51 protein-coding genes, 6 tRNA genes and 1 pseudogene (2 of these 58 running past the window's edge) are annotated in these 57,164 nt (G+C 61.4%); 18 read left to right on the top strand and 40 right to left on the bottom strand.

Translation table 11 applies throughout. The features are described from left to right. A protein-coding gene (locus tag IHQ43_RS21335) for an HAD-IA family hydrolase (protein WP_134021312.1) crosses the window boundary here: on the bottom strand, positions 1-260 show its start. Its footprint begins 403 nt before the window's first position; the window shows 260 of its 663 coding nt (coding positions 1-260); its start codon is at positions 258-260; its stop codon lies beyond the left edge, outside the window. Continuing rightward, on the bottom strand, positions 247-1,209 hold the full coding sequence (gene rluC / locus IHQ43_RS21340) for a 23S rRNA pseudouridine(955/2504/2580) synthase RluC (RefSeq protein ID WP_025113008.1): 963 nt from the start codon (positions 1,207-1,209) through the stop codon (positions 247-249). The genes IHQ43_RS21335 and rluC overlap by 14 nt, the downstream gene beginning before the upstream one ends. Positions 1,210-1,908: 699 nt before the next feature. Here rluC and rne point away from each other — a divergent pair. Beyond that, complete coding sequence (rne, locus tag IHQ43_RS21345) at positions 1,909-5,157, top strand: ribonuclease E (protein ID WP_192562017.1); 3,249 nt, start codon at positions 1,909-1,911, stop codon at positions 5,155-5,157. Positions 5,158-5,339: 182 nt separating this feature from the next. On the opposite strand, the gene IHQ43_RS21350 is transcribed toward rne, so the two are convergent. The 12 genes from IHQ43_RS21350 to IHQ43_RS21405 form a co-directional block, all read right to left on the bottom strand. Next, entirely contained in the window at positions 5,340-5,936 is a 597-nt protein-coding gene (locus tag IHQ43_RS21350) for a nucleotidyltransferase family protein (RefSeq protein ID WP_192562018.1), read from the bottom strand. Further along, complete coding sequence (locus tag IHQ43_RS21355) at positions 5,933-6,913, bottom strand: XdhC family protein (protein ID WP_192562019.1); 981 nt, start codon at positions 6,911-6,913, stop codon at positions 5,933-5,935. Before IHQ43_RS21355 ends, IHQ43_RS21350 begins: the two co-directional genes overlap by 4 nt. Next, positions 6,913-9,234, bottom strand: a complete 2,322-nt coding sequence (locus IHQ43_RS21360; RefSeq protein WP_192562020.1) for a xanthine dehydrogenase family protein molybdopterin-binding subunit — start codon at positions 9,232-9,234, stop codon at positions 6,913-6,915. The genes IHQ43_RS21355 and IHQ43_RS21360 overlap by 1 nt, the downstream gene beginning before the upstream one ends. Further along, the gene (locus IHQ43_RS21365; RefSeq protein ID WP_039770687.1) at positions 9,231-9,701 is read right to left on the bottom strand and encodes a (2Fe-2S)-binding protein; all 471 of its coding nucleotides are present in this window, start codon (positions 9,699-9,701) and stop codon (positions 9,231-9,233) included. Before IHQ43_RS21365 ends, IHQ43_RS21360 begins: the two co-directional genes overlap by 4 nt. A gap of 246 nt (positions 9,702-9,947) precedes the next feature. Further along, entirely contained in the window at positions 9,948-10,967 is a 1,020-nt protein-coding gene (gene murB / locus IHQ43_RS21370) for a UDP-N-acetylmuramate dehydrogenase (RefSeq protein ID WP_192562021.1), read from the bottom strand. After that, positions 10,964-11,428 (bottom strand): low molecular weight protein-tyrosine-phosphatase, encoded by a 465-nt coding sequence (locus tag IHQ43_RS21375; RefSeq protein ID WP_064598568.1) that lies wholly within the window; start codon positions 11,426-11,428, stop codon positions 10,964-10,966. The genes murB and IHQ43_RS21375 overlap by 4 nt, the downstream gene beginning before the upstream one ends. After that, positions 11,428-12,192: a 3-deoxy-manno-octulosonate cytidylyltransferase gene (kdsB, locus tag IHQ43_RS21380; RefSeq protein ID WP_192562022.1), complete on the bottom strand. Its 765-nt coding sequence runs from the start codon at positions 12,190-12,192 to the stop codon at positions 11,428-11,430. Before kdsB ends, IHQ43_RS21375 begins: the two co-directional genes overlap by 1 nt. Beyond that, complete coding sequence (locus IHQ43_RS21385; RefSeq protein ID WP_003174668.1) at positions 12,189-12,374, bottom strand: Trm112 family protein; 186 nt, start codon at positions 12,372-12,374, stop codon at positions 12,189-12,191. Before IHQ43_RS21385 ends, kdsB begins: the two co-directional genes overlap by 4 nt. Before the next feature lie 24 nt (positions 12,375-12,398). Continuing rightward, positions 12,399-13,409, bottom strand: coding sequence for a tetraacyldisaccharide 4'-kinase (gene lpxK / locus IHQ43_RS21390; protein ID WP_192562023.1), 1,011 nt, complete (start codon positions 13,407-13,409; stop codon positions 12,399-12,401). Next, a complete protein-coding gene (locus IHQ43_RS21395) occupies positions 13,409-13,837 on the bottom strand; it encodes an ExbD/TolR family protein (RefSeq protein WP_085745066.1) in 429 nt (142 codons plus the stop codon). Before IHQ43_RS21395 ends, lpxK begins: the two co-directional genes overlap by 1 nt. Continuing rightward, complete coding sequence (locus IHQ43_RS21400; RefSeq protein WP_162803842.1) at positions 13,834-14,469, bottom strand: MotA/TolQ/ExbB proton channel family protein; 636 nt, start codon at positions 14,467-14,469, stop codon at positions 13,834-13,836. The genes IHQ43_RS21395 and IHQ43_RS21400 overlap by 4 nt, the downstream gene beginning before the upstream one ends. 78 nt (positions 14,470-14,547) lie before the next feature. Beyond that, positions 14,548-16,791, bottom strand: a complete 2,244-nt coding sequence (locus IHQ43_RS21405; protein ID WP_192562024.1) for a DNA internalization-related competence protein ComEC/Rec2 — start codon at positions 16,789-16,791, stop codon at positions 14,548-14,550. Positions 16,792-16,927: 136 nt separating this feature from the next. Here IHQ43_RS21405 and IHQ43_RS21410 point away from each other — a divergent pair, with 136 nt between their 5' ends. Beyond that, complete coding sequence (locus IHQ43_RS21410) at positions 16,928-17,446, top strand: DUF2062 domain-containing protein (RefSeq protein WP_192562025.1); 519 nt, start codon at positions 16,928-16,930, stop codon at positions 17,444-17,446. 54 nt (positions 17,447-17,500) lie between these two features. Here IHQ43_RS21410 and IHQ43_RS21415 read toward each other — a convergent pair whose 3' ends face one another. From IHQ43_RS21415 to IHQ43_RS21430, 4 genes are all read right to left on the bottom strand, one after another. After that, a complete protein-coding gene (locus IHQ43_RS21415) occupies positions 17,501-18,280 on the bottom strand; it encodes an ABC transporter permease (RefSeq protein WP_192562026.1) in 780 nt (259 codons plus the stop codon). Continuing rightward, complete coding sequence (locus IHQ43_RS21420) at positions 18,277-19,209, bottom strand: ABC transporter ATP-binding protein (protein ID WP_192562027.1); 933 nt, start codon at positions 19,207-19,209, stop codon at positions 18,277-18,279. Before IHQ43_RS21420 ends, IHQ43_RS21415 begins: the two co-directional genes overlap by 4 nt. A 133-nt stretch (positions 19,210-19,342) precedes the next feature. Further along, positions 19,343-19,966 carry a glutathione S-transferase family protein gene (locus tag IHQ43_RS21425; RefSeq protein ID WP_192562028.1) on the bottom strand — a complete coding sequence of 208 codons (624 nt, stop codon included), beginning with the start codon at positions 19,964-19,966 and terminating at the stop codon, positions 19,343-19,345. Positions 19,967-20,009: 43 nt separating this feature from the next. After that, positions 20,010-20,669, bottom strand: coding sequence for a transglutaminase-like domain-containing protein (locus IHQ43_RS21430; protein WP_064598586.1), 660 nt, complete (start codon positions 20,667-20,669; stop codon positions 20,010-20,012). A gap of 248 nt (positions 20,670-20,917) precedes the next feature. Here IHQ43_RS21430 and IHQ43_RS21435 point away from each other — a divergent pair, with 248 nt between their 5' ends. Further along, on the top strand, positions 20,918-23,365 hold the full coding sequence (locus IHQ43_RS21435; protein ID WP_192562029.1) for an acyl-CoA dehydrogenase: 2,448 nt from the start codon (positions 20,918-20,920) through the stop codon (positions 23,363-23,365). A 74-nt stretch (positions 23,366-23,439) separates the two neighbouring features. Then, positions 23,440-23,847, top strand: coding sequence for a PA2817 family protein (locus IHQ43_RS21440; RefSeq protein WP_007950758.1), 408 nt, complete (start codon positions 23,440-23,442; stop codon positions 23,845-23,847). A gap of 55 nt (positions 23,848-23,902) precedes the next feature. On the opposite strand, the gene IHQ43_RS21445 is transcribed toward IHQ43_RS21440, so the two are convergent. Continuing rightward, positions 23,903-24,898, bottom strand: coding sequence for a LysR family transcriptional regulator (locus tag IHQ43_RS21445; RefSeq protein ID WP_192562030.1), 996 nt, complete (start codon positions 24,896-24,898; stop codon positions 23,903-23,905). A 90-nt stretch (positions 24,899-24,988) separates the two neighbouring features. On the opposite strand from IHQ43_RS21445, the gene IHQ43_RS21450 reads away from it, so the two are divergent. The 4 genes from IHQ43_RS21450 (at position 24,989) to IHQ43_RS21465 (ending at position 29,051) form a co-directional block, all read left to right on the top strand. After that, positions 24,989-25,615, top strand: a complete 627-nt coding sequence (locus tag IHQ43_RS21450; RefSeq protein ID WP_192562031.1) for an alanyl-tRNA editing protein — start codon at positions 24,989-24,991, stop codon at positions 25,613-25,615. Positions 25,616-25,705: 90 nt separating this feature from the next. Then, positions 25,706-26,476, top strand: a complete 771-nt coding sequence (locus IHQ43_RS21455) for a 2OG-Fe(II) oxygenase (RefSeq protein ID WP_007952184.1) — start codon at positions 25,706-25,708, stop codon at positions 26,474-26,476. A 1-nt stretch (position 26,477) separates the two neighbouring features. Next, positions 26,478-27,116, top strand: coding sequence for a LysE family translocator (locus IHQ43_RS21460; RefSeq protein WP_011335460.1), 639 nt, complete (start codon positions 26,478-26,480; stop codon positions 27,114-27,116). Between the two features lie 195 nt (positions 27,117-27,311). Beyond that, entirely contained in the window at positions 27,312-29,051 is a 1,740-nt protein-coding gene (locus IHQ43_RS21465) for a dipeptidase (protein ID WP_192562032.1), read from the top strand. Positions 29,052-29,176: 125 nt separating this feature from the next. On the opposite strand, the gene IHQ43_RS21470 is transcribed toward IHQ43_RS21465, so the two are convergent. The 6 genes from IHQ43_RS21470 to IHQ43_RS21495 form a co-directional block, all read right to left on the bottom strand. After that, a tRNA-Gly gene (locus IHQ43_RS21470) sits at positions 29,177-29,252 on the bottom strand. A gap of 2 nt (positions 29,253-29,254) precedes the next feature. Next, positions 29,255-29,330 (bottom strand) — tRNA-Glu (locus IHQ43_RS21475). A 58-nt stretch (positions 29,331-29,388) separates the two neighbouring features. Next, positions 29,389-29,464, bottom strand: a tRNA-Gly gene (locus tag IHQ43_RS21480). A 3-nt stretch (positions 29,465-29,467) separates the two neighbouring features. Next, positions 29,468-29,543: transfer RNA gene (locus tag IHQ43_RS21485), tRNA-Glu, on the bottom strand. A 104-nt stretch (positions 29,544-29,647) separates the two neighbouring features. Continuing rightward, positions 29,648-29,723: transfer RNA gene (locus IHQ43_RS21490), tRNA-Gly, on the bottom strand. Between the two features lie 2 nt (positions 29,724-29,725). Further along, a tRNA-Glu gene (locus IHQ43_RS21495) sits at positions 29,726-29,801 on the bottom strand. A 388-nt stretch (positions 29,802-30,189) separates the two neighbouring features. Between IHQ43_RS21495 and IHQ43_RS21500 the strand changes: the two genes are divergently transcribed. Next, the gene (locus IHQ43_RS21500; protein WP_011335462.1) at positions 30,190-30,948 is read left to right on the top strand and encodes a hypothetical protein; all 759 of its coding nucleotides are present in this window, start codon (positions 30,190-30,192) and stop codon (positions 30,946-30,948) included. Between the two features lie 558 nt (positions 30,949-31,506). Here the strand turns inward: IHQ43_RS21500 and IHQ43_RS21505 are convergent. The 5 genes and pseudogenes from IHQ43_RS21505 to IHQ43_RS21520 all read right to left on the bottom strand — a co-directional run bounded on the left by IHQ43_RS21505 (position 31,507) and on the right by IHQ43_RS21520 (position 37,441). Next, on the bottom strand, positions 31,507-32,808 hold the full coding sequence (locus IHQ43_RS21505; protein ID WP_192564953.1) for an IS4 family transposase: 1,302 nt from the start codon (positions 32,806-32,808) through the stop codon (positions 31,507-31,509). A gap of 203 nt (positions 32,809-33,011) precedes the next feature. Beyond that, positions 33,012-33,893 (bottom strand): methyl-accepting chemotaxis protein, encoded by an 882-nt coding sequence (locus IHQ43_RS29840; protein ID WP_425220310.1) that lies wholly within the window; start codon positions 33,891-33,893, stop codon positions 33,012-33,014. Between the two features lie 27 nt (positions 33,894-33,920). Then, positions 33,921-34,976 (bottom strand): annotated as a pseudogene (locus IHQ43_RS29845) (methyl-accepting chemotaxis protein); the annotation flags it as partial. Positions 34,977-35,084: 108 nt separating this feature from the next. After that, entirely contained in the window at positions 35,085-36,485 is a 1,401-nt protein-coding gene (locus tag IHQ43_RS21515; RefSeq protein ID WP_192562034.1) for an aminotransferase-like domain-containing protein, read from the bottom strand. A gap of 194 nt (positions 36,486-36,679) precedes the next feature. Continuing rightward, complete coding sequence (locus tag IHQ43_RS21520) at positions 36,680-37,441, bottom strand: SDR family oxidoreductase (protein WP_192562035.1); 762 nt, start codon at positions 37,439-37,441, stop codon at positions 36,680-36,682. 227 nt (positions 37,442-37,668) lie between these two features. Here IHQ43_RS21520 and IHQ43_RS21525 point away from each other — a divergent pair, with 227 nt between their 5' ends. Next, positions 37,669-38,673, top strand: a complete 1,005-nt coding sequence (locus tag IHQ43_RS21525; RefSeq protein ID WP_192562036.1) for an NADP-dependent oxidoreductase — start codon at positions 37,669-37,671, stop codon at positions 38,671-38,673. Positions 38,674-38,725: 52 nt separating this feature from the next. Here the strand turns inward: IHQ43_RS21525 and pyrF are convergent, their stop codons facing one another. Next, the gene (pyrF, locus tag IHQ43_RS21530; RefSeq protein ID WP_007960372.1) at positions 38,726-39,424 is read right to left on the bottom strand and encodes an orotidine-5'-phosphate decarboxylase; all 699 of its coding nucleotides are present in this window, start codon (positions 39,422-39,424) and stop codon (positions 38,726-38,728) included. A 295-nt stretch (positions 39,425-39,719) separates the two neighbouring features. Between pyrF and IHQ43_RS21535 the strand changes: the two genes are divergently transcribed. The 3 genes from IHQ43_RS21535 to xopAW all read left to right on the top strand — a co-directional run bounded on the left by IHQ43_RS21535 (position 39,720) and on the right by xopAW (position 42,483). Continuing rightward, positions 39,720-40,469, top strand: coding sequence for a response regulator (locus IHQ43_RS21535; RefSeq protein ID WP_085607468.1), 750 nt, complete (start codon positions 39,720-39,722; stop codon positions 40,467-40,469). Continuing rightward, positions 40,469-41,518 (top strand): sensor histidine kinase, encoded by a 1,050-nt coding sequence (locus IHQ43_RS21540; RefSeq protein WP_192562037.1) that lies wholly within the window; start codon positions 40,469-40,471, stop codon positions 41,516-41,518. Before IHQ43_RS21535 ends, IHQ43_RS21540 begins: the two co-directional genes overlap by 1 nt. A gap of 110 nt (positions 41,519-41,628) precedes the next feature. Further along, positions 41,629-42,483: a XopAW family type III secretion system calcium-binding effector gene (gene xopAW / locus IHQ43_RS21545; protein WP_192562038.1), complete on the top strand. Its 855-nt coding sequence runs from the start codon at positions 41,629-41,631 to the stop codon at positions 42,481-42,483. Positions 42,484-43,086: 603 nt separating this feature from the next. On the opposite strand, the gene IHQ43_RS21550 is transcribed toward xopAW, so the two are convergent. The 9 genes from IHQ43_RS21550 to IHQ43_RS21590 all read right to left on the bottom strand — a co-directional run bounded on the left by IHQ43_RS21550 (position 43,087) and on the right by IHQ43_RS21590 (position 50,960). Next, the gene (locus tag IHQ43_RS21550) at positions 43,087-44,127 is read right to left on the bottom strand and encodes an AI-2E family transporter (protein WP_192562039.1); all 1,041 of its coding nucleotides are present in this window, start codon (positions 44,125-44,127) and stop codon (positions 43,087-43,089) included. Between the two features lie 70 nt (positions 44,128-44,197). Then, complete coding sequence (locus IHQ43_RS21555) at positions 44,198-45,004, bottom strand: DUF4892 domain-containing protein (RefSeq protein WP_192562040.1); 807 nt, start codon at positions 45,002-45,004, stop codon at positions 44,198-44,200. A gap of 127 nt (positions 45,005-45,131) precedes the next feature. Continuing rightward, entirely contained in the window at positions 45,132-45,986 is an 855-nt protein-coding gene (locus tag IHQ43_RS21560; RefSeq protein ID WP_085607373.1) for an alpha/beta hydrolase, read from the bottom strand. Beyond that, entirely contained in the window at positions 45,983-46,789 is an 807-nt protein-coding gene (locus tag IHQ43_RS21565; protein WP_192562041.1) for an alpha/beta fold hydrolase, read from the bottom strand. The genes IHQ43_RS21560 and IHQ43_RS21565 overlap by 4 nt, the downstream gene beginning before the upstream one ends. A 118-nt stretch (positions 46,790-46,907) precedes the next feature. After that, on the bottom strand, positions 46,908-47,351 hold the full coding sequence (locus IHQ43_RS21570) for a hotdog fold thioesterase (protein ID WP_007957810.1): 444 nt from the start codon (positions 47,349-47,351) through the stop codon (positions 46,908-46,910). 31 nt (positions 47,352-47,382) lie between these two features. Continuing rightward, positions 47,383-49,038: an AMP-binding protein gene (locus IHQ43_RS21575; protein ID WP_192562042.1), complete on the bottom strand. Its 1,656-nt coding sequence runs from the start codon at positions 49,036-49,038 to the stop codon at positions 47,383-47,385. 81 nt (positions 49,039-49,119) lie between these two features. Continuing rightward, positions 49,120-49,572 carry a phosphohistidine phosphatase SixA gene (gene sixA / locus IHQ43_RS21580; protein WP_007957806.1) on the bottom strand — a complete coding sequence of 151 codons (453 nt, stop codon included), beginning with the start codon at positions 49,570-49,572 and terminating at the stop codon, positions 49,120-49,122. Further along, positions 49,569-49,916 (bottom strand): DUF4389 domain-containing protein, encoded by a 348-nt coding sequence (locus IHQ43_RS21585; RefSeq protein WP_192562043.1) that lies wholly within the window; start codon positions 49,914-49,916, stop codon positions 49,569-49,571. Before IHQ43_RS21585 ends, sixA begins: the two co-directional genes overlap by 4 nt. An 18-nt stretch (positions 49,917-49,934) precedes the next feature. Continuing rightward, positions 49,935-50,960 carry an NAD(P)H-dependent glycerol-3-phosphate dehydrogenase gene (locus IHQ43_RS21590; protein WP_192562044.1) on the bottom strand — a complete coding sequence of 342 codons (1,026 nt, stop codon included), beginning with the start codon at positions 50,958-50,960 and terminating at the stop codon, positions 49,935-49,937. Between the two features lie 256 nt (positions 50,961-51,216). Here IHQ43_RS21590 and IHQ43_RS21595 point away from each other — a divergent pair, with 256 nt between their 5' ends. The 5 genes from IHQ43_RS21595 to fabB form a co-directional block, all read left to right on the top strand. Continuing rightward, positions 51,217-53,280, top strand: a complete 2,064-nt coding sequence (locus tag IHQ43_RS21595) for a TonB-dependent receptor plug domain-containing protein (protein ID WP_425220311.1) — start codon at positions 51,217-51,219, stop codon at positions 53,278-53,280. Then, positions 53,281-54,213: an ABC transporter substrate-binding protein gene (locus IHQ43_RS21600; RefSeq protein WP_192562046.1), complete on the top strand. Its 933-nt coding sequence runs from the start codon at positions 53,281-53,283 to the stop codon at positions 54,211-54,213. Then, positions 54,210-56,111: an ATP-binding protein gene (locus IHQ43_RS21605; RefSeq protein ID WP_192562047.1), complete on the top strand. Its 1,902-nt coding sequence runs from the start codon at positions 54,210-54,212 to the stop codon at positions 56,109-56,111. The genes IHQ43_RS21600 and IHQ43_RS21605 overlap by 4 nt, the downstream gene beginning before the upstream one ends. A gap of 247 nt (positions 56,112-56,358) precedes the next feature. After that, a complete protein-coding gene (gene fabA / locus IHQ43_RS21610) occupies positions 56,359-56,874 on the top strand; it encodes a 3-hydroxyacyl-[acyl-carrier-protein] dehydratase FabA (RefSeq protein ID WP_003227150.1) in 516 nt (171 codons plus the stop codon). A gap of 11 nt (positions 56,875-56,885) precedes the next feature. Then, on the top strand, positions 56,886-57,164 hold the beginning of the coding sequence (gene fabB / locus IHQ43_RS21615) for a beta-ketoacyl-ACP synthase I (RefSeq protein ID WP_015096439.1). Its footprint extends 942 nt past the window's final position; 279 of the gene's 1,221 nt are visible here — the first part of the coding sequence; its start codon is at positions 56,886-56,888; its stop codon lies off the right edge, out of view.

Genomic DNA, 57,164 nt, shown 5'->3' on the forward strand with positions numbered 1-57,164 from the left:
GGCACGGCTTCTGCAGCGATGTAGTGGTCGGCGTAATACTCGCGGAACAAGGTCATCTCGGCATCGCTGATTTCCGGATACAACGTGCGGATCGCCTCGGGCAAACCCAGTCCAATAATGCCTTTGACGGCAAAGTCATCACGCAGCTCGAAACCGGAGCGCCCGGACGCCGAGTGCATCGCCTCGACAATCCGATGAATGGAATCGGCCAGCGTGCCGTCCCAATCAAAAATCAGCAGCTTGTAATCAGATGGGCGCACTCAATCGCTCCACAGTCTTGGCCCACATTTCATCGACCGGTGCCTGCAACTTGAGCTCACCGCCATCGGGCAGCGGCACGGTCAGCATGTAGGCGTGCAGGAACAGGCGCTTGCCGCCCAGATCACGGATTTCCTTACTGAAACTGTCATCGCCGTATTTGGTGTCTCCAGCAATGCAGTGCCCGGCGTGCAATGTATGGACGCGGATCTGGTGCGTGCGACCGGTGATCGGCTTGGCTTCGATCAGAGTGGCAAAATCGCCAAAGCGACGCAGCACCTTGAACACGGTCACAGACTCCTTGCCCTCCTCCTCGTCGACCTCGACCATGCGCTCACCGGAGCGCAGATTGCTCTTGCCGAGCGCCGCACGGACTTGCTTGATCGAAGTCGCCCAGTTGCCACGAACCAGTGCCATGTAGCGCTTGTCGACACCGTCACCGCGCAACGCGGCATGCAAGTGCCGCAACATGCTGCGCTTCTTGGCGATCATCAGCAGGCCGGAGGTATCACGATCGAGACGGTGAACCAGCTCGAGCTCCTTGGCATCGGGGCGCAACTGACGAAAGGCTTCGATAACGCCGTAATTCAGGCCGCTGCCACCGTGAACCGCAATGCCGGCGGGCTTGTTGATCACGATCAGGGCCTTGTCTTCGTAGACAATCGAGGCTTCCAGGCGCTGCAACAGACCTTGGGCCAAAGGCACCGGTTCGTCACGCTCAGGCACGCGCACCGGCGGCACGCGCACGATGTCGCCGGCCTGCAGCTTGTATTCGGGCTTGATCCGACCTTTGTTCACGCGCACTTCGCCTTTGCGCAAAATGCGGTAAATCAAGGTCTTGGGCACGCCTTTGAGCCGGGCGAGGAGGAAATTGTCGATTCGTTGGCCGGCATATTCCGGCGAGACCTCAAGCAGTTGAACGCCTGGAGTCGAAGGGGCAGTAGTCGTCATGGCGCCGATGATAACAATTTTTTATGGAATTGAAGCACTTAATCATTGCTGCTATAGTCGCGAACGCCGCCAAAAGCGGCCTGGACAGCGGAACCACGGTCAAAAACCGGCCCTGACCAACGCAATTCACCAGGACGCGAGGCCGTCCTACGGGGCTTTTGCTACGTAACGGTGGAGTTTGCAGCTGTAACAAGCGCAGGTGACATGAGGCCTGAATCACGCCGCAAAGCAGAGTTTTGACTCGCCACGCGAGCCATATTCACGGCCAGTTCACAAAGTGCAGTCAGCCGCGGATGACCCCGAGCGAAGACTCCGGAAACACCGCCTGAATTAGCCATGATGCGTGACCTCCCATTTCGGAGCTCACGGTAAATGCCAACCCGCTGCGGATTCTGCGCGCGGCAGCACCCGAATTATCAGGGATACGTGTAGGGTGGAGATGCACAACCGCTGGACTGTGTAGCAACAGGCTTTATCAAGACGCTTCATCTCGTCCACAGCCACCGGTTGATTCCTCCTCCTGACTGAGTGCTTAAGTAGCCACAGCAAGCAGGACGCGTACGTCGCGATAACGGCCCAATTGGCCGGACATCGCTGGACACGGGAATGGCCAACCACTCCCGACGCACCTGACACCGACCGTGAGAAGTCGTGTGTGCCGAACGCCGTTTCCGGCAGCCCGGAAACCGACGGTACTACATGAAAAGAATGCTGATTAACGCAACTCAACCCGAAGAGTTGCGTGTTGCACTGGTAGATGGCCAGCGCCTCTACGACCTGGACATCGAATCCGGTGCACGCGAGCAGAAAAAGGCCAACATCTATAAAGGCCGCATCACTCGCATCGAACCAAGCCTTGAGGCTGCCTTTGTCGATTTCGGCTCCGAGCGCCACGGCTTCCTGCCCCTCAAAGAAATCTCCCGCGAATACTTCAAGAAAGCCCCTGAAGGCCGCGTCAACATCAAGGACGTCCTGAGCGAAGGCCAGGAAGTCATCGTTCAGGTCGAAAAAGAAGAACGTGGCAACAAGGGCGCAGCCCTGACCACCTTCATCAGCCTGGCCGGTCGTTACCTCGTTCTGATGCCGAACAACCCGCGTGCCGGTGGCATCTCCCGTCGCATCGAAGGCGAAGAGCGCAACGAACTGCGTGAAGCGCTGAACGGTCTGGTCGCTCCGGCCGACATGGGTCTGATCGTGCGCACTGCCGGCCTTGGCCGCAGCAGCGAAGAAATGCAGTGGGACCTCGATTACCTGCTGCAACTGTGGACCGCCATCAAAGAAGCTTCGCTGGATCGTTCCGCGCCGTTCCTGATCTACCAGGAAAGCAACGTCATCATCCGCGCCATCCGCGATTACCTGCGCCAAGACATCGGCGAAGTGCTGATCGACAGCGTTGAAGCCCAGGACGAAGCCCTGACCTTCATCCGCCAGGTGATGCCGCAGTACGCCAGCAAGATCAAGCTGTACGAAGACAGCGTTCCGCTGTTCAACCGTTTCCAGATCGAAAGCCAGATCGAGACCGCTTTCCAGCGCGTCGTCGAACTGCCGTCCGGCGGCTCCATCGTCATCGATCCGACCGAAGCCCTGGTGTCCATCGACATCAACTCGGCGCGCGCCACCAAAGGCAGCGACATCGAAGAAACCGCCCTGCAGACCAACCTTGAAGCCGCCGAAGAAATCGCCCGTCAGTTGCGCCTGCGCGACATCGGCGGCCTGATCGTCATCGACTTCATCGACATGACCCCTGCCAAGAACCAGCGCGCCGTGGAAGAGAAAGTCCGCGAATGCCTGGAAGCCGACCGCGCCCGCGTGCAGATCGGCCGCATCTCGCGCTTCGGCCTGCTGGAAATGTCCCGTCAGCGCCTGCGTCCTTCGCTGGGCGAAAGCAGCGGCATCGTCTGCCCGCGCTGCAGCGGCACCGGCATCATCCGTGACGTCGAATCGCTGTCCCTGGCGATCCTGCGCCTGATCGAAGAAGAAGCCCTGAAGGACCGCACCGCCGAAGTTCGCGCCCAGGTGCCGATCCCGGTGGCCGCGTTCCTGCTCAACGAAAAACGCAACTCGATCACCAAGATCGAACTGCGCACCCGCGCCCGCATCGTCATCCTGCCGAACGATCACCTCGAAACCCCGCATTTCGAAGTTCAGCGCCTGCGTGACGACAGCCCGGAAGCCGCGACCAACCAGTCCAGCTACGAGATCGCTGCCGCTGCCGCCGATGTCGAAGACGTCCAGCCAGCCGCCGCGACCCGCACCCTGGTTCGCCAGGAAGCCGCCGTCAAGACTGCTCCGGCCCGCGCCAACGCTCCGGTTCCGACCGAAGTCGCCGCTCCGGCCCCGGCACCTGCTCCGGTTGCCGCGCCAGAGCCAAGCCTGTTCAAGGGCCTGGTGAAGTCGCTGGTCAGCCTGTTCGCCACCAAGGAAGAGCCTGTAGCTCCGGTTGTGGTTGAAAAACCAGCCACCGAGCGTCCGGCCCGCAACGAAGAGCGTCGCAACGGCCGTCAGCAGAGCCGCAACCGTAACGGTCGCCGCGATGAAGAGCGCAAGCCGCGCGAGGAACGTGCACCGCGTGAAGAACGCGCACCACGTGAGCCGCGTGAAGAGCGTCAGCCGCGCGAACCACGTGAAGTCCGCGAGCCACGCGAATCCCGTGACGAAGCACCGGTAGCCCGCGAAGAACGCGCACCGCGCGCCCCTCGTGAAGAACGTGCACCACGTGCTCCGCGTGAAGATCGCAAGCCGCGTGGCGAGCGTGAAGAACGCGTACGTGAACTGCGCGAGCCTCTGGATGCCGCTCCGGCCGTTGCTGCTGCCGCCACCGCTGAAGAGCGTCCGGCCCGTCAGCCGCGTGAAGAACGTGCGCCACGTCCTCCGCGTGAAGAGCGTCAACCGCGTGCCGAACAGGCCGCTGCTGCCGTCGCTGAAGAAGAAATCACCACCAACGAAGAGCAACTGCCGGAAGACGGTTCGGAGAACGCCGAAGGCGATCGTCCACGCCGCCGCTCCCGTGGTCAGCGTCGTCGCAGCAACCGTCGCGAGCGTCAGCGTGATGCCAACGGCAACGTGATCGAAGGCTCGGAAGAGTCCGAATCCGGCGAAAACGCTCAAGCGCCAAGCACTGCCGATCTGGCCGCTGGTCTGGCTGTTACCGCTGCTGTTGCCAGCACCGTGATCAGCGCTCCGGCCGAAGCTCAGGCCCACGAGCAAGCTGAACGCGCTACCGCTGCCACCCTGGAAACTGCTCCAGTAGAAGCCCCGGTTGTTGAAGCAACCACTCCGGTCGAAGTAGCTGCTGCTCCGGAAGTCGAAGTGGCTCCGGTTCGCGAAGCTCAGCCTCAGGTTGAAGCGGCTGCCGAACCAGCGGTGACCTTCGAAGCACCAGCCGTAGTTGAAGAGTCGGTTGTCGAAACCGTCGCTGAAACCGTGACCGAAACCGTGCGTGAAGTTCGTGAAGAGCAGACCGCGTTCAATTGGGTAGCCGAGCCGGCTGTCGCTGAAACACCAGCGCCTGCTGTTGAAGCGCCAGTGGTTGAAGCTGCTGTTGTTGAAGAAGCCAAGGCTGCCGAGCCAGTGGTGGTTGCTGAACCTGCACCGGTCGTTGAAGCCCCAGCGGTTGAAGCGCCAGTTGTCGCCGAAGCACCTGCCCCGATAGTTGAAGCGGCTCCAGTTGTCGCGCCGGTCAGCGCCCTGACCCCAAGCGGCCGCGCGCCGAACGACCCGCGCGAAGTGCGTCGTCGCAAGCGTGAAGAAGAGCGTCTGCAGAAGGAAGCCGAACTGGCCGCCGCTGCTGCTCCAGCTGCCGAAGTGGTCGAGGCAGCTCCTGCCCCGGTCGCTGAAGAAGTTGCCGTTGAGGCCGTGATTGCCGAAGCACCACGCTCCGTTCAGGAAGCGGTCGAGCAACACGAAGAGGCCCAGGAAAAAGAACACGAGCCTAAACCCCTCGTCTGATTCCAAAGGCCAATAAAAAGCCCCGCCTGGTGATCCAGGCGGGGCTTTTTTATACCTCAAAATTCACACAACTCAATTGTGGGAGCGGGCTTGCTCGCGATAGCGGTCTGTCTATACCTGTTCCACTACCTGACACTCCGCCATCGCGGGCAAGCCCGCTCCCACAGGAGTCTGTGCGTACTTCAAACTTGAGGAAAAACCAGCGCTTGCGGCACATCGATATCCCACAGAACGCCGGGATCATCTACCACCACTTCCACCAAACGCCCCTGCTTGAACAACGGTCGGGCGCCCCGGTCACCCGACAAGGCCATCAGTCCGGCTGCGAACGAGCGACCAAACCCTACCGGATGCCCATAATCACCGTTCAATGTCGGTACGCTGACCGCATCCTCGGCAATCGCCGCCACGATACGCTCAATGCTCGACGGCAGAATGAACGGCATGTCGCCCAGCACAATCAGCCAGCCATCGGCATCCGGGCAAGCCGCGACCCCCGCCGCGATGCTGTCGCCCATTCCCGTGGACTCGATCAAGACAATGTCACACCCGTAAGCCTGCGCCATGCGCATTGCCTGCGGCCGCGCCTCAGTCGTCACCAGCACTCGCCGGGCGAGGCTCGCCGGCAGGTTGACCAGCACTTGCTCGATCACCGAACGCACCGCGCCATCGCGCCCGGTGCAATCGGCCAGCAGCTTGTCCTTGTCGGCACCCGCCACTTCGCGAAAGCGGCTGCCCTCGCCCGCCGCCAGCACAATCACCCCGATGGATCGGCTCATACACTCTCCACTGTTTTCTTCTGCTTGAGCTCGACACCATTCTTGATCGCGACGATTTCCGCCAACAGCGACAAGGCGATTTCCGCCGGGGAATGGCTGCCGATATGCAAACCGATCGGCCCGTGCAAACGGGCGATGGCCGCTTCTGACAAGCCTAGCTCAGCCAGATTCTCCCGACGTTTGCGGCTGTTGACCCGCGAGCCGAGTGCACCGACATAGAACGCTTTGGAATCGAGCGCCGTGAGCAGCGCCATGTCGTCCAGACGTGGATCGTGAGTCAGCGCGACAATCGCCGTGCGTTCATCGGTCTGAATATTCAGCACCGCCTCGTCCGGCATGCCAGGCACAAAGCGTCCATGCTGCTCTTCCCAGCCATAGACGAATTCGGTGCGTGGATCACAGATCAGCACTTCGAAATCCAGCAGACGCGCCATCTCGGCCACATACCGCGACAACTGCCCGGCGCCGATCAACAGCAGGCGCCAGCGTGGGCCGTAAATCGCACGCAGGGTCTGGCCATCGAAGCTCAAAGTGTCAGTCTTGCCAGCCGGGCTCAGAATGACCTCACCACTGGCAATATTCAGTTCGCGACCGACAATTTCATGGTTTTCGCAGCGATCCAGCAACTCGGCGACCCACGCCGGATCGCCAACCCGCTCCTCGGTCAACCGCAGCGTGCCGCCGCAAGGCAGGCCGAAGCGCGCGGCTTCTTCCTGCGTCACGCCGTAGGTGATCAACTGCACCGGCGGGCCGTCGGCGGTAATCCGCCCATCGTGCAGCCGGGCGATCAGATCGTCTTCGACGCAACCGCCGGACACCGAACCTATCACCACGCCATCGTCACGCAACGCCAACATCGCGCCGGGCGCCCGGGGCGCGGTACCCCAGGTCTGCACCACGGTGAATAACACCACCCGCTGCCCGGCACGACGCCATTCGAGCACACTGCGCAGGACATTCAGATCGGCGCTGTCCATCACGCTTGCGCCTTCTGCCAGCCCTGCAACTGGTAACGCACCGGCAGGTTGCGAATGCGGTGGCCAGTGGCAGCGAAGATCGCATTGCACAGCGCCGGCGCAATCGGCGGCACACCCGGCTCACCGACACCGCCCAGCGGCACGTCGCCCGGCGGCGTCACCAGATGCACCGCGACCTCCTTCGGCGCCAGCGACATGCGCGCCACTTCATACATATGGAAGTTGTCCTGCTGCACCTTGCCGTCCTTGAAGCTGATTTCGCCCCACACGGCGTTGCCCAGGCCCATCACACAGGCCCCTTCGAACTGCGAACGGATCCGCTCCGGGTTGATCTGCGGGCCGCAATCCACGGCGATATCGGCTTTGTGCACGACCAGCGTGCCGTCGTCCTTGACCTCGACTTCGATCACCGCCGCCACATAGGTGACGAAGCTGTAATGCACGGCCAATCCGAGACCACGCCCCTTGGGTAGTTGACGGCCCCAGCCCGCCGCCTTGGCCGCTGTTTCCAGCACGGTGCGCATCCGCCCGGTGTCGATCGGATACCGCTCGGGGGATTCGCCGTAGTTCCATTCTTCACTGAGCGTGCGCGGGTCGATCTGCCGATCCGGGCCGAGCAACTTGATCTGGTACTTGAGCGGATCTTCCTTGGCCTTGTGTGCCAGTTCGTCGACGAAGCTCTGGATCGCAAAACCATGGGGAATGTTCGACACCGAGCGATACCAGCCGACCCGCGTATGCACCGTGGCCTCAGGGTTTTCCAGGCGCACGTTGGGAATCGCGTAGGCCATGTTGGTAAAGCCCATGCCCAGCTCGAACGCGGCTTCGTGATTCATGCCCGGCGCGAACAACGCAGTGATGCTAGGCGCTACCGTGCGGTGCAACCAGGCGGACGGCAAGCCGTCCTTGCCGACGCCAGCCTTGAGGTATTCGGCGGACACGGTGTGGAAATACGAGTTGTGGATGTCGTCTTCCCGGGTCCACTGCACGCGCACAGCTTTACCAGGAAACTCCTTGGCGAGCACGGCAGCTTCAACGACGAAGTCCGGTTTGGACTTGCGGCCGAAACCACCACCCAACAGCGTGACATTGAAGGTCACGTTATCGAACGGCAGCCCCAGGCGTTCGGCGATCCGCTCACGGGTGACCTGTGGCGCCTGGCTCGGTGCCCAGGCTTCGCACACACCCTCTTTATAGCGGGCGATGGCGACCATCGGCTCCATCGGCGCCTGGGCCAGATGCGGCAAGTAATAAGAGGCTTCGAGCGTGCTGGCGGCACTGCCGATGGCTTTGTCGATATCGCCGGTATTGCGCACCACTTTGCCCGGTTTCAGCGAAGCGGCTTCGATCTCCTTGCGATAGGCGACCGAGTCATAAGTGGCGTTCGGGCCATCGTCCCACTCGATCTTCAGCGCTTCGCGCCCCTTCAATGCCGCCCAGGTGTTGCTGGCCACGACGGCCACGCCGCCCAACGGCTGAAATTCCGAAGGCAATGGCCGAGGTTCGATCTGGATGACTTTGATTACGCCGGGGACTTTCAACGCGGCGCTGTCATCCACCGACTTGATCTTGCCGCCGTACACCGCCGGACGCGCGATGACCGCGAACAGCATGCCGTCGAAATGCACGTCGGCGCCGTACACCGCGCGGCCATTGACGATGTCGGCACCGTCAATGGCTTTGGTGCCTTCCTTGCCGATGTAGCGGAATTCCGACGGCTGCTTGAGCCGCAGGCTGTCACGGGCCGGCACCGTCAGCGCACTGGCCGCAGCGGCCAGCTCACCGTAACCCAGCTCGCGCCCGGACGGCGTGTGAATGATCTTATGCAGTTGCGCGCGGCATTCGCCGACCGGCACCTTCCACTGCGCGGCAGCTGCCTGCTCCAGCATGGTCCGGGCGGCAGCGCCGCAACGGCGCATCGGTTCGTACCAGTGACGCATGCTGCGCGAGCCGTCGGTGTCCTGGTTGCCGAAGCGCACTTCATCACCCGGCGCCTGCTGAACCTTGACGTGCCCCCAGTCGGCTTCCAGCTCATCGGCGACCACCATGGTCAGGCTGGTACGCACGCCCTGGCCCATTTCCGAACGGTTGCAGACCACGGTCACCGTGCCGTCGGCGGCAATGCTGACGTAGACCTTCGGATCGTCGATCCAGCCGTTGGGCATGCCGTCGGCGCCGAACTGCTTCGGTTTGTCTTCAGCCAACACATCCTGCCAGCCCCAGCTCGCCGCCAGCACCAGCGCACCGGTGGCGCCGACGCCCTTGAGGAAGCCCCGGCGACTCAGGTTGCTCAGGGCAAATTCATTCGGTAGACGGCTCATGCCTTGGCCTCCTTCAAGTGAGTGGATGCCTGGCGGATCGCGGTCTTGATCCGGTTGTAGGTGCCGCAACGGCAGATGTTGCCGACCATCGCCTCTTCGATCTGCTCGTCGCTCGGGTTCGGGTTGGTCTTGAGCAACGCGGTGGCGGACATGATCTGCCCGCCCTGGCAGTAACCGCATTGGGCCACAGCGGTGTCAAGCCAGGCTTGCTGGACGATCTGGCCGACCGGGTCGGCATGCAGGTTGTCGATAGTGGTCACGTTCTGCCCGACTACCGAACCGATCGGGGTGATGCAACTGCGCGCCGGCGCGCCGTCGATATGAATGGTGCACGCGCCACACAGGCCCATGCCGCAGCCGAACTTGGTGCCGTTGTAACCGGCGACGTCACGGATTGCCCACAACAGCGGCATGTCCTCGGTGACATCGAGTGGATGATCTTGACCATTGAGTTTCAGGGTAATCATGGGCACGCCCGCATATTCTTGGAGGTTATGGGGTCGAGCCATCTGCCACCGCAGGGACGGTAGTGGTTCGCGCAGATCGGCTCAGGCTAATCAGGCTCTCTTGTGCCGACGGGAACGTCTGCACCGGGCCTTTGGTGGAGCAAATGACTGGTATCGTTAGCTGGCTACGTTAACCCGCGATTAACAAAAAAGCCCTGCACTTTTTTAATAGTGCAGGGCTTTGGATTCAGCCTTGAAAGCGTAGCCTCAATAGCGATTGGGCTCCATTTCCAGCTCGACATTGAAACGTTCTGAAATGTCTTTCTGGATGCGCTGGGCCAGATCAAGCAATTGCAGCCCGGTCGCCGCGCCGTAGTTGACCAGCACCAGCGCCTGCAATTTATGCACGCCGGCATCGGCCTCACGGAAACCTTTCCAGCCCGCTCGCTCGATCAACCAGCCCGCCGCCAGCTTCATCTGCCCGTCCGGTTGCGCGTAGGCCACCAGATCCGGGTGCTGCGCCTTGATCTGTGCGACCACCGCCGCTGACACCAAGGGGTTTTTGAAGAAGCTGCCGGCATTGCCGAGCACCGCCGGGTCCGGCAGTTTTTCGCTGCGGATGCTGCAAATGGCTCGACTGACATCCGTCGGCGTCGGCTGCTCGATGCCCTGCTCGGTCAGGCGCTGACGCACCGGGCCGTATTCCAGATGCAGATGCGCGACTCGATCCAATGCGAAACGCACCCGCAGGATCAGCCAACGACCCGGCTGCTGCTTGAACACGCTGTCGCGGTAGGCGAAGTTGCATTCTTCCAGACTGAAGTCGCTCAGCTCGCCGGTCTGGCGATCCAGCGCCGTCAGGCCGGCGAACACATCCTTGATCTCGACACCGTAGGCACCGATGTTCTGCATCGGCGCAGCGCCGACAGTGCCGGGGATCAGACTGAGGTTTTCCAGCCCGGAAAAACCCAGCGCCAGCGTGTGCTGCACGAACGGGTGCCACGGCTCGCCGGCTTCGGCTTCGATCACCACGCGGTTGCCGTCGTCGCTGATGACGCGAATGCCACGGCTGGCCATGCGCAGCACCAGCGCCGGGATGTCCGCCGTCAGCAACAGATTGCTGCCGCCACCGATCACCAGCAACGGCACGTCATGGGCACTCGCATACGCCAGGGCTTCGCGCACATCGGCGTCGCTGTGGGCTTCGGCAAACAGCTGCGCGCGAACGTCGACGCCGAAGGTATTGAAGGGTTTCAGGGAAACCTGCGGCTGTACCTGCAAGCTCATAACCGGCCCTTCACTTCGATCAACAGCTGATCGCAGGCACGCTCGATCAGATCCAGCACCTGCTCGAAACCCTGGTCACCGTCGTAATACGGATCCGGCACTTCATCGACTTCACCTTCGTAACGACGCAGGAACAGGTCCAGCTCGGCCTTGCCGGTGGACGGTTGCAAGGCCTTGAGATTGCGCAGGTTGCTGTTGTCCATGGCGAGGATCAGATCGTAACTGGCGAAATCGGCGCGGCTGACCTGCTGGGCGCGTTGCGCCGACAGGTCGTAACCGCGCAGCTTGGCCGCAGCCTGGCTGCGCTTGTCTGGCGGATTGCCGACGTGCCAGTCGCCAGTACCGGCGGAGGCCACTTCGACCTGATCCGCCAGCCCCGCTTCGCGCAATTTATGGCGCAACACACCTTCGGCGGTGGGCGAACGGCAGATGTTGCCCAGGCACACGAACAGAACGCGCATCAGGCCTCCAGCAGGCGACGGACGCGCTCGAGGTCTTCGGCGGTGTCGACTCCGGTCGGTGGCGCGATCAACGCGTCAGCCACGTGAATCCGCACGCCGTGCCACAGGGCACGCAATTGCTCGAGGGATTCGGTACTTTCCAGCCAGCACGGGCCCCAGCTCACGAAGTCCTGGAGGAAGCCTGCGCGGTAGGCATAAATGCCGATGTGGCGACGATACGGCACGCCTTCCGGCAGCACATCGCGGCTCTTGGCGAACGCATCGCGGGCCCATGGCAGGGTCGCGCGACTGAAGGTCAGCGCCAGACCGTCGAGGTCGCTGACGACCTTGACCACGTTCGGGTTGAACAGGGTCTCAACGTCTTCGATCGGCTCGGCCAGGGTAGCCATGCGCGCTTCGGTGTGCGCCGCAAGATTCGCCGCGACCTGATCGATTACGCTCGGCGGGATCAGCGGTTCGTCACCCTGGACGTTGACCACGATGGCATCCGGCTCCAGACCCAGCTTCGCGGCCACTTCAGCCAGACGATCGGTGCCGGAGTTGTGATCTTCACGGGTCAGCACCACTTCGGCGCCGAAGGCCTTGCAGGCTTCGACGATGCGCGCATCGTCGGTCGCCACGACCACACGGCTGGCACTGCTTTTGCTGGCCTGCTCCCAAACGTGCTGGATCATCGGCTTGCCGGCGATGTCCAGCAGCGGCTTGCCCGGCAGACGGGTCGAGGCGTAACGCGACGGGATGACAACGGTGAAGGCGGTGGTCATTTATCCAGACGCTCGTCGGTGGTCAGGGTGCGGGCTTCGCTTTCCAGCATGACCGGGATACCGTCGCGGATCGGGTACGCCAGGCCGGCGCCCTTGCTGATCAGTTCGGTCTTGTCGGCGCTGAGCTTGAGCGGGCCTTTGCAGATCGGGCAAGCGAGGATGTCGAGCAGTTTGGTGTCCATGAACATTCCCTGGATAAAAACGGTTTAAGGCAAAAGACGATCCGGCAACAGGCGCATCAGTTGCGTGTCGAACCAGGCCACGAAGGCCGGCGACGGCACGGCATCGACCGCCAGGTACCACCAGTCGGCGGCGGCGAAGGCACGGCACTTCACCGCGTCCTTTTCAGTCATCACCACTGGCAATGACGGCGTGAAACTCAAGGCCTGCACGCTGTATTCGGCGTGATCGGCGAAGGCGTGGGGCACAGGCCGCCAGTCTAGCGCTTCGAGGGTATTGAAGAAACGTTGCGGGTTGCCGATCCCGGCCACCGCGTGCACGCCCTGACCGGGCGAAAAATGATCGAGCGACTGACGCAGGCCGCTGCGCAGATTGACCAGCGCCGAGGGCTGGAGATGGAAGGCGAATCCACCCTCGCGATCCTCGAGGGCACCGTTGAACAGCACACCGTCAACGCTTTGCAGGCGTTCGGCCGGTTCGCGCAGGGGCCCGGCAGGCAGGCAGCGCTGATTACCAAGACCACGGGCAGCGTCGATCAGCACCAGTTCCAGATCCCGCGCGAGGCGGTAATGCTGCATGCCGTCATCGGACAGGATCACGTCCAGCGGCTCACTGTCCAGCAGGGCTCTGACAGCGGCGCTGCGATCGGGGTCGATCATCAGCGGAACGCCAGTGCGCTGCACGATCAGCAAAGGTTCGTCGCCGGCGATGTCGGCAGTCTGATCAGCTTCGACCCGCCACGGCAGTTGCGCAGGCTTGGCGCCATAGCCCCGGCTGACCACGCCGACCCGCAGACCGTGGCGTCGGCAGTGCTCGATCAGCCAGAGGATCATTGGCGTCTTGCCGGTGCCGCCGACGGTGATATTGCCGACCACGATCACCGGCACCGGCGATTGATAGATCTCACCCTCGCCGTCGAGAAAACGCTGACGCTTGCCGGCCACGACGCGGCGGTACAGCCACTCCAGCGGCCGCAACAGCGTCAGGGCCGGGTGCCCCTGATACCACGCGGCGAGCAGACGATCGGACATGGCCATCAGGATTTGGGCGCCGCCTCGACCGTGGTCATGCGCAGATGGCTGAAACCGAGCTTGCCGGCCGCATCCATGGCGGTGATCACGGATTGGTGCTGAGTCTTGCCGTCAGCACTGATCGACAACGGCATGTTGGTGTCGCCGTTGGATTCTTTCTGCATGGCTTCCATCAGGGTCGCCAGGTCGTTTTTCGGCAAAATCCTGTTGTTCACCGAGAACACGCCTTCGGCACTGATGGCGACATCCAGTTGCTTGACCTGCTGATCCTCGGCCGGCGAGCCGCTGACCGCTTCCGGCAGATCGACGCGCAGCTGGGTTTCGCGGGTGAAGGTGGTGGTCACGACGAAAAACAGCAACAGGATGAACACCACGTCGATCAGCGACGCGAGGTTGATGTCGATGGTTTCCCGGGGCTTGCGACGGAATTTCACGCTTTGCCCCCGGCCAGATCGACGTCACGGTCGCCCTGCACCACTTCCACCAGTTTGATCGCTTCCTGCTCCATGCCCACCACCAGCTCATCGATGCGGCGTTGCAGGAAACGGTGGAAGAACACCGCCGGAATACCGACCATCAGGCCCGCAGCGGTGGTGATCAGCGCCTTGGAAATACCGCCGGCCAGCACCGAAGCGTTGGTGGTCATGCCGGAACCGGTGAAGGCGCTGAAGATGTCGATCATGCCCAGCACCGTACCCAAAAGACCGAGCAGCGGCGACATGGCAGCGATGGTGCCCAGCGCGTTGACGTAGCGTTCAAGCTCGTGGATCACCCGGGCGGCGGCCTCTTCGATGCATTCCTTCATGATCTCGCGACCATGCTTGGAGTTGGCCAGGCCCGCGGCGAGGATTTCACCCAGCGGCGAGTTGGCGCGCAATTCCTTGAGTTTTTCCTTGTTGAGCTGCTTGTCCTTGATCCAGACCCAGACCTGACCCAGCAGATGCTCAGGGGTGACGCGACTGGCGCGCAGGGTCCACAGGCGCTCGGCGACGATCGCCATGGCGGCGATGGAACTCAGAATGATCGGCAACATCATCCAGCCGCCGGATTTGACCAATTCCCACACAGTGACAGCCCCCTCGAAAAAGTGCGCCACTTTACCATACCGGTTCGCGATAAAGACCCGTCGCTCCGACGACCGTGCTCAACGGTACCCCGCCCCCGGCAACGGCGGTTCCCGCCAGAACCGGCGTTGTTGACGCATCGACCGGGCCGGCTGAAACCGCCCCAGTTGCAGATGAATGGCACCCTGCTCGGCGCTGTCATGGATGTGCATTCCCTGCTTGCGATAACGGGCGATGACCGTCGGGTGCGGGTGACCGAATGAATTGCCCTGCCCTCGGGAAATCAGCACGGCCTGTGGCTGCAAAGCCTTGAGCAAGGCCATCGATGAGGAACTGCGGCTGCCATGGTGCGGCGCTTGCAGCCACTGGGTTTGAACTGCCAGCGCGCTGTTGAGCAGATCCCGTTCGGCGGCGCTGTCGATATCGCCGGTCAGCAGCAACCGTTCACCGTTGGCTTCGATTTGCAGGACGCAGGAGCGCTGGTTGCTGTCATGGGCGTCGGCCCACTGCCATAGACGAAAGCCCACGCCGTCCCACTGCCATTGCTGGCCGCTTTCACAGGCTTCGGCGTTCAGCGCTTCGGGCAGCCCAGGCGGATCGCCGCTGATGACCCGGCGGACCGGCAATCCCTTCGCCACGGCGAGTGCGCCACCCGCGTGATCGGCATCGGCATGGCTGAGCAGCATCAGATCGAGCCGTTCGATGCCCAGTTTATGCAAGGCTGGCAGCACCACTCGCTCGCCGAGGTCGAAGTCGCCGAAACGCGGGCCGCTGTCGTACAGCAAGGTGTGATGTCGGGTGCGGATCAGAATCGCCAGGCCCTGGCCGACATCCAGTTGCCAGACATCGGCCACGCCTTCGGCCAGGCGTTCCCGGGGCGGAAATGCCAGCACCAGCAGCAATGGCCAGCCCAATGGACGCAAGGGAACGCCTCGGGGCAGCAATAACAACAAGGCACCAAGACCTCCCAGCGCCCAGCCCCACCACTCCATCGTCGTCGGCACCCACGCTGGCCAACGCCCGGCAATCAAGGCCAGTGCCCTGAACAATCCCTCAATCAGTCCACCGGCCAACCACAGCAGCCCTTCACCGACATAAGGGATTGGCAGCAATAAAGTGCCCAACAACGCCGGCGGCAACACCGCAAAACTGATCCACGGCACCGCGAGCAGATTGGCCAGCGGCCCACTGAGACTGATCGGCAGGCTCAGCGTTACCAACACCGGGCACAATCCGATCGCGATCAGCCACTGCGCACGCGTCCAGGTCTGCCACCAACGCCACGGCCCCAGACGGCCGCCGAAGGTGAAGATCAACACAGCCACCGCGGCGAATGACAGCCACAACCCCGGACGCAGACTGGCCAGCGGATCCATCAACAGCACACCATTGAAGGCCAGCAGCAACGGCCACCACGCACCGAGATGGCGGAAACGCAATCGCCACAACAACACCAGCGCAACCATCACGCAGGCCCGCCGCACCGGCACGTCGAATCCGGCCAGCAGGCCGTAACCCAGCGCCGCCGCGATCGCCAGACCACATGCCCATGGCAGCCAGGGCCAACGCAGGGGCCAAAATCCGAATCGGGCCAACCCCGCGACCAGCGCGTACATCAGCGCCGCCAACAGCCCGATGTGCTGCCCCGAAATCACCAGCAGGTGCACGGTGCCGGTGTCCTGCAAGGTCTGCCAGTCCTCGCGACTGAGCCCCGAACCATCGCCGAGCACCAACGCAGCCAGAGCGCCGTTACGCCCCTGGGCATCCACCGCAAGCAGGCGCTGGCGAATACTGTCGCGCCAGGCCCACTGCGCCGGCGCCAGACGCTGGCCATCCTTCACCGTCCCGGTGGCACCGATGCGCTGCGCCAGCAGCCAGGCCTCGTAATCGAACGCATCCGGATTGAGCAGGCCACCAGGGCGCTTGAGCTTGACCGCCAGTCGCCAGCGTTCGCCGCTTTTGACCTCAGGCCCGGCATACCAGGCCAGACGCATCAGCGATGGCAGTTTCTCGTGACGCGAGCTGGCATCGGCCAGTTCGAAGCGCACGACGCCCTCGGCATTCTGCGCCAAGCCCACGACCCGCCCTTCCACCCAGCGCGTTTCGCCATCCAGCCGAGAAGGCAGTCGATCATTCAACGCCAGCTGCGCGCTGAATCCCGCCCATGCGAGTCCAAACAGCAAAAACGCCAGTGGATAGCTGCGAAACGGCAGCATCATCAGCGCCACCCACGGCAACACCAGCATTAACCCGACCGGCGGCAAGGCCGGCAAAAAAACCGGCGCCAGCAGACCGACTGCCAGCGCCATCATCCCTGTGCGCATAAGCCCGTCCTTGAGAGTCCCACCTTCAGGCATAGCCGCTGCGGGGCACGGGCGTCGTTATCAATTGTCACAAAGTCTGAATGGGCGGTTCGTAGAATCCAGACATACTTGCCGCCTTAACCGACCGAGAAGCCTTATGCCCCGGCGCTTATTCAAACGTTACATGCCCGACCCGACGAGCATCAGGGAACACAAATCCTTACGCTTTCTCGGCACGTTGCTGCATGACCCGAACCTCTGGCACCTCAACCGACACTCGGTGGCCCGCGCCATGGCCGTCGGTCTGTTCGCGGCGTTCCTGCCGATTCCCGCACAAATGCTGGTGGCCGCCGTCCTCGCGATCATGATGCGTGGCAACATGCCGATTGCCGTCAGCCTGGTCTGGCTGACCAATCCGATCACCATGCCGGCGGTGTTTTTCTGCACGTATCAGGCCGGGGCCTGGCTGATGGATGTGCCCGCCCGCACGCTCCCCGACGAATTGACCTGGGAATGGATCAGCGGCGAGCTCTCGACCTTGTGGCAACCGTTCCTGCTGGGCTCGGTGGTGGTTGGGCTGGCTCTCGGCGCCCTCGCCTATTGCCTGGTGATGATGTACTGGCGCTGGTGGGTGGCCCGCCAATGGGCCCGGCGCAAGAAAAGTCGCATGCGTTGAATGCAAAACGGCCTCCGCAGTGGGAGGCCGTTTTTTATTGCAGTATCGAAAGGATCAGGTGCGCATTCCGCGCCCGCTCACCAGCAGCCGCGCACAACCGAAATACAGCACCACCGTCGCCACCAGCATGAAAGTGATCGCGATACCGATACGGATATCCGACACACCAAGGATGCCGTATCGGAAGGCGTTGACCATGTGCAGCACCGGGTTGGCCAGCGACACGGTCTGCCAGAACGGCGGCAGCAAGGTGATCGAATAGAACACGCCACCGAGGTAGGTCAGCGGGGTCAGCACGAACGTCGGGATGATCGAGATGTCATCGAAGTTGCGCGCAAATACAGCGTTGATGAAACCCAACAGCGAGAAAATCGTCGCCGTCAGCACCACCACCAGAATGGTCACGCCCAGGTGATGCACCTGCAAATGGGTGAAGAACAGCGACAGAATGGTCACGATCACACCGACCATCAGCCCACGCAACACGCCGCCGATGGTGAAGCCGATCAGAATCGTGTGCGGCGACACCGGCGACACCATCAATTCTTCGATGGAGCGCTGGAACTTGCTGCCGAAGAAACTCGACACCACGTTGCCGTAGGAGTTGGTGATCACCGACATCATGATCAGACCCGGCACGATGTACTCCATATAGGTGAAGCCACCCATGTCGCCGATCTGCCGGCCGATCAGGTTACCGAAGATCACGAAGTACAACACCATGGTGATCGCCGGCGGCAGCAGGGTCTGCGGCCAGATCCGGGTGAAGCGTTTGACCTCGCGGTAAACGATGGTTTGAAGCGCGACGAGGTTAGGACGGAATTCGGAACTCATACCGCCACCTTCGACAGATTCTTCTCCACCAGAGACACGAACAACTCCTCGAGGCGATTGGTTTTATTGCGCAGGCTCAGCACTTCGATGTTCTGCAGGGCCAGTTGGCCGAACAGCGCGGTGATGCCCACGGACTTGTCGACCTGGACTTCCAGGGTATGGCCGTCCACGAGACGCGCCGGATAGCCCGCCAGTTGCGGCGCGGCACTCAAACCGTTCTTCAGATCCAGCAGGAAAGTCTCCACATGCAGTTGGCCGAGCAACTGACGCATGCTGGTGTTCTCGACGATGGTGCCGTGATCGATGATGCCGATATTGCGGCACAGCTGCTCAGCCTCTTCCAGGTAGTGAGTGGTGAGGATGATGGTGATGCCTTTCTGGTTCAGTTCGGTGAGGAACGTCCACATCGAACGGCGCAGCTCGATATCCACCCCGGCCGTCGGTTCGTCGAGGATCAGCAGACGCGGTTCGTGCACCAGTGCCCGGGCGATCATCAAGCGACGCTTCATGCCGCCGGACAGCGAACGCGACGGCACATCGCGCTTGTCCCACAGGCCGAGCTGGGTCAGGTATTGCTCGGCGCGTTCCTTGGCGACCTTCGCCGGGATGCCGTAGTAACCGGCCTGGGTCACGACGATGTCGAAAGTCTTTTCGAACTGGTTGAAGTTGAATTCCTGGGGCACCACGCCGATGGAGCGCTTGAGCGCCGCCGGGTTCTTGTCCAGGTCGTGGCCAAAGATATTCACCGTGCCGCTGGTCTTGTTGACCAGGGTCGAAAGAATGCCGATGGTCGTGGATTTGCCGGCGCCGTTGGGGCCGAGCAAGGCGAAGAAGTCACCTTCGGCGACGTCCAGATCGATACCACTCAAGGCCTGGAACCCGTTGCCGTAGGTTTTGGTTAGCTGCCGGATGGACAGAGCGGAACTCATATCGGATTTACGCACCCAGTGAAGAAAAAAGGACTGATAAAAGGCCGGCGGCGAGGAAGACAACCGCAGCGCTCGAGCGCAATGGTGCTTGCCGTCGCCGCACAAGTACAGTCAAGTGTGTCGATAGTAGGTATTAAGTCAACGCGGTCATGACCGCTTTCTGATACGCCGGACGCTGCTTCAACCGCGCGTACCAGGCTTCAAGATTCGGTTGTGGCGCGCGCTCGATCGGCATCTCGAACCAGGCATAAATGAAACTGCCAAGCGGGATATCGCCCATGCCGATTTCGTTTCCGGACAGATACGGCTGGTGCTTCAGTGCCTGATCGGCCATCGCCAGCAAGCCGTCACATTCCTTGATCGCCGCATGGATTGCCGGCCAGTCCTGCTTGTCTGCCGGGGTACGCAGAACGCCCCAGAACACCGTGCGAAACGGTCCTGCAAAACTGGAAGTCGTCCAGTCCATCCATTTGTCAGCGGTGGCGCGGGTCTGCGGATCCGCCGGATACCACGCAGTGTCGGCCGCATGTTTTGCCAGCAGGTAACGCACGATGGCATTGGATTCCCACAGTACGAAACCGTCGTCCTGAATCACCGGCACCCGCCCGTTCGGGTTCATCGCCCGGTACTCCGGCGTGTCGACCACACCAAACGCCCCACCGGCATCGATGGCCTCGTAAGCCAGCCCCAGCTCCTCGGCAGCCCACAACGGTTTTCTGACATTCGACGAATTCTTGCGACCCCAGATCTTCAGCATGACCGCCTCTTTTCCAGTAAATGGGCAGGCAGCATACGCCGGATCAGAGGCTGCCGACATCACCGCGCATGTCACTGGACAGTGGCTTCTGCTGATCGTTGAACAGGTGCGGATAACATTTCTGCAGATGTTCGAAGAAAAAAGATTCCGGTACATCGGCGAACTGGCCGTGATCGACCAGGTACTCCATCAGCAGCGCGCCATCGCTGTTGTACGGGTGGAAAACGCTGTCGTTCATGCCGTCGAATTCCAGCGGCGCAACGTTGAACATTTCACAGAGCTTCTGGTTGAACGCGGGTGTGGCTTTCACCCAGCGATCGTTGAGAAACAGCTCGGTATAACCATGCATGGCGAACACTTCGCTTCTCAGCAGTTCAAGCAGACGCGGCGTCGACAGATGATTTTTCACATCCGCCAGACCGATGCGTGCGGGGATCCCGCAATGGCGCGCGCAACCGGCGAGCAACGTGGCCTTGGGCACGCAATAACTTTCACCCGCCGCCAGCGCGTAGCTGCCGCGCAAGGTCTGCGGGTCGCGACTGAAGGTGTACATGTTGTAACGCACCGCCTCGCGCACGGCGTAATAAAGACTGATTGCCTGCGCGAGCGGATCGCGACTGGCACCACGGTGCTGCTCGGCGAACTCCACCACCGAGGGGTGGTCACTATCGATGAAGCGGCCGGGGCTCAGATACTCGTGCATGACGACGTTCTCCTGGTTGAGCCCCGAGTCTAGCGAGAGGTTCAGCACAGAGATAACGACGTTTCGGCCAAACATGCACGTAAAGACGCGCAAGCGGCGAACGATTTCCCACGCGTGTTGCCCACCGAAACTACAAAAGACATCCGGGGTTTCCCACGATTTCAATCACCTTGCTCTGACCGCCCCGTTTTGCAGATGCCGTCTAAGCTCTGGTGGGTCGGTTCGCCCTGGTTCACGGAGGATTAAATATGCTGTTGTTGTGGATACTGGTTCTGATCGTCGGCGTGGCGTATCTGGCCCACCGGCGCATCGCCCCGCTGCCGGCACTGGGCATTGTTGCCGCTTACTTGTTGGCGATGGGGATTTTCAGCCACGCACCGGGCTGGTTGCTGCTGATTTTCTGGGTCGTGCTGGCCCTGGTGGCCACCCCGCTGCTATTGCCTGACCTGCGCCGCAAACACTTCACCGCGCCGCTGTTCAACTGGTTCCAGAAAACCCTCCCGCCGATGTCGCAGACCGAACGCGACGCGATCGACGCCGGCACGGTGTGGTGGGACGGCGAACTGTTCAGTGGTCGTCCGGACTGGGACAAACTGCTGTCCTATCCCAAGGCACAACTGAGCGAAGAAGAACAGGCGTTCATCGACGGCCCGACCGAAGAGCTCTGCGCCATGGTCACTGACTGGCAGATCGGCCAGTCGATGGATTTGCCGCCCGAAGCCTGGACCCACATCAAGGAACACGGCTTCTTCGCCCTGATCATTCCCAAGGAGTTCGGCGGCAAGGGATTCTCCGCCTACGCCCACTCCCAGGTGGCAATGAAACTGGCGACCCGCAGCGGCGACCTCGCCTCCACCGTGATGGTACCCAACTCCCTCGGCCCGGCCGAACTGCTGCTGCATTACGGCACCGACGAACAACGCAATCATTACCTGCCACGGCTGGCCCGGGGCGACGACATTCCGTGCTTTGCGCTGACCGGCCCGCTCGCTGGTTCAGACGCGGGAGCGATGCCCGACACCGGGATCATCTGCAAGGGCGAATGGGAAGGCCAGGAAACCCTCGGCCTGCGCCTGAACTGGGAAAAACGCTACATCACCCTCGGCCCGGTCGCGACCTTGCTCGGCCTGGCCTTCAAGGCCTATGACCCGGATCACCTGCTCGGCGACAAGGAAGACCTGGGCATCAGCCTCGCGCTGATCCCGACCGATACTCCCGGCGTGGAAATCGGTCGCCGCCACCTGCCGCTGGGCGCTGCGTTCATGAACGGCCCGAACTCCGGCAAGGACGTATTCATCCCGCTGGACTTCCTCATCGGCGGCCAGGACATGCTCGGCAAAGGCTGGATGATGCTGATGAACTGCCTGTCGGTCGGGCGTTCGATCTCGCTGCCGGCAGTGGGCACCGGCGCAGCCAAGTTCACCAGCCTGGTGACCGGGCAATACGCGCAGATTCGCGAGCAGTTCAACGTGCCGCTGTCAGCATTCGAAGGCATTCAGGAAGCCATGGCGCGGATCGGCGGCAACGCGTGGATGATGGACGCCGCGCGGATGCTGACCGCCAACGCGGTGGATCTGGGCGAGAAACCTTCGGTGCTGTCGGCGATCCTCAAATATCACCTCACCGAACGCGGTCGCGAGTGCATCAGCCACGCCATGGATGTACACGGCGGCAAGGCGATCATCATGGGCCCGAACAACTACCTGGGCCGCAGCTGGAACGGCGCGCCGATCTTCATCACCGTGGAAGGCGCGAACATTCTTTCGCGCAACCTGATGATCTTCGGTCAGGGCGCAATCCGCTGCCATCCGTTCGTCCTCAAGGAAATGGCCCTCGCCGGACGCGAGGACAAGGATCAGGCGCTCAAGGAATTCGATGGCCTGCTGCTCAAGCACATCGGGTTTGCCGTGAGCAACGCCGCCAGCACGCTGGTGCTCAACCTTGGCTTCGGCCATTTCGAACATGCGCCGGGAGACAAACTCAGCCAGGGTTATTTCCGCGCGCTCAACCGTCAGGCTGCCGCGTTTGCCATGCTCGCCGACCTGAGCATGATGTTGCTCGGTGGCGAGCTGAAACGCCGCGAACGTCTGTCGGCGCGTCTGGGTGATGTGCTGAGCAACCTGTATCTGGCGTCGGCGGCGCTCAAGCGTTATCACGACCTCGATTCGCCGGCCTACATGGAACCGCTGTTCAGATGGGCCATGGAAGAAAGCCTCGGCCAGTCGGAAAAAGCGCTGGACGAGCTGCTGACCAATTTCCCGAACCGGGTCTTCGGTTGCCTGCTGCGAGTGATCGTGTTCCCGTTCGGTCGCCGTCACAAAGGCCCGTCGGACAGGCTCGGCGCCGAAGTGGCGGGCGTCATCGGCCGGGCCAAGGGCGATCCGGCGCTGGAAGAACTGCTTGCCGGCTGCTATCGCCCGCAATCGGCCGACGATGCGGTCGGTGCGCTGCAACACGCCTGCGATCAACTGAACGCTGCGCAACCGCTGCACAAAAAACTGCACACGTCGCTCAAGAGCGGTCAGGTCAAACCGGTCGCAGGCGAACACGCCATTGATGCGGCGCTGGAAGCCGGGGTGTTGCAAGCCGTGGAGGCCCAGACCCTGCGTGATGCCGAAGCGGCGCGGCGCAAGGTGATCGATGTCGATGATTTCGACAAGGAGCAACTGAAACCGGCGGACGGCAAGATCCGCTGATCCCTTCAATCAGTGAAAAACGGGCGCAGGGGCTTTATACTCCCGCGCCCGTTTTGCTCTTGAGGACTTATCTCGTGTCCAACGTCGTTGCCGATCATCTGGTTTTGCTCGACCACCTGCGCAGTATCCTGGTCGCCGTAGGTGAGGCCGATCAGGTTCCCGAAGAAAGCCATGCCCTGTTCCTGGAGCGTTTCGACGAACTGCTGGCGTCACTGCCGATCGAGCCGATCGAAAGCCAATACCTGGGCCAGGACATCCTGACTCAAGTGATTACCCGTTACCCGCAAATTGCCCACCTGATCCCGCGGGATCTGCTGTGGTTCTTCGCCGGCGACTGTCTGCACTACCTGTCCGATGAAGAAATCGACATGTATCAGGCGCTGGAAGAACGCCGCTACGAAGCCGAACAGAACGACGAACCGTTCGACTGGAACCAGGAAAAGCAGCTGCTGGCGATGTCCGCCCAGGACAGCAAGCACTGATTTTCGCCCGATAAAAAAGGCCCGCATGGCGATTCATGCGGGCCTTTTTTATCTGTTACAGCAGCCCTTCACTCTCGGGCAATTCGTACTCGGCCAACGGTTTTGAACCGCCCGACTTTCCCGGCTTGCTCAGGGTCGGCTCTTTCTCCAGGCACTTCACCAGATAGTCGATGAACACCCGCAACTTAGGCGGCAGATAGCGCGTCGGCGAGTGCAGCAACCACAATCCGCCGTGGTACGACGCCAGGAACGTCCAGTCCGGCAGCACCTGCACAATCAGCCCCTGCTCCAGGGCATAACGCGCGGTGAAATACGGCAGGCTGCCGATTCCGATGTGTTGCAACACCGCGCCCAGACGCACGCCGGTGTGATTGGCAGCATATCGGCCGCGCACTCCGACGGTGACAGCTTTCGTGCCTTTCTTGAACTTCCAGCGCGCATCACTCGGGGTTTCGCCCAGGTAAATGCAGCTGTGGTTGAGCAAGTCGTGGGGATGAGTCGGCGTCCCGTGTTCAGCCAGGTATTGCGGTGTCGCGCAGAGCAAATGGTCGATGGTCAACAGTTGTCGCCCCACCAGTCCGGCCGGTGGACGATCCGTGATGCGAATGGCCAGGTCGACATGATCGTCGATCAAGTCTACCTGTCGGTCTTCCAGCAACAGCTCCACATCGACCTTCGGATAGCGCCGCAGAAACTCCGGCATATGCGGATGAATCACGAAACGCCCCACCGCTTTCGGCACGCTGACCCGTACCAGACCTTCGGCTTCGTGGGTGAACTGGCCGCTGATCTCCATCACCGACTTCGCTGCGCTGACCATTTCCTGGCAGCGCTTGAACACCTCTTCCCCGCCGTCGCTCAAACGCAGTTTGCGCGTGGTGCGCTGCAGCAACCGCGTGGCCAGCGCCTTCTCCAAACGGGAAATACTGCGGCTGACCGCCGACGGCGACGAGCCCAATTGGCGAGCGGCTTCGGAGAAGCTGCCGGTCTCGACGACCTTGACGAAAATCGCCATTTCCCCGAGCAGCGGCAGTGGAAGATTTATGCTCACAGCGCAACAGTCCTTTGATGTTTGAACGGATTATCACGTTATTGCACGATTCATATAATTAAAAAAGAAACTTTAATAAGGGCATGGAATATGACGCTTCGCCTCTTTTTCCATAGTGATGACCTCAAGGCCAATGTGGAAGTCCTCGACTGCACGCCCCACGAGAACGAATTCGCCGTTGTGTTGCGCGCCACACTTTTTCACCCCCAGGGCGGTGGCCAACCCTGTGATACCGGCTGGATTGGCGACAGCAAGGTAGTGCGCGTCATCCAGGAACCGGACCGGATCATTCATTTCGTCGATCAACCGGTGCCACTGGGCATGACCCAGATTCGCGTCGACGAAGAACGCCGCCGCTTCAACACCCGCATGCACTCCGCCGGGCATCTGATCGGCCACTTTGTCCAGGCCATGGGCTGGATGCCGATCAAGGCACACCACTGGCCGGACGAAGGCCGGGTTCAATTCAAGCCCGGAGATTCGGCCCAGGAAGTCGATGTGCAAACTGTTCAATACGGCATCGGGCAGTGGATCGAACACGATCTGCCCCGCCTGACGTCCCTGCGCGAAGGCGCGCGGGAAATCGGTTTCGGTGAACTGCCGGCCTATGGCTGCGGTGGCACCCATGTACGCAGCCTGAAGGATCTGGGCACAGTCACGATCGCGTCCCTTTCGCAGAAGAAAGGCACGTTGTCCGTCCACTACAGCGTGGATTGAGGATTTCGGGCGCTGCCAGACGCAGCGTCCGACGCCGGGGGAACCGCGTTCGCCGGTTCCGTTGACTATTCGATAGATGGACCTGAAACCATGATGCTTGACGTCGAGCGTCTCGATGAGACGTGCATAAAAAAACTGGCCAACGAAGAAGTCCTCGCCATCCGTGTCAAAGGCTTTTTGCCCCAGGCGCAGGCGATCCAGATTGGCGACAAGATCCTCGCCCCCGGCTTCGAGGGTTACATCAACGCGCCCAGCATCGGCCGCATCGGCATGGCGTTCTACGAGGCGGAAAATCAGCCGCTGCTGATCGAAGACTACTTCGAGCGCGCCACCAGCAACATCGCCGAACTGCGTAACCGCTGCGCGCCCTACTCCTCCCCGGTCGACACCTTGCGCTGCATGCTCGACGAATCCTGGCCCGCAGGCGCCCATCTGGAAAACCTCTACGGTCGCAAGATGTACGTCGGGCTGTCCCGAGTGGTTAAACCGGGCGTGTGTTTCCTGGCCCACCACGACATCTTCGCCAAGGACGCCCCGGAGAGTTTCCAGGCCCGAAGCCTGGAGGCGCAGTTCGCCTGCAACGTGTACCTCAACATGCCCACCGAAGGCGGCGCATTGCAGATGTGGGAAGACGACATCTCCCCGGACCGCTTCGATGAAATGCGCGGCGACAGTTACGGCATCGACCCGGCACTCCTCGGCCCGCCCGCCCTCGAAGTACGCCCCGAACCGGGGGATTTCATCATGTTCAATTCGCGTCGCATGCACTCGGTGACGCCGGGCGTGGCAGATCCGCGCTTGAGCCTTTCGTTTTTTGTCGGCTATCGCGGCAATGCATCACCCCTGACTTTCTGGAGCTGACATGACATCGAATTACCTGGGCGAGTTTCTGGCGCTGGCCACCATCCACTTTCTGGCCGTGGTGGCTCCCGGGCCGGACTTCGCCGTGACCATCCGCCAGAGTGTGCGTTTCGGCCGTTTGGTTGGCATCTGCACGGCATTGGGCATCGGCGCGGGAATCTCCGTGCACGTGCTGTACACCCTGCTGGGCGTCGGCGCCTTGATGCACACCACGCCCTGGCTGCTGACCGTCGCCAAAGTGGTCGGCGGCGCTTACATTCTTTATCTGGGCGTCAGCCTGATCCGCAGCAAACCGAAGACGACAATGGAAGGCGAAAAAACCAGCGACGAACCGCTGGTCGAGCAATCGCTGTTCAAAGCGTTCTCCACCGGTTTCCTGACCAACGCCACCAACCCCAAGGCCACGCTGTTTTTCCTGGCGATCTTCACCACGATCATCAGCGCCAGCACACCGCTGCAAATCCAGGCCCTGTACGGATTGTGGATGTGCGGGGTGAATGCGTTGTGGTTCGTGATCGTCGCGCTGTTCTTTTCCAGCAGCAAAGTGCGCGTGCTGTTCATGCGCATGGGGCACTGGTTCGAGCGCAGCATGGGGGTGATTCTGATCCTGTTTGCCGGGCGTCTGGTGTTGTCGATGTAAGCACGTAGATCGGAGAAGCCCGGCCCAGACAGATTGGGCGGGCTTTTTCGATTCTGCGCCGCTTTTGCATTTCTGTGCGACGCGTCCCACTTCGGGGGCTCCCCTAGCACGCTCGTGTGGTGTTAGTTTGCGAGACCGTCTGACGCATCGGTCAGACAACTCCTTCTCACTGCCTGCAAAGGAATGCCCTTAGCAATGGACTTTTCACTCAAGCAACTGGCCGCGTCGACACTGATTCTGGCCAGCCTTTCGTCCGTGACACTGCCAGCCCAAGCCAATATTACCGAGCAACAGAGCGCGACCATCCTCAAGACATTCAATGAGGCAAAGGTCAGTGATTTCAGAGCGTTTCTGGGTGATCTGGCCAAGAACGACCTGAGCAAGACCGACGATCTGCGTCCAGCCATCAGTGCCTTCCTCGACAACAAGACGCTGACCGCCGAACAACAGAACGAAATCCATCGCCTGCTCGGTATCTACACCCGCGTCAAGTACGGCAAGGCCGCTCTGGAAACCCTGCGTGAACTGGTGGAAATCCCGACCTTCCGCAAGGACGGTGTCGATCAGCACGAAAACCCTGAATTCATCAAGATCGCTGCCAAGATCAAGGATCTGGCTGAGTCTTTCGGCCTGAACTACCGCAACATCGACAACCGCGTCTACGAAATATCCCTCGACGGCAGCGGCAAGGATGTCGTCGGCATTCATGCTCACGCCGACGTGGTGCCGGTAACGCCGGAGAACTGGGTGCTGAAGGACGGCACCAAACTTGATCCGTTCAAGGTCACGCTGATCGGCGACCGCATGTACGGCCGCGGCACCGAGGACGACAAGAACGGCATTGTCGTGACGCTGTACGCCATGAAGGTCATCAAGGAAGAAAAGCTGCCCCTGGCGCGCAATTTCAAACTGCTGGTGGACACTACCGAAGAAACCACCGGCGACGCGATTCCCTACTACTTCGAACGCAACCCGACGCCGGAATACAACCTGGCACTGGATGGCGGCTACCCGGTTGTGATTGCCGAGAAAGGCTACGGCACCGTCATGGCCAAGTTCGCCAAGCGCAAAGCCGAGGGCAAAGGCGCAGAAATCATCTCGATGACCGGTGGCCTGGCGACCAACCAGATTCCATCGGTTTCGGTCGTCACGCTGGTGACTGACAAACCCGCCGACCTGGCTGCCAGTCTGCAAAAGGCCGGTACTGAATATGCCAAGCACAATGGCGGCGATTTCGAAGTGAACGCCAAGGTCGATGGCAAAGACGTCAAACTCACCGTCACTGGCGTTTCCGCACATTCGTCCGAGCCAGAATCCGGCGTCAACCCGGTCGCCCGCATGCTCGACTTCATCCACAGCGTGGACGGCAAGATCGCCTTCAAGCACAACCACATCACCGACGCAGCGCACTATGCCGCCGACAACTGGGGTCTTGATTACAAGGGCGGCAAGCTGGGCGTCGGTTTCGCCGATGACTTCATGGGCCCGCTGACCACGTCCCTGACCTACGTCGGCATGGACGACAAAACCTTCAAGCTCGCGGTCAACCTGCGCGTGCCGAAGGGCAAGTCGCCGGAAGTGCTCAAGAGCGAAATCGCCGACAAACTGGCAGCCTGGAGCAAGAAAAGCCATGTAGCGGTGAACTTCGACTATTCGATCGCCGAGCCGATGTACCGCAACCCTGAAGGGGAATGGGTCAAAGCGCTGCTGGCCGTGGCCACCGAAAACCTGGGCATGAAACACGAGTTCGGCACCTCGGCCGGCGCCACCTCGGTGCATGAACTGCCGAACGGTGTGCAATTCGGCCTGGCGCGACCGGAGGTCAAGTACACCGGTCATACTGACGGCGAGTTCAAGACCGTTGACCAGTTCCTGCTGGATCTGCAGATCGTCACCGAAATGATGGGGCGGATCGGGCAGTTGCCGAAGCTTTGATCGCGTATCGGGCCTGCCACATTGGTAGGCCCACAAAAAAGGACCTCGCGGTCCTTTTTTATTGCGCGACAAAAAAACGCACAAACAAAAACGCCGCTCATCACTGAGCGGCGTTTTTTTGAATTTGGAGCGGGAAACGAGACTCGAACTCGCGACCCCGACCTTGGCAAGGTCGTGCTCTACCAACTGAGCTATTCCCGCAATGGCGTCCCCTAGGGGACTCGAACCCCTGTTACCGCCGTGAAAGGGCGGTGTCCTAGGCCACTAGACGAAGGGGACAGGCTACAACTTTCACTAATAAAAACGCCGCTCTTTGCAAAGCGGCGCTTTTTGAATTTGGAGCGGGAAACGAGACTCGAACTCGCGACCCCGACCTTGGCAAGGTCGTGCTCTACCAACTGAGCTATTCCCGCAAATGGCGTCCCCTAGGGGACTCGAACCCCTGTTACCGCCGTGAAAGGGCGGTGTCCTAGGCCACTAGACGAAGGGGACACGCTACCCGGAACACATGGTGTGTGTTTCGGTGTCCAGATCCGTCTCCGAAGATCGGGTTCTGGTTTCACTCAGCACCGCCCTGAAGCGTTGCTGTTTAAAATTGGAGCGGGAAACGAGACTCGAACTCGCGACCCCGACCTTGGCAAGGTCGTGCTCTACCAACTGAGCTATTCCCGCATTGGCGTCCCCTAGGGGACTCGAACCCCTGTTACCGCCGTGAAAGGGCGGTGTCCTAGGCCACTAGACGAAGGGGACACACTACAACATTCACTCCCTGCCGCGTTTCGCTGTGTGCTTTACGCTGCAAGTGGCGCGCATTCTATGGATGGATTGAAAGGTCGTCAACCCCCAGATATAAATTTATTTAAATCAATGACTTCGACCTGCTTTACGCGCCGTTTCCGGCTTTTGCATCGCCCGACGATTGACGCCTATATTCCGACACTCGCCAAGGCGCTATAGTCCACGGCACAGGTGATGGCAATCTGTACCCCAAGGGCCAGCATTTATATAAGCCGGTTCCTGGCCGATACAGATTCAGCTTCGCCGATCCAAACCCGTCGAGCGGCGCTAGGCTCCTCTATGCCAAGCCACTACACTCGCACGCGAACCCTATAAAGAGGTCTTACCGGTGACACCACTCATGATCACCCTGCTAGTCATAGCCGGGATCGCAATCTTGATCGCCATTGGCTACATGAACCATGTGGTGGAAAACACCAAACTGGAGAAGGCCCGCACCAAGGTCGAACTCAACGACCGCCTGCGCCGTTGCGGCGAACTGACCGAAACCTTCCCCGGCCAGTTCATGACCCCGGCCCTCAAGCTGCTGCTGACCCGCCTTGAGCTGAACGTCTGCCAGCGCCTGCTGAACCTGGAAAAGACCAGCGCCACCACCAAGGCCCGCATCACTGAACTGAGCGCCCTCGTCGCCCAGGGCGAATCGATCCCGGTCAACAACCCGCCGGCCCCGATCCAGACCGAAGCCAAGGCCAAAGACGTCCGCTTCCTCCTCGAAGCCCTCCATGGCCAGATCACCCGTGCCGCCCAGGACGGCTTCCTGCCACCGAACGAAGCCAAACACTGGATCCGCGAAGTACGCCACATCCTCGTACTGCTGCACATCGAGTTCTTCAACAACCTCGGCCAGCACGCCCTCCAGCAAAACCAGCCAGGCCAGGCCCGCCTCGCCTTCGAACGCGGCGTGCAATACCTGCGCAAACAGCAGGACCCGCAAATCTACGCCGAACAACTCCAATACCTGGAAAAACTCCTGGCCCGCGCCAACGCCCAGGTCATGGACAAAATCGCCCCGGTCGAAGGCGAAGAAAACCAACTGACTGCTGGGCTCAAGGATGTTGAGGCGGATGCAGACTGGAAGAAGAAAGTGATTTACGACTGAGTGCAGACGTTGAGAGAAGCCACCGAGAGGTGGCTTTTTTATTGCCCGCGAGAAAGATCAAAATCAAAAGCGCCCTCACCCCAGCCCTCCCGAAACGTCGGACCGCCCGTAGGGAGAGAGAGCCGACCGAGTTGATCGGGAGAGGTACGCCGACATGAAAGACCGAGTCGCACTCGGGTCTTGAAACGCATGCAACTCAACTCACGCTGCTGCACCTGCTGCACCTGCTGCACATTCTTCTGCTTCTTCTGCTCTTGCTTCTGCTTTGGCTTCCCACCACTCAACACAATGAGCGTTAGCTCGAGTACCGCTCTTGACGTGCCGGCCCCATCGGAAGGCTGAGTGGAGGGATTCATCCGGGGGTGGGAGCGCAGCGACCGTGCGGCGCAGCCGCATGCATCGAGAGGAGGTGCAGCGAAGCAAACCGTAGGCGATGCCCCCGGATGAATCCCGTAACGAAGGAACCTCGAGCCTCAGCGAGAGGCCGAACGCAGGGGCCAAGCCTTTTGGTTCCTTTTTGGCGTCTGAAAAAGGGACTCGCCGTAAGGGCCATCCCTTTCAAGGTCTTTTCGTTTTGGCGGCCTTGATTACCCGGTCCGTTGAAACATGCGCATGCACCGCAGCGCCTTGCACCCATGTTTTGGGTTTGGGCACCTTGGGGCCCCGGGGACTTTTGGCAACTTGTTTTGGCTGGATGTTTCTGGCCAGTTCCAACAAGCGCTGGGCCAGTTTTTCCAGAGGTACGACGGGAAAGCATTCCGAGGGCAGCGCAATTTGCAGACCTTCATAGCCACTGCGGACCTGAACCGCCAAGTGATAGGTTGAGGCTTCCCAGCCCTCAGGCTGGGAAGCCTGATGGGCTTGCTCGACGCTTCGCTTGAGTACGGCCAGGACGTTGTAGGCCAAAACCGCAGTAGCAAACCCGAGCAGGGCAGCCTTTGGGCTACCAAGGGTTTCGATTTCACTTTCCAGGATTGCTTCCAGTCGCTGGAACATGCCTTCAATGCTCCAGCGGCGGCGATAGAGTTCCGCGATCTGCTGCGCGCTGACGCTGTCAGGCAGATTGCTCCAGAACATCAAGCTGCTGTCACCCGAGTCCGTTGGCGAGTGAAGCGTCAGTTCGACACGCCGACACTGGTAACCGCCTCTGACCTGAATAATCTGCTCACGCACAGTGCCCGTACTCACAGGCACTGGTTCTTGCCACTGCCCCTCCTGAATCAAGCGTGGATGCTTGGCTTGCTGGCGAATGACAAAGGAGGTTTTGACCTGTTCGCAAGCCTCCATAACCGGGAGCGTGCAATAGAGTCGATCAGCCAGCCACACTTGGCCCGACTCGGCATCGGCCAAGAGAGGCAACACGCAGACACGCTCGCTTGCGTAAGCATCCTCACACGCCTGCAGGTCGATGACCTGATCCAGGTCGGGATCGTAGACAACCACCGAAAAACCGGGCCGAGCGGCGCCTCGCTCGTGGCGTAAAGCCCCGAGTCGTTTCTCAGTGGATGCCAAGTGATTACCGTCCACCACCCGAACCTGCCAACCCGGCAGCATCGCCGTGCAACCCAACTCCCTGATCGTTGGAGCCAGGCGCTGTGCACAGCCCGTGACCAGGGCGCGCAACAGAGCTGGCTCGGTACGACTGATCTTGTCGTAGAGGGCCGCCAGGCTGACAGGAAGATCTTCCAGTTGCCGCGCCGCAGCGTGCAGGGATGGCTTCAAGCCCAATGAAACAAGGGACATCAGCTTGATGATGGTCGAGAACAGTAGCTCACGAGAATACTGCCGTTGCCGATGCTCTTCGAAGACCTGATCGACCCACTCAGGGGCAATAGCTTGCTCCAGCGCCAATTTGGCCATAACGCTGGCAGGTGCTTTTTTCTCGAAACGCGCTAAAACATCGGCCCACATCGTTCGGGTATCCCTGATAGAAACTTCAGGGGATTTTACCTAAGACCTTGAAAGGGATGGCCGTAAGGGCGAAACCGCCAGCCGCAACACCCGAAGAAACGGATATTCACCCAAACCAACCAAGAACCTGGTCGGCCCAAAGGCCGCCAAGGTCAAAGCCGAAAGTGCCCCACCATCCCCCGCAACTCACCCCCCAACTGCGCCAGCTCAACACTCGAAGCCGCATTCCCCCGCATGGCAATCGAAGACTGATCCGCACTCGCCCGAATACTCGTCACACTGCGATTGATCTCCTCCGCCACCGAACTCTGCTCCTCGGCCGCCGCCGCAATCTGCTGGTTCATCTGCTGAATCAACGAAACCGCCGCCGCAATACTCCCTAGTGCGCTTTCGGTCTGCAACGCATCACTCACCGCCAGCTTCACCAGTTCGCCACTGCTCTGAATCTGCTGCACCGACGAATCCGCCGCCGAACGCAAGGCACTGACCAGCCGCTCGATCTCCTCGGTCGACTGCTGGGTGCGCCGGGCCAGCGCCCGCACCTCATCGGCGACCACCGCAAAGCCCCTGCCCTGCTCGCCTGCCCGCGCCGCTTCGATCGCCGCGTTGAGCGCCAGCAGGTTGGTCTGCTCGGCGACACTCTTGATCACCCCCAGCACCGTGCCGATGTTCTGGATTTCCGCACTGAGGCTTTCGATGCTCGAACTGGCCGACGTCGCCGAATCCGCCAGTTGCTCGATCCGCGCCATGCTCTGACGCACCACCTGCTGGCCGCTTTCGACCTTGCCATCGGCGGTCTGCGCCGCGAGCGCCGCTTCTTCGGCATTACGCGCCACATCGTGCACGGTGGCGGTCATCTGGTTCATCGCCGTGGCGACCTGTTCGGTTTCCTCTTTCTGGCTGCTGACCTCAAGGTTGGTCTGTTCGGTCACCGCCGACAGTGATTGCGCCGAACTGGCCAATTGTTCGATCCCCGCCTGCAACCCGCTGACAATCGTGCTCAAACCCGCGCCCATCTGCTGCATGGCCAACATCAACTGACCAATTTCGTCCCGCCGGGAGACCTCGATCGTTGCGCTCAGATCACCGGCAGCAATCTGTTGTGCCACATGAATCACGCTGCGCAACGGTGCAACGATCAACCGGGTAATCACCCACGCCGCAATCAGCCCGACCAGCAACGCCAGCGCCGACGAGCCAATGATCAGCACCGAATTCTTTTTCAGTTCGCCCTGCATCGCGCCGTCTTGTGCGACATACGCCTGATCGACCCGCGCCACGACTTCGTCGGCCCGCTGGTGCAACTGTTGATAGACGGTCTTTTCCTGAGCCAGCAACCCGGTGTACTCGGCAAGCTTGTCGCTGAAACCGGCAATGTGCCCGGACACTTCATTGAGCACCGTCAGGTAACCCTCATCCTTGACCGTGGATTTGAGCTGTTCGGCTTGAGCCTGAGCCTGGGCAGCCTGCTCGATGTTGCCCTGACCGGCGCTGTCATCCCCCTTGCGACTTTGATCCAGGCGCACCCGCGCCTCGTTCATCGCCTGCAACATCAAGCGTGAAACCTGGCTGACCTGGCCGGCCTGCTCGATGAATTGCGCCCCGTCCTTGCCCTCGCTGTCTTTCAGGGTGTAGGCGCCGTCGTCGGCCAGACCAGCCTGCAGCACATCGAGATTGTTGGCGACGCTGGACACCGACCAACTGGCCATTTCCAGCGCCAGGTCCTTGGCCTGGGACAACGAGACGAATTCATCGAACGCCTTGCGGTAAGCGCCCAATGACTGTTGTACGTCGTTCATGACCGACTCATTGCCCGGCGACAAAATCTTGAGTTGGTCGGCCATGGCGATCAGACCGTCGACGCCCTCGTGCAAGGCATCCGCGGTTTTCGGGTTGCCGTGCAAGGCGTAGTCCTGCTCCAGCAGCCGCACCTTGAGCAGGCCACTGTTGAGCGATGACATCTGCTTGAGGCCGTCGAAGCGCTGACTGATGGTTTGCAGGGACCAGACGCCAATGGCCGCCACCAGCGCGGTCAGCAGCAACACCAGCACAAACCCGATACCCAGTTTCTTTGCCATACCGAGGTTGGCAAAACGTCCTTGCACGGCCGAAATCATTGCGCGTAGTCCCCTGCCATAGTCTGTTGTCGAAGATTCGCAACGGCCTTGAAGCAGCACAAGTCTCTGGCGTCGGAATAATGGCAAAAAGCTACGCACGCGTCGTTTTCAGAACGTTCGAGGTCGATCCATGGCTGTATCGCGAAAAAACTGCCGTGCCCGTGGATCACAGGCATAAGCCACGTTGATCCGCTGCCAGTCGCTGGCTTCGCCACTGGGACTGAACGACGTTGCGCAGGACAATTGCACACCGCATCGCAGAGCATGCCTGCGCAGGCGCGCCTCATCGGCCACTGGCGAACGTGCCCAGATGAACAGGCCGCCCATGGGCTTGCCGAACACTTCCCAGTCGGCATCTTCCAGGGCCTGCAAGGCAGCCGCACGATCGGCATTGAGGCGTTGGCGCTGGCGCTGCACCAGTTTGCGATAGGCGCCAGTGGCCAGGAGCCCGGCCAGCACCGCTTCACTAAACCTCGAGGTGCCCATGCAACTGATCATCTTGACCCGCGCCATCCGCTCGATCAGCTCGCTTCCCGCCAGCACGAAACCCACCCGCAGCGAGCTGCTCAGAGTCTTGGAAAAACTGCCGACGTAAATTACCCGTCCTTCGTCATCCAGCGCAGCCAGTCGAGTGCCGCTGCCGTTGTGCAGGTCAGCGTAGACATCATCTTCTATCAACTGCAGGTCGTAGATCCTGCTCAACTGCAGGATGCGTCGGGCAACGGCCGGCAGCAGGCAACTGCCCGTGGGATTGTGGTGGTGACTGTTGATGAACAACGCGGTGGGCCGAAACTGCTGCAGCAATGCCTCGAGCGCCTCGACATCCGGCCCGCCCGACGTCCGGCGAATTTCCAGCATACGCACGCCGTGCAAGCGCAGAAGATCGAACAGCGGCGCATAACCGGGGGTCTCGACCACGACGCAATCACCGGCCTTGAACAAGGTACGCACGATCAGGTCCAGTCCGTGGCTGGCGCCGGCGGTGGTCATCACCTGCTCCTCAGATGCCTTGATATTCAGCAATCCCAGGCGCTTGACGATCTGCTCGCGCAACGCCGGCAGGCCCAGAGGGGTACTGTAGTTGAACAGGCTGGCCATGTCGGCGCGTGTCACCTCGCGGATCGCATAACCAAGGTCATCGGGTTCGCGCCAACTCTCCGGCAGGACGCCACTTCCCAGTTTCAAACCGCCGCGCCACCGGGAGGAGTGATCGCCCTCACTGCGTTCTGCCTCGCACCCGGAGCCATCGATCGTCTTGCAGCAACCGGGCAACGAAGCGGCCACAATGAAACCCGAGCCCTGGCGCGAGGCAAGAACGCCTTGCGCCACCAGCCGTTCGCAGGCCTCCATGACGCAGGACTGACTGAGCAGATTGCACCGTGCGATCTGTCGCACGGAAGGCAGGCGCGTCGTCGGCGGCACCTGTCCTTGCATGATCCACTCGGTCAACCCGTCCACAATCTGCTGTACGACCGGCACCATTGCCTGTCGGTCAATTCTCAATTCCATGAGCACGCAAACTCCTGTCCGTTTTGCTGGCGGCAGTAAATCACAGCCACGCCCTTGAGGCTGTGCGACAAAGCCGCCAAAAACCTCCGTTCTCAACATTTGAAACACATTGTTTAGCGGATTCACGGAACCGCTCCCGAGACGAAAAAAAACCCGCCGGTGGCAGGTCCTTTTCTGTATCGGTCGACGCCACCTTAGAAGGCGGTCACGCCACCATCCACAGCCAGCGAATGGCCGGTGGTAAACGCCGCACCATCGCTGCACAGGTACAGCACGGCGCTGGCAATTTCCTCGACCTTGCCGATGCGACCGACCGGGTGCATGGCGTTGGCGAATTCGCCTTTCTTCGGGTCTGCCTCATAAGCGCGACGGAACATGTCGGTGTCGATCACCGCCGGGCATACGGCGTTGACGCGGATTTTCTTTTTGGCATATTCGATGGCGGCCGATTTGGTCAGGCCGATCACCGCATGCTTGGAAGCCGCGTAGATGCTCATCTTCGGCGCAGCGCCCAATCCAGCCACCGACGCGGTGTTGACGATCGCCCCGCCGCCCTGGGCCAGCAGCAACGGCAACTGGTACTTCATGCACAGCCAGACGCCCTTGACGTTGACACCCATGATCGCGTCGAACTCGTCCATCGAGCCATCGGCCAGTTTGCCTTTCTCGATTTCGATCCCGGCGTTGTTGAAGGCATAGTCGAGACGGCCGTAGGTATTCATCACCTCGTCCATCAGATTTTTCACTTCGCTTTCGACGGTCACGTTGCAGCGCACGAAGGTCGCTTCGCCACCGGCTGTACGAATCAGCGCCACGGTACCCTCGCCCCCGGCCGCATCCAGATCGGCCACCACCACTTTCAGACCTTCGGCGGCGAATGCCTGGGCCGTCGCGCGGCCGATGCCGTTGGCCGCGCCGGTGACGACGGCTACCTGACCGGAAAACGTCATGCTCATTGTTATGTCCTCGAATGCGGGGGATTGATGAAGGCAGCATAGCCACAGGGGCCTGAGTGACGTCAGCACTATCAAAAGGCCGGTTAGGCTTTCATGAATCGCAGTGATGAAACCCCGGCGGGGACTATCACCGTACTGGATCAACCTGCATTCGCCCCGTGAGCCCACCTTGCGACATCGCGCCTGAAGGTCTATCAACAAGGCTTCATTCAATTCGAGTGCCTGTCATGACCAACCAGACCAATCGCCAGTTCCTGCTCGCCAAACGCCCGGTGGGCGCCGCCACCCGCGAGACCTTCACCTATCAGGAAGTACCGGTCGGCGAGCCGGCGGCGGGGCAGATTCTGGTCAAGAACGAATACCTGTCCCTCGACCCGGCCATGCGCGGCTGGATGAACGAAGGCAAATCCTACATCCCGCCGGTGGGCCTCGGTGAAGTCATGCGCGCGCTGGGCGTAGGCAAAGTCGTCGCGTCAAACAATCCGGGGTTTGCCGTCGGCGACTACGTCAACGGCGCCATCGGCGTGCAGGATTATTTCCTTGGCGAGCCAAGAGGTTTCTACAAGGTCGATCCGAAACTGGCACCACTGCCGGTTTACCTGTCCGCATTGGGCATGACCGGCATGACCGCCTACTTCGCCCTGCTTGATGTCGGCGCACCGAAGGCCGGGGACACCGTGGTGTTGTCCGGCGCAGCAGGCGCGGTGGGCAGCATCGCCGGGCAAATCGCCAAAATCAAAGGTTGCCGTGTGGTCGGCATTGCCGGTGGCGAGGATAAGTGCAAGTTCCTGATCGATGAACTGGGCTTCGACGGCGCCATCGACTACAAGAGCGAGGACGTGCTGGCCGGTCTCAAGCGCGAATGCCCGAAAGGCGTGGACGTGTATTTCGACAACGTCGGCGGCGACATCCTCGACGCCGTACTCAGCCGTATCAACCTGAAAGCACGCGTGGTGATCTGCGGCGCCATCAGCCAGTACAACAACAAGGAAGCGGTCAAAGGCCCGGCCAACTACCTGTCGCTGCTGGTCAACCGCGCGCGGATGGAAGGCTTCGTGGTAATGGATTACGCCGCGCAGTACGCCAGTGCCGCCCAGGAAATGGCCGGCTGGATGGCCAAGGGTCAGCTCAAGAGCAAGGAAGACATCGTCGAAGGCCTGGAAACGTTCCCGGAAACCCTGGGCAAACTGTTCAGCGGCGAGAACTTCGGCAAGTTGGTGTTGAAGGTCTGAAAACTAAGAAGGGAGCCATCGGGCTCCCTTCTTTGATGCTTCAGCTGTTCGCTCAGGCCAGTTCGGCAACCACCGAGGCCAGGGCCTTGGCCGGATCCGCCGCCTGGCTGATCGGGCGGCCGATCACCAGATAGTCGGAACCGGCATCCAGCGCCTGACGCGGGGTCAGGATGCGACGCTGGTCATCCTGGGCGCTGCCGGCCGGACGAATTCCCGGGGTCACCAGTTGCAGCGACGGGTGCGCGGTTTTCAGCGCGGTGGCTTCCAGCGCCGAGCACACCAGACCGTCCATCCCGGCCTTCTCGGCCAGTGCCGCCAGACGCAGCACTTGTTCCTGCGGCTCGATGTCCAGACCAATACCCGCCAGATCCTCGCGCTCCATGCTGGTCAGCACGGTCACGCCGATCAGCAACGGCTGCGGGCCGCTGCGCTTGTCCAGCTCTTCGCGGCAGGCCGCCATCATGCGCAGGCCGCCGGAGCAGTGAACGTTGACCATCCATACGCCCATCTCGGCAGCAGCCTTGACCGCCATCGCCGTGGTGTTGGGAATGTCGTGGAATTTCAAGTCCAGGAATACTTCAAAACCCTTGTCACGCAGGGTGCCAACGATTTCCGCGGCGCAACTGGTGAACAGTTCCTTGCCCACTTTGACCCGGCACAGTTTCGGGTCCAACTGGTCGGCCAGCTTCAGTGCGGCGTCACGGGTAGGGAAATCCAGGGCGACGATGATAGGAGTCTGGCAGGCGGACATGGATGGGCTCTCAGGCAAGTCGAAATCGGCGCGCATTGTAGCGGAACCGGCGACGGCGCGGCACCCGATGATCGGTAAATCGTCGCGCCAACCGTGATCAGCATAGCCTTGCAGGGTATTGTGTCGAACCGGATACACAACCGACACGCCGGCAACATGCGCCCGCGCTAGCCTCGCCAGCCGCAACAAGTCCTTACAGCAGCCCTTCCCGCCTCACGGCCGGACGCCTATGCTGAAACCACAACCTCGCAGCCTATCTTTGTGGTTGGCGGCCTACTGGCAGATAAACAGCCTCATGCACAACTCCCAAGCCTCCGTGAACGACGAGCAGAAAGACGACAAGCGCTGGAGCATCCGGGCTCTGATCGTCGACGATGACGTGCCGATCCGCGAACTGATGATCGACTACCTGGCCCGCTTCAACATTCACGCCAGCGGCGTCACCGACGGTGCGGCGATGCGCCAGGCGATGCAGGCCGAACATTTCGACGTGGTGGTACTCGACCTGATGCTGCCCGGCGAAGACGGTTTGTCGCTGTGCCGCTGGCTGCGCGCTGAATCGGACATCCCGATCCTGATGCTCACCGCCCGCTGCGAACCCACCGACCGGATCATCGGCCTGGAACTGGGCGCCGATGACTATATGGCCAAACCGTTCGAGCCTCGGGAGCTGGTGGCGCGCATCCAGACGATTCTGCGTCGGGTGCGCGACGACCGCACCGAACAGCGTGCGAACATTCGCTTCGACAACTGGCGCCTGAACAGTGTTCTGCGCCAGTTGATCGCCGACGATGGCCTGGTGGTGCCGCTGTCCAACGCCGAATTCCGCCTGCTCTGGGTATTCATCGAACGCCCGCGCCGGGTGCTCAGCCGCGAACAGTTGCTGGACGCCGCCCGTGGCCGCTCGATCGAAGCCTTCGACCGCAGCATCGACCTGCTGGTCTCGCGCCTGCGGCAAAAACTCGGCGACGACCCGAAAGCCCCGCAACTGATCAAGACCGTACGCGGTGAAGGCTACCTGTTCGACGCGCGAGACATCGGCTGATGCGGGCGCGCTTCGACACGCTGTTCGGCCGCCTGTTCGGCGTGCTGTTGGTGGCGATCGTCCTGGCGCACTTGCTGGCCTTCGCCTGGTTCCGCCTCTACGGCCCACCTCCACCACCTCCGCCGCCGGAGTTCTCGGAAAACATCGACGGCAGACAGCCGCCACAAGATCCGCGCTACCAGCCACGTCCGCCGCGACCCTGGTTCGGCGGACCGATCGTGCCTCTGACCTTCCAGTTCATCTCGCTGATCATCGCCGCCTGGTACGGCGCCAAGCTGCTGACCCGGCCGATCCAGCGCCTGAGCGATGCGGCCGAGCGCCTGAGCGAAGACCTCGACAGCCCGCCGCTGGACGAAAACGGCCCCCGGGAAGCGCGACAGGCCGCCTACACGTTCAACCTGATGCAGCAGCGCATCCGCGAACAGGTGCAGCAACGGGCGCGGATGCTCGGCGCCGTTTCCCACGACCTGCGCACCCCGCTGTCGCGGCTGAAACTGCGTCTGGAAAACATCAACGACGAGAAGCTGCAGGGCCAGATGCGCCAGGATCTGGACGATATGATCGGCATGCTCGACGCCACCCTGACCTACCTGCACGAACAGCGCACCAGCGAGGCCTTGCAGTTGATGGACGTGCAGGCGCTGGTCGAATCGCTGTGCGAAAACGCCCAGGATCAAGGCGCCGACGTTCAGGTCAGCGGCCACTGCGCGCCGTTGCAGGTACAACCCATGGCACTGCGCTCGTGCATCAACAACCTGATGGACAACGCCCTGCGCTACGCCGGCCAAGTGCACATCGAACTGCAAGACCAGCGCGAACAACTGCTGATCCGCGTCATCGACCACGGCCCGGGCATCGCGGCGGACAAGCGAGAAGCCGTATTCGAACCGTTCTTTCGCCTTGAAGGCTCACGCAACCGCAACTCCGGCGGCGTCGGCCTGGGCATGACCATCGCCCGGGAAGCTGCACAGCGCCAGGGCGGCCAACTGACCCTGGCAGAAACACCCGGCGGCGGCCTGACCGCCGTGATCCAGCTGCCTCGCCGCTGAGCCCGACTGTGTACCGGTCGGTACAAACCTCACATACCCACGACACCTTGCGCCTTGAGGCTGCATAAGCCGGTACACCCACCGGTTTTCCAGTCCAAGGAGTGAGCCCGATGATCGGTAGCGTCAGCAACTACACGAGCTATACCAGCACCAGCAGCACCTCCACCCAGAACGCCCGCAGCCAGCAACTGCAAAAGGAACTGTTCGCCAAGCTCGACAGCAACGGCGACGGCGCGGTGGATCAGGACGAACTGGGCAGCGCCCTGTCGCAAAAGTCCAACGACGGCCTGCTGGTCAGCCTGAGCAAACAATTCGGCGATCTGGACAGCGACGCCAGCGGCAGCCTCAGCGCCGAAGAAATGACCGCCATGGCCCCACCCCCACCGCCCCCAGGCGACCAGGCCCCCAACACCGAACTGGCCGACGCCCTGATCAGCGCCCTGGACGCCGACGGCGACGGCGCCATCAGCAGCGACGAACTGAGCAATGGCCTGACCAGCGCCGGCAGCACCGCCGACAGCAGTAAAATCTTTTCGGCCCTGGACAAGAACGAAGACGGCGTCGTCAGCCAGGACGAACTCGCCGCCAGCCTCACCCCACCGCCGCCGCCCCCTCAAGCCTCCAGCGACGAACTGTTCAGCCAGCTCGATGCGGACGGCGACGGCACTGTTACCGCCACTGAATTGAACAGCGCGCTGCAGACCAGCGGCAGCACCTCCTCGAACAACACCGACACCGCCGCCGCCCTGCTCAAGGTGCTAGACAGCGACAGCAGCGGAGGTGTCAGCAGCGACGAACTGAAAGCTGCACTGCATGCAGGTCGCGAACGCCCGGACGATGAACAAACTGCCAGCAATACTCAAACCACCACCGAAGCGCTGAACCGCATGATTGCCAATCTGAGCAAGCAGTACTCGCTAGAAAGCACTGCGTCGGTGGGCAAATATTTGAATGTGGCGACTTGAGATTGGATGAGGATTTGAGGGACGACTGAGGTGGCTGGGTGAGTGGTTTGCTTTGACTTAGCGGTGTGTCATCAAAGCGCCCTCACCCTAGCCCTCTCCCAGAGGGAGAGGGAACCGACCGAGGAGTTTGAATGAGGTACGCCGACGTGAGATACCGAGGTGAACTCGGGTTTCAAAGCACATACAACCCCACTCCTGCTTTGGCTTTGGCTTTGGCTTTCGCTTTGGCTTTGGCCTCCCACCACTCAACACAATGAGCGTTAGCTCGAGTACCGCTTTTGACGTACCGGCCCCGTTGGGAGGCTGAGTGGAGGGATTTATCCGGGGGTGGGAGCGAAGCGACCGTGCGGCGCAGCCGCATGCATCGAGAGGAGGTGCAGCGAAGCAAACCGTAGGCGATGCCCCCGGATGAATCCCGGAGCGAAGGAACGCCGAGCCACAGCGAGGCGCCGAACGCAGGGGCCCAGACCTTTGGTTCCTTTGGGGCGTTTGCCAAAGGGACTCGCCGTAAGGGCGAAACCATAAGCCGCCGTTACCGAAGAAACGGATATGTACACAGTCAACCCAAAACCTGGTCGGCCCAGAGGCCGCCAAGGCAAAGCCTCAAACCCGAGCCTGACTCTTGCTCCAGTCCGTCAACAAACTATAAGCAACAGCCAAAAGCGTAGGCCCGATAAACAACCCGATAAACCCAAACGCAATCAACCCGCCAAACACCCCAAGCAACACAATCACCAACGGCAGATTCCCGCCACGGCTGATCAGATACGGCTTGAGCACGTTATCCACGCCACTGATGATGAACGTCCCCCAGATCCCGAGAAACACCGCCATCCCATACTCGCCCTTCCAGGCCAGCCACGCCGTAGCCGGAATCCACACCAGCGGCGGCCCCATCGGAATCAGGCTGAGCAGGAACGTCACGATCCCCAGCACCAGCGCCCCCGGCACCCCGGCAATCAGGAACCCGATCAGCGCCAGCACCGCTTGCGCCGCTGCCGTACCGATCACCCCGTTGACCACCCGCTGCACAGTACCGGCCACCAGATCGATGTAGTACCCGGCCCGATCGCCGATCAAACGCTCCAGCAAACTGTGTACGAACGCCGCCAGTCGCGGCCCGTCGCGGTAGAAAAAGAACACGAAGACAATGCTCAGGGTCAGCTCGAGAATCCCGCTGCCGATCTGTGCACTGCGTGCAAGCAACCAGTTGCCGACCTGTCCCAGATAAGGTTTGACCGTCACCATCAGGGCCGCGCCCTGCTGATCGATGCTGTTCCAGATCCCCACCAGCCGTTCGCCAACCAACGGTACACCGCCCAGCCAGGTCGGAGCCTCGGGCAGTCCGTCGACCTGCACATCCTTGATGAACGCTGTGGCATCGCGCACATGATCGGCCAGGTTGAAACCCAGCCACACCAGCGGCCCTGCCACCAGCAACATCCAGCCCATGGTCAGCAGCAGCGCTGCAAGGGATTCCCGCCCATTGAGCCAGCGGGTCAGCAAACGCATCAGCGGCCAACTGGCGAACGCCAGCACCGCGCCCCAGAACAGCGCCGACCAGAACGGCGCCATCACCCAGAAACTGGCACCAAACAGCACCAGCAACAGGATCTGCACCAGCAGACGATCATTATTGGGCATGTGAAATCTCGAAAAAAATCAGTCAGGCAAAGAGTAGGCGAACACGCCGAGCGTGTCCGCCTAAGACACCTTATCGCAACAGAACGATGCGCAGACCTTCGCCATCGACGCTACCGGTTTCCATTCGCGCAGCACGCACGCCCTGCCCGATCAGTGCCTGCCGCCAAGCCTCGGCCTTGGGCCCGGACACCGTCACCCGCAACGTGGTGTCGAGGTTCAGGCCACGGGACAGCAAGCGCAGCCAGGTGTCATCCGGATCGCCAGCGAGCTTTGGAAAATCCAGCTCGCCAGTGCTTTTCAGTTCCCGCAGCAGCGTGGCCGAGGTCGGCAGCAGCTCACCGAGCGGTGCCTGCGCCTCGAACTGTTCGACGTGCAGATAGGCTTTGCGATTACCGCGGGTGATGCTGTACAGCGCCACCAGCGTGTTGTCGCGCGGGGCCGCGAGCCTCAGCAGCAGATAGGCCTGCTGCTCGTCGGCACCGTACAGCTTGGCGTTGCCGAACACCTCGTTGGCCCACAGGCTGCTCTCGCCGCAATCCCGGGCCTGGCACCAGAACAACAACTGGGCGTCCTGCTTTTGCAGGGCTTCGCGAGCAAGGGTGAAAGCTTCTGTAGCGGAATGTTCCGGCGGCAATTCGTAGGTCACCGAGGTGGTTTGCCCCCGGGCGCTGACCTGGCCGTCGAAACGCAACTGGCCGCTGATCTTGCGGATCGAGCCGAGCGGGTAGATCCGCTCCAGCTCCACGGCGGGGCGATAGTCGACGATCTGCGCATCGGCCAGACGCGGCACGATCGGCAGATCCTGACTGCCCGGCAGGTTGGCAGCGAATAGAAAGGGACTGAAACAGCACAGCGCCAGCAGACTGATAGATCGCATGGACAGGCTCATCGCAGGGGCATGGCCTGGGTGCCTTGAGGGCAGTTCGAAGTCGCAGCGGTGTAGAAATCCATCTTGGTTGTCTCCCATTTCAACCTGCCCAGCCTCGACAGTTGCCGGGAGCAAGTCAAGGAATGGCGAAGAACCGATTGAAACAGTCTGCTACAAGGTCGGCCCCGGCCTCATCGTTCAGGTGCAGATGGTGCCCGCCCGGCAGCTGTTCCCGGTCGAAGGGTAGACGTTCCAGCAGCTCGGGATGTTTGGCCAGCATGCCATCGGCGGCGACCACCAGTTGCGCGGGGCAGGCAATACGCTGCACGAACGCCATCGCCTGTTCCTGGGTCAGACGCAGCGGCGACGGCAAGGTCAGGCGGTTGTCGGTACGCCAGGTGTAACCACCGGGCACCGGCATCAACCCACGCTGTGCCAGCAGTTCCGCAGCTTCACGACTGACCGCCACCAGCCCTTTCATCCGCGCCTCGATCGCCCGGTCGAGGGTGTTGTAGACCGGTTTGCGCTTTTCCCGAAGATCGAGCTGCGCCTGTAAGGCCATGCCCATACGCTCGGCGGCATTTTCGCCTTTATCGGTAGGAGGAATTACCCCGTCGATCAACGCCAGATGGGTGATGCGTTCGGGCAACGATCCCGCGAGCACCAGCGAAACAATGGCGCCCATGGAATGCCCGAGCAGGCCGAAACGTTTCCAGCCCAGTTGCTCGGCGACCTGCAGCACGTCATGGGCGTAATCCCACAGTGCGTAACCGGCGCCGTTCGGACGGTGCCCGGAATGCCCGTGACCGGCCATGTCCAGCGCCACGATGCGCAAGCCTTTGAGCTTCGGCGCCAGACGCGCGAAGCTGTTGGCGTTGTCCAGCCAGCCGTGCAGGGCGATCACCGGCAACCCGTCTTCCGGGCCGAACAGGTGCGCCGCCAGTTCGATATGCGGCAGGCTCAGGCGCACTTCTTCGACGCCGGGGTTCATGCGCAATCCTTGTCTTGCCGGTGCTGCCAGCGATTGAACAGGTTTTTCAGCAGCAGCGCAGTGTCCTGCGGGCGCTCAAGCGGAAACATGTGCCCGCCAGGCACGGTCAGCGACTCGCCCTGAGGCAGGCGCCCGACAAAACGGGTGTGATGGTTCATCACCACGCGGCTTTTGTGCCCGCGCACCACCGCCAGCGGCACTTTCAATTGCCGGGTATGCGCAGGACTGGTGTGCGGCACGCCGCGATAGATGCTGATCTCGGTCGCCGGATCGAAGCGCAGGCGCAACTTGCCGCCGACCTTGTGCAGACCGTGTTGCAGGTAGGCATCGAAACATTCCGGATCAAAGCTGCGGAACAGGGTTTTGCCGGCGAAATAACCACGGGCGCTGTCCAGATCGGCAAACTCTTCACGCCGCCCCAGCGTGCGGCCGGCCGGGGTCAGTTTGTCGATGAAACCAAAACGCTTGGCAGCGCGGATCACCCATTGATCGGTGCGGGTCAGCACCGGCGAGTCGAGCATCACCACCCCTCGATACAACTCAGGGCAACGCAATGCGGCGTGCAAATGCAGCATGCCGCCGAAGGAGTGGCCAACGCCCCACACCGGTTCATCTTGCTGTTGAAGATGATGGATGAGTTCATCGACCAGGTGGTACCAGTTGTCACCCGCCGGGAAACGCGGGTCATGGGCATGTTGTTCCAGATGCGCGACCCGGTACTCGGGCGCCAGCGCCGCGAACAGTTTGCCGTAGGTGCCCGAAGGGAAACCATTGGCGTGGGCGAAGAAGATCGGTTGCGACATACCGGCAAATCCATGAGCGGAAAACAGGCGTTGATTGTCCGTAAGACCGCGTCCCACAGCAATGACCGTAACTGCCAGGAATGATGACAGTCCGGTCAGGGCTATGACGCCTGCGCCATCAACGCGCCGGCGGTTGTTCTCCCAGCGGCACCACCGCCATGGTCAGGCGCGACACACAACTGGCCTTGCCTTCATCGCTGGTGAGGCGGATGTCCCAGACGTGGGTGGTGCGGCCGATGTGAATCGGTTTGGCCACCGCCGTCACCCGTCCGCTGCGCAGGCCGCGCAGATGGTTGGCGTTGATTTCCAGGCCCACGCAATAGAACTTGCTGGCGTCGATGCACAGGTAACTGGCCATCGAGCCGACAGTCTCGGCCAGCACCACCGATGCGCCGCCGTGCAACAGGCCGTAAGGCTGATGGGTGCGATGATCGATGACCATGCTGGCCGTCAGCGATTCCTCGTCAAAGGACTCGAAGCGGATGTCCAGCACTTCGCCGATGGTGTTTTTCTGGATTGCGTTCAACTGCTCGATGTTCGGAGTGGTGCGCCACAAGGTCATCGCAGGCTTCCTTTGTTGTTTTGATCGACGCTCAATCCTGCCACAGCACCGCCTCGCTGCGCTCGCTCCATTCTTCGAAACGTGCCCCGTAGGTGTCTTCGATGATGTTGCGTTTGATTTTCAGGGTCGGCGTGAGAAACCCGTTCTCCACCGCCCAGCTGTCCTTGACCACCACCAGCCGGCGCAGGCGCTCGTGCTTGTCGAGCACGGCGTTGACCTCCTCCAGCAGTTTTTCCAGGCTCGAATGCAGCGGCGCGCGGGCCTCTTCCCGGCCCATGGCCGAGAGCACACACAACCCCAGCGGCGCGCTCAGGCCATCGCCGACCACGCAGACCTGTTCGATCCGCGAGTGCACCGCCAGCCGATTTTCGATCGGCGCCGGGGCGACGTACTTGCCCTTGCTGGTCTTGAAAATTTCCTTGAGCCGCCCGGTCAGGCGCAAACGTCCTTCGGCGTCCTGCTCGCCCTTGTCGCCGGTGCGCAGGAAGCCATCTTCCGTGAGGGTTTCGGCGGTTTTCTGCGGCTCCTTGAAATAGCCGAGCATGTTCGCCTGACTGCGCACCTGCACTTCGCCGGACTCATCGATGCGCACTTCAACATCAGGACACGGCCGGCCGATCCAGCCTTCCTTGTATTGCCCCGGCAGGCAGATGTGCGAATAACCGCAGCTTTCGGTCATGCCGTAGACCTCCAGCACGTCGAGCCCGAGTTTCTGGTACCAGCGCAACAAGGTCAGCGGCACCGGCGCCGCACCGGACAAAGCCACGCGCAAGGCATCCAGCCCCAACCCCGCCAACACCTTGTGGCCGATCCGTTTGCCGATAAAGGGCAGGCCGAGCAGGAAATCCAGGCGTTTCGCCGGGATCTTGCTGTAGACGCCCATCTGGAACTTGGTCCAGATCCTTGGCACACCGAACATCGCCGTGGGCCGCGCCCGCTTGAGATCGGTGAGGAAGGTATCGAGGCTCTCGGCGAAAAACACCGTCTGCCCGGTATAGATCGACGCCAGTTCGACGAACATCCGCTCAGCGACATGACACAGCGGCAGATACGAAAGCAGCCGGTCGTTCTCATTGAGACCAAACAGCTGCGTACCGCGCGTTGTAGCGAACCCGAGATTGGCGAAACTGTGCATCACGCCCTTGGGCAGGCCGGTGGTGCCGGAGGTATAGATGATGGTCGCCAGTTGCTCGGCGGCGGGACGCGGATCGTCCTGGATCGGCGAGCTGCGCTGCACGTCATCCCAGTTGAAATCGAACGTGCCCGGTGGATGCAGCGGCAGGCTGACGGTGGTCAGGCCCTCCGGCACGCCTGGCGACATACCCGGCCAGTCATCGAGCTTGCCGATGAACGCCAGTACGCTCTCCGAGTGGGTCAGCACCTGATTCACCGATTCGGCGGTGAGGTTCGGATAGAGCGGCACCGAGACATGCCCGGCCATCCAGATCGCCAGATCGGCGATGATCCAGTGCGCGCAGTTTTTCGAGATCAGGGCGATGTGGCTGCCTTGCGGCAATTCCCGGGAGCGCAACCAGTGCGCAGCGCAGCGGGCCTGATGGCCGACGTCGGCCCAGGTCAGGGTTTCGACCTGCCCGCCACCGATCGGCTGCACCAGAAAACGCTGACGCGGGTGCCGGGCCTCGCGTTCGTAAAACACGTCCAGCGGCAAACGGAAGGCGGAAGACATTCGACTCGCTCCTGTTTTTTGGTCTGGAGCAAGCGTAGTCAACCAAGCAAGTGCTTGGTTGACTATTTCGTACAAAAAATTTCAGGGATGTTTAAGACTGTTGAGCGTCATCGAGCCTATCAGCAACTCGCTGTGTTCGAGCTCGGCCAGCCCGGCGGTGCTGACCTTTTCCGGCGGATAACCCGCACCGTGTTGCAGGTAGCTGAGCAGATTGCCCACCAGCGGGTTATGGCTGACCAACAGCACGTTGCTCACCGACACCAGTTGCTCGGCGACACGATCCGGATCGACTTCCGGGGTCAGCCACTCGACTGTACGAATCTCCGGCTCGAAGCCGAGGGCTTCGCGCACCAGTTGCGCCGTCTGTTGCGCCCGCAGGTAAGGGCTGGCGTAGATCGCCGTCAGCGGCTGACCCATCAAGCGGGCCGCGCTGCTCAACACTTCCTTGCGACCATGGGCGGTCAGTTCTCGCTCGGAGTCGGGCCGCGAGCCGTAGGGCTCGGCCTCACCGTGACGCAATACCCAGAGTTTCATAGCTTGGGTTCCTCATCCCGGGCCGGATGCGGTGCCGGCGCGACAACGTGTGGCGCTTCACCTTCCGGAGTACGCGGCGTCGGCCAGTCGGCGAACGGCCAGGGTTTCTGGTCGCTGTGGAAACTGCCGAAACGACCGATCTGCGCCAGAAACTGGCTCAGGCTGTCGCCGAAATTCATCAGGCTGGCGCTCGGGGCGCCATAGATCAAACGATAGATCAACTGCACCAGCACCACAGCGCCGATGATGAACTGCGCCACCTGCCAGACCAGGATGTAAACAACCATCCACAACACCCGCAGGAGGATGGATTCATATTTGGCTTCGGTTTTCGGATCGTTCATGCCCTGCTCCCTGCTGAATCAGTTGAAACCACTGGTGGAAATAAAGTCGACGTCGGTTTTCGGTTCGGCACGCATCAGCAGACCGATCACCTGCTCAAGCGTGCGCCCTTCGAACAGGATTGCATGCAGTCCGGCGACCAGCGGCATGTACACGCCCACGTCCTGGGCCTTGGCTTTGAGCACTTTCAGGGTGTTGACGCCTTCGGCCACTTCACCGAGGCGCGACACCGCTTCGTCGAGGCTCAAGCCCTGGCCGAGGGCGAAACCGACCTGATAGTTGCGGCTTTTCGGCGACGAGCAGGTGACGATCAGGTCGCCGACCCCGGCCAGACCGAGAAAGGTCATCGGGTTGGCGCCCTGATTCACCGCAAACCGGGTCATCTCGGCCAGGGCTCGGGTGATCAGCATGCTCTTGGTGTTCTCGCCCATCTCCAGTGCCACCGCCATGCCGGCGATGATCGCGTAGACGTTTTTCAGCGCCCCGCCCAGTTCCACGCCAAAACGGTCGGCGCTGGCGTAGACGCGGAAAGTCCGGCCATGCAATGCGGCCTGCACTGCTTTGCAGAGTTCTTCGTCTTCGCTGGCAACCACGGTCGCGGTCAGCGCGTGCTCGGCGATTTCCCGCGCCAGATTCGGCCCGGACAGCACGCCGATGCGCGCCTGCGGGGCGATCTCTTCCAGGATCTGGCTCATCAGTTTGAAGGTCTGGGCTTCGATGCCCTTGGTCAGGCTGACCAGCATCTTGCCGCTCAGGCGTTCGGCGTGCGCCGCCAGTACCGTGCGCAGCGCGCTGGACGGCAATGCCACAAAACACAAATCGCAGGCGTCGAGGGTTTCCTGCAGGTCGGTGACCGCGGTCACGCCCGGCAGAATCTTGATGCCTTTGAGGTAACGCGGGTTCTCGCGATTGACCCGGATGGCCTCGGCCTGTTCGGGGTCACGCATCCACTGCCGGACTTGATGGCCGTTCTCGGCCAACAGATTGGCCACGGCGGTACCGAAACTTCCGCCTCCCAGGACCGCAATCGGGCGCTGTTCAGTCATATGTAATCCGTTAATCCATACCAGTGGCGATGCCGGCATTATACGGAGCGTCCCCTTCTCGGACAGCCCCGGCGTCAATTACCCGCACTTGTAGGAAGAAGACCAATAAAACCGAGGAAAATGCCTGTAACGTGACTGGAAAAGTCGTCGACCTCGGTTAACATGCGCGCCAATTCTTTGCTATCAAGGCTGCGTCGTGTTTTCTGGCCCCCCTTCCCCGCGTTCGTCCCTGCTGCTGGCGCTGTTGTTCAGCCCGATGCTGCTGGCGGACGATCTGTTTGTCGACAGTGAGGCCTTGCCGCAGATCCTGACCGCCACGCGTTTGAAACAGTCGCCGGCGGAAGTCCCCGGCAGCATGACCGTACTCGACAGCGAACTGATCAGCGCCAGCGGCGCCCGGGACATCAGCGAACTGCTGCGCCTGGTGCCGGGGATGATGGTCGGCAATATCAGCGGCAATCAGGCAGTGGTGAATTATCACGGGACCAACGCCACTGAAGCCCGACGCATGCAGGTGCTGATCGACGGCCGCTCGGTGTACCGCGCCGGGCTCGCGACCGTGGACTGGAGCGATATCCCGGTGGCCATGGAAGACATCGAGCGCATCGAAGTCTTTCGCGGCCCGAACACCGTCAGCTACGGCGCCAACGCGCTGATGGCGGTGGTCAACATCATCACCCGCAACCCGGCGGACAGCCATGGCACACGGCTGAAGCTGACGCGCGGCCAGCGCGGCATCAACGACTTCTACGCCAGCCAGAGCACCGGATGGAATGGCGGCGACCTGCGTCTGTCGCTGTCCGGCCAGGAAGACGACGGCTTCGACACTGACCGTACCGGCGCCGACTACCGCGACAACCGTCGGTTGAACCGCTTCAGCCTCGCCGTCAGCCAGACCCTGAGCGACAACCAAAGCCTCGACTGGCAGGTCAACGCCAAGGACGGGACCAATCAACGGCCTTACACCTACCGACCGGTGTTCTCCGGGATTACCGCTGCCGGGAACAATTCCGACGTAGTAGCCAAGGACTACGCCGGTTCGGTGCGCTGGAACCTGGACCTCAATCCCGATCACAGCCTTTACGTACAAGGCTCGGCCCAACACTGGGATCGTCAGCAGACCTGGCGCGCGTGTGACGCCGAAGTGTCGTTCAGCCCGCAATTGACCGAGCTGTGGCAACTCAACCCGAACTACACCGAGCGCCTGGCCCGCAACATGACCCTGTTCACCGGCCCCGGTGCACCCGCCGGTACACCGCAGGAAATGACCCTGGCCAATCAGGTGCTGGACCAGTGGCGCAACGGCGCGCGCCAGACCCTGTGCGGCGACATCGACCAGAGTGCCCGGGAATCGCGTTATGACCTGGAACTGCAGGATACCCTCAGCCTGTCCGATAGCCTGCGTCTGGTCAGCGGCCTGAACTATCGTTACGACCGGGCCGATTCCGAGACTTATTTCAACGGCACGCTGGACGACACCACCTGGCGCGCCTTCGGCCAACTGGAATGGCGCGCCAGCGAACACTGGTTGTTGCAGGGCGGCGCCATGTTCGAAAACACGCAATTGATCGGCAGCTCGCTGACGCCCCGGTTTGCGGTCAACTACCTGTTCAACCCGCGCCACAGCCTGCGCGCGGTGTACTCGGAAGCCATCCGTTCGCCGGACATGTTCGAGAACAACGTCAACTGGAGTTATCAGGTGACCAACCTGCGTCCCGCCGCCTATGGCCAGTCTTCGGCCCGCTACTTCGTCAAGACACGGGGCCCCGGCGATCTTGACCAGGAGCACATGCGCTCGCGGGAACTGGGCTACAACGGCTATTTCCCGGAATGGGGCCTGGCGCTGGACGTGAAGCTGTTCTACGACGAAATCACCGGGATGATCAGCGAGCCGCTGCGCAACAATCAGTACATCGCCAGCAACGCCAACGATTCGCGCTTTCGCGGCACCGAGACGCAACTGGACTGGCGCCTGAGTGCGGCCGACCGCCTGCGCCTGACCTACGCCTTCGTCGACGCCGAGGCGAGCAATCCGCTGGATCAGCAATTCACCGCGCGCAACAGCGGCTCGGCGGGCTGGCTGCGCGATTGGGGCCACGGCTGGAACAGCGCCCTCTTCTATTACGGTGACAACGCGCTCAACGGTTACCGCTTCGAGCGGGTCGACACGCGGATCGCCAAACGCCTCGCCCTGGGCAAGGCCCAACTGCAACTGGCCGGTGTGCTGCAACAACGCCTCGACCATGAACCAACCACTTTCGTCGACAACAATTACGACGAACGCCGCGTGGTGTATTTCAGCGCCGAGCTGGAGTTCTAGATGCGTTACGCCATGTCACGGAAGATGCCAACGCTCGGCCAATGGCTGGCCGGGCTCTGTCTGTTCCTGACAGCATGGCTGCATGGCGTGGCGGTGCAGGCGGCCGATATTCTGCTGACCGGCGCCGAAGAAAGTCCCGGCGTGCAGTCCTTCGTCCAGGCCCTGAGCGAACTGCGCCCCACCGACCGCGTACATTTCCAGCCGCTGGCCAGCCTGCCGGCGCCGGGCAAGTTGCCGTCGAGCCTGCGCCTGATTCTGCTGGATCTGCCGAGTCTCGACTGGCGCATGCAGGAAAGCCAGGGGCCGGCGACTTTGGTCCTGCGCATCAGCCGCCTGCAAGCCCGCCAACGCTTCGGCGACACGCAACCGCCCCGCTTGAGCCTGCTGTGGGCCGATCCGCCGCTGAGTCGTCAGTTGCAACTGATCCGACGGGTTCTGCCCCAGGCCGGGCGAGTCGGCGTGCTGTTCGATCAGCACAGTGAGTTCCTGCTCAAGGAGCTGCAATCGGCCGCCCAGTCACTGAATTTGCAAATCGTCCCGCAACGCTGGGACAACACCCACGACAGCCGCCCCTTGCAAGCTGTGCTGAAAAACAGCGACGTGCTGCTGGGCCTCGACGACCCTGACCTCTACAACCCGAAAACCGCGAAGAACCTGTTGCTCAGCAGTTACTCTCGGCAACTTGCGCTGGTCGGGCCGAATGTCGCTTTCGTCCGCGCCGGTAGCCTGGCCAGTACCTACAGCGATCAGAACGACTGGCTGGCAGTCCTCGACGAATTGCTCGACCGACCACCGGCCACCTGGCCGCGCACGCTCTACCCCGGGCGTTTTAAAGTCTCAAGTAATGCGCAGGTGGCTCGTTCCTTAGGGATAGAACCGATGAATGAAGCGTCTGTCGCCGCAGAGCTGGCCGAAGGAGAGCGCCGCCCATGATATTCCGCCGTTGGGACATCAACACCCGCACCCAGTTGATCAGCCTGGGTCCTGCGCTGTTGTTGACCTTGCTGCTGATCAGCTTTTTCACCTTCGTGCGCATTCAGGATCTGCGTCAGGAGCTGAACCACACCGGCCAATTGATCGCCAACCAACTCGCACCGGCCACCGAATACGGAGTGATTTCCGGCAACAACGAAGTGCTGGAAAGCCTGCTCAAGGCCACGCTGGCCACGCCGAACGTGCGGTTTCTGGAAGTGCAGGACAGCGCCAACCGGATTCTGGCCTACGTCGAACAACCGGCGGATGCGCACAATCGTCCACATCAGGTCGAGGTGTTCCAGGCACCGGTGCGGCTGCAACGCATCGCCTTGCACAACGATTTCTTTCAGGACGGCAAGAGCACCCCCGGCGTGGCCAGCGAGGATTATCTGGGGCGGGTGATCGTCGGCCTGTCCAACGACGCCTTCAGTCAGCGCCAACAGGAAATTTTGCTCAAGGCCGGGATCCTGGCGTTGTTCGCCCTGCTCTTCACGTTTGTGCTGGCGCGGCGACTGGCCGGCAGCCTGTCGCAACCGATTCGCGACATCGGTGATGCGGTCAAGGCGATTCAGGACGGCGACTACAAGACCCCGCTGCCGATTGTTGATGACACCGAACTGGGCGCCCTGTCCCAGCACATCAACAACCTGGCCCAGGCGCTGGAACAGGCCAGCCGTGAACAGCATCAGGCGATGGCGCAACTGATCCAGACCCGCGAAGAGGCGGAGAAAGCCAATAATGCCAAATCGGATTTCCTGGCGATGATGAGCCATGAACTGCGCACCCCGATGAACGGCGTGCTGGGCATGCTGCAATTGCTGGAAACCACTGACATGACCGAGGAGCAGGTCGAGTACGCGGCGCTGGCTTCCGAGTCCACCGAGCATCTGCTCAAGGTGATCAACGACATTCTGGATTTCTCGCGCATCGAGCGTTCGGAGCTCGAACTGGAGCACATTCCGTTCAACCTCGCCGACCTGATCGGCGCCTGCGCGCAGTCGTTCCAGCACAGCGCCGCGCAACGCGGGCTGGCCCTGCAACTGCGGATCCCCGAAGACATGCGCGACTTGCAGGTGCAGGGCGACCCGACACGGATCCGGCAGATACTGGTCAACCTGGTCGGCAACGCCTTGAAGTTCACCGAACAGGGACGCGTCAGCATCGAGGCACAGTGGCAGTCGCTGGATCACGAATTGTTGTGGTTCACCTGCGCGGTGCGTGACAGTGGCATCGGCATTTCGTCAGAGAGCCTGGAGCTGATGTTCAACGCGTTCCAGCAGGCCGACAGCTCGATTTCCCGTCGATATGGCGGCACCGGTCTGGGCCTGCCGATTGCCCGCACCCTCGCCGAACGAATGGGCGGCACCCTGCGTGCCCAGAGCGAAGAAGGTCGCGGATCGGTATTCACTCTGGAAATACCACTGGCTTTATATAAGCAGGCACTGCCTGCGCTGGCGGCACCGCGCACGCTGATCGGCGACGGTCACGGCGAAGGACGCAATGTGCTGCTGGTCGAGGACAACCCGGTCAATCAGACGGTGATCGAAGCGATGTTGCGCAGCCTGGGCTTTACCGTCAGCGTCGCCACCGATGGCGTGCAGGCGGTGCGCAGTGCCGGCGACAGTCGTTTCGAAGCGATCCTGATGGATTGCCGCTTGCCGCTCATCGACGGTTACGAGGCGACCCGACAGATCCGCCGTCTGCCCGGCTGCGGCCATGTTCCGATCATCGCCCTGACCGCCAATGCGTTGCAGGGCGACCGCGAAAACTGCCTGTCGGCGGGCATGAACGATTACCTGGCCAAGCCATTCAAACGCAATGATCTGCAGCAGATTCTGCAGCGTTGGGTGCAGTAGTGAGGCCCTTTCGACCATCTGTGACTGGCGTGAAAAGCGAAAGTGCGGCAGTCTTAGGCACCCGAACGGGCCTCAAAAGGGGCTTGAATAAAAATTTCAGTGCACAAGTGTACATTCATGTCCTTGGTGCTGTGACTTTCACCACAACGCAATAGTCTATGAGTAGGCTGCCGGTACGAGGCATGAACGCGTCGATCGGCCGGGAAGATTTGCCCCACCTGCCGCATGGGATTATTGAGGAGCTCGCATGACCAAACAAAACGCCTTTACTCGGGAAGACCTGCTGCGCTGCAGTCGCGGTGAGCTGTTCGGCCCTGGTAACGCGCAACTGCCCGCCCCGAACATGCTGATGGTGGATCGCATCACCCTGATCAGCGAAGAAGGCGGCAAGTACGGCAAAGGTGAATTGGTCGCCGAGCTGGATATCAACCCTGACCTGTGGTTCTTCGCGTGCCACTTCGAAGGCGATCCGGTGATGCCGGGCTGCCTGGGTCTGGACGCCATGTGGCAACTGGTCGGTTTCTTCCTGGGCTGGCAAGGCCTGCCGGGCCGTGGCCGTGCGCTGGGTTCGGGCGAAGTGAAATTCTTCGGCCAGGTCCTGCCGACCGCCAAGAAAGTCACCTACAACATTCATATCAAGCGCGTCCTCAAGGGCAAGCTGAACCTGGCCATTGCCGACGGTTCGGTGACTGTCGACGGTCGCGAAATCTACACCGCCGAAGGCCTTCGCGTCGGCGTGTTCACCTCCACTGACAACTTCTAAGGGTTATTCGCATGCGCCGCGTCGTTATCACTGGTCTGGGCATCGTTTCGTGCCTGGGCAATGACAAAGAGACCGTCTCCGCTAACCTGCGTGCAAGCCGCCCTGGCATCCGGTTCAACCCGGAATATGCCGAAATGGGTCTGCGTAGCCAGGTTTCCGGCTCCATCGACCTCAACCTTGAAGAGCTGATCGATCGCAAGATCTATCGCTTCGTCGGCCACGCAGCGGCTTACGCCTACCTGGCCATGAAAGACGCCATCACCGACTCCGGCCTGACCGAAGAGCAGGTG

It is taken from the genome of Pseudomonas gozinkensis, assembly GCF_014863585.1.
In the GTDB taxonomy this organism is placed as follows: Bacteria; Pseudomonadota; Gammaproteobacteria; order Pseudomonadales; family Pseudomonadaceae; genus Aquipseudomonas; species Aquipseudomonas gozinkensis.

Bases quoted from the DNA above. Each gene is read 5' to 3' on its own strand.
- rluC (WP_025113008.1), bottom strand. From the start codon at position 1,209: ATGACGACTACTGCCCCTTCGACTCCAGGCGTTCAACTGCTTGAGGTC.
- rne (WP_192562017.1), top strand. From the start codon at position 1,909: ATGAAAAGAATGCTGATTAACGCAACTCAACCCGAAGAGTTGCGTGTT.
- IHQ43_RS21350 (WP_192562018.1), bottom strand. From the start codon at position 5,936: ATGAGCCGATCCATCGGGGTGATTGTGCTGGCGGCGGGCGAGGGCAGC.
- IHQ43_RS21355 (WP_192562019.1), bottom strand. From the start codon at position 6,913: ATGGACAGCGCCGATCTGAATGTCCTGCGCAGTGTGCTCGAATGGCGT.
- IHQ43_RS21360 (WP_192562020.1), bottom strand. From the start codon at position 9,234: ATGAGCCGTCTACCGAATGAATTTGCCCTGAGCAACCTGAGTCGCCGG.
- IHQ43_RS21365 (WP_039770687.1), bottom strand. From the start codon at position 9,701: ATGATTACCCTGAAACTCAATGGTCAAGATCATCCACTCGATGTCACC.
- murB (WP_192562021.1), bottom strand. From the start codon at position 10,967: ATGAGCTTGCAGGTACAGCCGCAGGTTTCCCTGAAACCCTTCAATACC.
- IHQ43_RS21375 (WP_064598568.1), bottom strand. From the start codon at position 11,428: ATGCGCGTTCTGTTCGTGTGCCTGGGCAACATCTGCCGTTCGCCCACC.
- kdsB (WP_192562022.1), bottom strand. From the start codon at position 12,192: ATGACCACCGCCTTCACCGTTGTCATCCCGTCGCGTTACGCCTCGACC.
- IHQ43_RS21385 (WP_003174668.1), bottom strand. From the start codon at position 12,374: ATGGACACCAAACTGCTCGACATCCTCGCTTGCCCGATCTGCAAAGGC.
- lpxK (WP_192562023.1), bottom strand. From the start codon at position 13,409: ATGGCCATGTCCGATCGTCTGCTCGCCGCGTGGTATCAGGGGCACCCG.
- IHQ43_RS21405 (WP_192562024.1), bottom strand. From the start codon at position 16,791: ATGCGCACAGGGATGATGGCGCTGGCAGTCGGTCTGCTGGCGCCGGTT.
- IHQ43_RS21410 (WP_192562025.1), top strand. From the start codon at position 16,928: ATGCCCCGGCGCTTATTCAAACGTTACATGCCCGACCCGACGAGCATC.
- IHQ43_RS21415 (WP_192562026.1), bottom strand. From the start codon at position 18,280: ATGAGTTCCGAATTCCGTCCTAACCTCGTCGCGCTTCAAACCATCGTT.
- IHQ43_RS21420 (WP_192562027.1), bottom strand. From the start codon at position 19,209: ATGAGTTCCGCTCTGTCCATCCGGCAGCTAACCAAAACCTACGGCAAC.
- IHQ43_RS21425 (WP_192562028.1), bottom strand. From the start codon at position 19,966: ATGCTGAAGATCTGGGGTCGCAAGAATTCGTCGAATGTCAGAAAACCG.
- IHQ43_RS21430 (WP_064598586.1), bottom strand. From the start codon at position 20,669: ATGCACGAGTATCTGAGCCCCGGCCGCTTCATCGATAGTGACCACCCC.
- IHQ43_RS21435 (WP_192562029.1), top strand. From the start codon at position 20,918: ATGCTGTTGTTGTGGATACTGGTTCTGATCGTCGGCGTGGCGTATCTG.
- IHQ43_RS21450 (WP_192562031.1), top strand. From the start codon at position 24,989: ATGACGCTTCGCCTCTTTTTCCATAGTGATGACCTCAAGGCCAATGTG.
- IHQ43_RS21455 (WP_007952184.1), top strand. From the start codon at position 25,706: ATGATGCTTGACGTCGAGCGTCTCGATGAGACGTGCATAAAAAAACTG.
- IHQ43_RS21460 (WP_011335460.1), top strand. From the start codon at position 26,478: ATGACATCGAATTACCTGGGCGAGTTTCTGGCGCTGGCCACCATCCAC.
- IHQ43_RS21465 (WP_192562032.1), top strand. From the start codon at position 27,312: ATGGACTTTTCACTCAAGCAACTGGCCGCGTCGACACTGATTCTGGCC.
- IHQ43_RS21500 (WP_011335462.1), top strand. From the start codon at position 30,190: ATGATCACCCTGCTAGTCATAGCCGGGATCGCAATCTTGATCGCCATT.
- IHQ43_RS21505 (WP_192564953.1), bottom strand. From the start codon at position 32,808: ATGGCCAAATTGGCGCTGGAGCAAGCTATTGCCCCTGAGTGGGTCGAT.
- IHQ43_RS29840 (WP_425220310.1), bottom strand. From the start codon at position 33,893: ATGTTGGCCATGCAGCAGATGGGCGCGGGTTTGAGCACGATTGTCAGC.
- IHQ43_RS21515 (WP_192562034.1), bottom strand. From the start codon at position 36,485: ATGGAATTGAGAATTGACCGACAGGCAATGGTGCCGGTCGTACAGCAG.
- IHQ43_RS21520 (WP_192562035.1), bottom strand. From the start codon at position 37,441: ATGAGCATGACGTTTTCCGGTCAGGTAGCCGTCGTCACCGGCGCGGCC.
- IHQ43_RS21525 (WP_192562036.1), top strand. From the start codon at position 37,669: ATGACCAACCAGACCAATCGCCAGTTCCTGCTCGCCAAACGCCCGGTG.
- pyrF (WP_007960372.1), bottom strand. From the start codon at position 39,424: ATGTCCGCCTGCCAGACTCCTATCATCGTCGCCCTGGATTTCCCTACC.
- IHQ43_RS21535 (WP_085607468.1), top strand. From the start codon at position 39,720: ATGCACAACTCCCAAGCCTCCGTGAACGACGAGCAGAAAGACGACAAG.
- IHQ43_RS21540 (WP_192562037.1), top strand. From the start codon at position 40,469: ATGCGGGCGCGCTTCGACACGCTGTTCGGCCGCCTGTTCGGCGTGCTG.
- xopAW (WP_192562038.1), top strand. From the start codon at position 41,629: ATGATCGGTAGCGTCAGCAACTACACGAGCTATACCAGCACCAGCAGC.
- IHQ43_RS21550 (WP_192562039.1), bottom strand. From the start codon at position 44,127: ATGCCCAATAATGATCGTCTGCTGGTGCAGATCCTGTTGCTGGTGCTG.
- IHQ43_RS21555 (WP_192562040.1), bottom strand. From the start codon at position 45,004: ATGCGATCTATCAGTCTGCTGGCGCTGTGCTGTTTCAGTCCCTTTCTA.
- IHQ43_RS21560 (WP_085607373.1), bottom strand. From the start codon at position 45,986: ATGAACCCCGGCGTCGAAGAAGTGCGCCTGAGCCTGCCGCATATCGAA.
- IHQ43_RS21565 (WP_192562041.1), bottom strand. From the start codon at position 46,789: ATGTCGCAACCGATCTTCTTCGCCCACGCCAATGGTTTCCCTTCGGGC.
- IHQ43_RS21570 (WP_007957810.1), bottom strand. From the start codon at position 47,351: ATGACCTTGTGGCGCACCACTCCGAACATCGAGCAGTTGAACGCAATC.
- IHQ43_RS21575 (WP_192562042.1), bottom strand. From the start codon at position 49,038: ATGTCTTCCGCCTTCCGTTTGCCGCTGGACGTGTTTTACGAACGCGAG.
- sixA (WP_007957806.1), bottom strand. From the start codon at position 49,572: ATGAAACTCTGGGTATTGCGTCACGGTGAGGCCGAGCCCTACGGCTCG.
- IHQ43_RS21585 (WP_192562043.1), bottom strand. From the start codon at position 49,916: ATGAACGATCCGAAAACCGAAGCCAAATATGAATCCATCCTCCTGCGG.
- IHQ43_RS21590 (WP_192562044.1), bottom strand. From the start codon at position 50,960: ATGACTGAACAGCGCCCGATTGCGGTCCTGGGAGGCGGAAGTTTCGGT.
- IHQ43_RS21595 (WP_425220311.1), top strand. From the start codon at position 51,217: ATGCTGCTGGCGGACGATCTGTTTGTCGACAGTGAGGCCTTGCCGCAG.
- IHQ43_RS21600 (WP_192562046.1), top strand. From the start codon at position 53,281: ATGCGTTACGCCATGTCACGGAAGATGCCAACGCTCGGCCAATGGCTG.
- IHQ43_RS21605 (WP_192562047.1), top strand. From the start codon at position 54,210: ATGATATTCCGCCGTTGGGACATCAACACCCGCACCCAGTTGATCAGC.
- fabA (WP_003227150.1), top strand. From the start codon at position 56,359: ATGACCAAACAAAACGCCTTTACTCGGGAAGACCTGCTGCGCTGCAGT.